The following is a 54251-nucleotide window of genomic DNA, read 5'->3' on the forward strand; positions in this document are numbered from 1 at the left end:
GATCGACACCCGCATGAACGATACCGCGGCTGCGCCGGTCGACGGCATGGCGGAGCGGGTCGGCGACCGCATCACGGTCAAGCTGAAAGCGCCGGTCGCCAAGACGTTCGAACTCGACGGCAAGATCGTTTTCCCGACCGAGCAGATCCAGCACATCATCGCCGCCGCCCGCGAGGGCAAATCGGTGCTGGAACTCACGGTCTATGACGGCTCCGACAATGGCGAGAAGGTCTACAACACGCTGTCGGTGATCGGGCAGCCGATCCCGGGCACCCGCGATATCGCGACCCCCGATCCCTCGACCGCCAACGACCAGATGAAGGCGCTGACCCGTTGGCCCGTCACCGTCAGCTATTATGACCGCGACGCCAAGACCAAGGAAGGCGAACAGACGCCGGTCTACGCGATGTCGTTCGAACTGTTCGAGAACGGCGTTTCGCGCGCGCTGGTGCTCGATTACAATGATTTTGTGATTGCCGGCGCGATGGGCCGTTTCGACGTCAAGGATACCAAGCCCTGCAAGTGATCGTCGCAATGACGTAGAAATGCGCTCCGGACCCGGATAGGCTTGCGCCCTCACGCACGTCAGGGAGCGCAACCATGAGCAAGAACCAACACCTCAAGCCAAGCGGGCTTCACAACAATCCGGCTTACTCGCATGTCGTCGTCGCTTCCGGCGCGCGCACGATCTACATCTCGGGACAGGTGGCCACCGACGAGGAGGGACGCGTGGTCGGCGAGGGCGATATCGCCGCGCAGACGACCCAGGTGATGCAAAATCTCGGCCTGGCGCTGAAGGCCGCCGGTGCGAGCTATTCCAACATCGTGAAGATCACGACCTTCGTCGTCGGCTACAAGCCGGAGGTCCGTCCGATCATCGGCAAGGCGCGCTCGGCCTTCTTCGAAGGCATGGAGCCGCCGGCGAGCACGCTGGTCGGCGTCAGCGCGCTCGCCGCGCCGGAATGGCTGATCGAGATCGAGGCGGTGGCTGTCGCGGATTGAGGTCTTCTTGCCATGACGGGGAGAGAGCGCGCTACTCCTCCTCGTCATCCTCCTCTTTCGCCGGCCCCTTGTACGCGATGCCCCGGATCACCGCGGCATTGCCGAACTTCTTCCGCAAATCATCCATCGCGCGCTCGGCATGGGCCGAGCGGCGGTCGAGCATGTCGGTGTCGTCAGCCTGGGATCCCTCGCGCAGCGCGCTGACGCCGGTACCGATCAGGCGAAACGCCGTCCCGTCGATCTCCTTCGCCAGCATCTCGCGCGACACCGCAAAAATCTTGGCGGCGAGTTGCGTCGGCGCCTGGAGCGATTGCGAGCGGGTGCGCTGCCTGAAATCCGCAGTCTTCAGCTTCAAGGTGATGGTGAGGCCCGATAGCTCGCTGGTCTTGAGCCGCGACGACACTTTTTCGGACAGCCGCCACAGCACCTTTTCCAGCGTGGCGAAATCCTTGATGTCGCTGTCGAACGTGGTCTCGTTGGAAATGGTCTTGGCGCCGCGGTCCGCCACCACGCTGCGGTCGTCGATGCCGCGCGCCAGCCGCCACAGCCTGCGGCCTTCGCCGCCGAAATGTTTCATCAACTCGATCTCGTCGGCGCGCTGCAGATCCGCAATGGTGCGAAACCCGCGCTGCACCAGCTTTTCCTGTGTGGCCGGGCCGACGCCGTAGATGAAGCCGACCGGCTTGTCGGCCAGCATCTCGCGGGCCTCGTCCTGGTCGAGGGCGGCAAAGCCGCGGGGCTTGTCGAGATCGGAAGCGATCTTGGCCAGAAACTTGTTGCAGGACAGGCCGACCGACACGGTGATGCCGATGTCGCGCTCGATGTCGCGGGCAAAGCGCGCCAGCACTTTTGCGGGGATCATGCCATGGACGCGCTGCGTGCCGGAAAGATCCAAAAACGCCTCGTCGATCGACAGCGGTTCCACCAGCGGCGTCAGTGCCAGCATGGCATGGCGCACCTCGCGGCCGACGCGGACATATTTTGCCATGTCGGGCGGGATAACGGCGGCCTGCGGGCACAGCGCCAGCGCCTTGAACATCGGCATCGCCGACCGCACGCCATAGGTACGTGAGACGTAGCAGGCGGCCGACACCACGCCGCGCCTGCCGCCGCCGATGATCACGGGCCGGTCGGCCAGTTCGGGATTGTCGCGCTTCTCGACGGTCGCATAGAACGCGTCGCAATCGATATGCGCCAGCGTCAGCGAGGGCAGGGCATGATGGCGCACGACGCGCGGTGAACCGCAGGCGCCGCAGCGTCTGGCCTTGATATCGAGGTCGCCGAGGCAATCCCGGCAGAATGCGCGCGGGCCATCAGGCACCTGCGCGCTCACGGCACGTCGCGCTCCCAATCCGGGTCGCCCAGCACCTGCCGGGCGGCGGCGATATTGGTCGGATGCAGTTGCGAGGCGGAAGCGAACGCCTTCACGGTTGCGTCGTCGCGCATGACGAAGTCGAGTACGGAACGCAGGAACTGCGGGTCTTTTGCCGCCGTCCGCAGCGTCTCCGGGCCAAGGCCGCTTTCGGCCAGAAAAAGCCCCAATCTCTCGGGATCTCCGGCAATGAAACTCAGCGCCTGAACTGCAACGATTTCAGCCACTTCGCGGGGGTTGTGAACAGGCTTTTTCAACGATGGGTTTGCCTTTCCGTTAACTTATGGTGTCTAGTTTGGAACCATCATGCCCGAGTCTGCGGAATGTATTCAAGCAAGTGGAAACCAAACCGCAAAAGTTGGTGCATCGATTTAACGGCTTAGAGCGAAATCTGACGCTAGTTTGAATTCACTTTTCGGCAGGCAAGGCGGGGGTGCAGGGACGCACCAAAGCCGGATCTGTTTCCTGGAATGAGGGGAGGGACGGGATGGCAAAAACCGTCCTGATCGTGGAGGACAACGAGCTCAACATGAAGCTCTTTCGCGACCTCTTGGAAGCGCACGGCTATCAGACCTCGGGCACCAGCAATGGGTTCGAGGCGCTCGATCTCGTCCGCAAACTCCGCCCCGATCTGATCCTGATGGACATCCAGCTTCCGCAAGTCTCCGGCCTCGAGGTGACACGCTGGATCAAGGACGATCCGGAGCTGCGCGCCATTCCCGTCGTCGCGGTCACGGCATTCGCGATGAAGGGCGACGAAGAACGCATCCGTGAGGGCGGCTGCGAAGCGTATCTGTCCAAGCCAATTTCGGTTGGCAAGTTTATCGAAACCGTGCGGCGGTTTATCGGGTAGGGCATGATCCGGAAAAGTGGAGGCCGGTTTTCCGAAAAGATCATGCTCGAACAAAGAGATGAGATCATGATGCGATTTTGTCGAATCGCATCATGATCTAGATCCAGGAGTGAGTTTCGATGTCTGCGCGTATTCTCGTCGTCGATGACGTCCCGGCGAACGTCAAGCTGCTGGAAGCCCGTCTTTCGGCGGAATATTTCGATGTGCTGACGGCAGCCAACGGTGCCGAGGCGCTCGACATCTGTTCGCGCCTCGAATGCGACATCATCCTGCTCGACGTCATGATGCCCGACATGGATGGTTTCGAGGTCTGCCGCCGGCTTAAGTCCAACCCGGCCACCCATTTCATTCCCGTCGTGATCGTCACCGCGCTCGACAGCCCGTCCGATCGCGTTCGCGGGCTGGAAGCCGGCGCCGACGATTTCCTCACCAAGCCGGTGTCCGACATCGTGCTGATCGCCCGCGTCCGTTCGCTGACGCGGCTGAAGATGATGACCGACGAACTGCGGATGCGCGCCATCACCTCGCTCGAGATCGGCATGGAGGCGCCCGAGCGTAGCGCGATCGCCGACAAGGGCGTCGGCGGGCGGATCCTTCTGGTCGATGACCGGCCGTCGTCCTACGAACGGCTGGCGCCGATCCTGTCCGCCGAGCATACCGTCGACGTCGAGATTAATCCGGCGGAGGCGCTGTTTCACGCCGCCGAGGGCAATTACGATCTGCTGATCGTCTCGCTCAGCCTGGAAAACTACGACGGTCTGCGGCTGTGCAGCCAGGCGCGCTCGCTGGAGCGCACGCGGCAGCTCCCGATCCTCGCCATTTCCGACGCCGACAACAATTCGCGGCTGCTGCGCGGGCTCGAGATCGGCGTCAACGACTACCTGCTGCGTCCCGTCGACAAGAACGAATTGCTGGCGCGCGCGCGCACCCAGATCCGCAAGCGGCGTTACACCGATCATTTGCGCGACAACGTGCAGAACTCGATCGAAATGGCGATCCTCGACGCGCTGACCGGCCTGCATAACCGCCGCTATATGGAAAGCCATCTCTCGACGCTGGCCGAGCAGGCGTCCAGCCGCGGCAAGCCGCTGGCGCTGATGATCCTCGACATCGACTTCTTCAAGTCGATCAATGACACCTATGGCCACGACGCCGGCGACGACGTGCTGCGCGAATTCGCGGTGCGCATCCGCAAATCGATCCGCGGGATCGATCTCGCCTGCCGCTATGGCGGCGAGGAATTCGTGATCGTGATGCCGGAAACCGATCTTACCGTTGCCGGCATGATCGCCGAGCGCCTGCGCCGCTCGATCGCCGGCGAAACCTTTGCGGTAAACAAGGGCACCAAGCGGATCGACGTCACGATCTCGATCGGGCTGGCGACGCTGGACAACAAGGACGAGCCGGTCGCCGACGTGCTCAAACGCGCCGACATAGCGCTGTACCGGGCCAAGCACGACGGACGGAACAGGGTGGTTTCGACGGCGGCGTGAGCTGCGGCAAACGTTAGCTGTCGTCCCGGCGAACGCCGGGACCCATACGCCGCGGCACCGGTTATTTTGCAAGATGCCGGCGATCTCGTTTTTATCGGTAGGACAACGCGGTATCGGTGCCTGCGTTCGCAGGGACGACGACGGAGTTTGCCTCAGGCAACAGCCGCCGCACCTTGCTTCACCGCATCATACGCCAGCCGCTTGAACTCGAACGAGAACGGATGGACGAACGACATCTGTCGCTGCGCCATCATGACGCCCGCCATGTTTCGCTTCGGCGAAATCCACCATTGCGTCCCCGCCACGCCGCCCCAGTAGAACTCGCCTGACGCGTCGGGATGATCGAATGCCGAGGGCTGCAGGATCAACCCGCCGGCGAGGCCATGGGCCTTGCCGGGCTGGGGCCCCATCAGCGCAAAGCGGATCCACTGTCCCTCCGGCAACTGGTTGGTCATCATCTGCGCGATCGTCTCCGGCCTGAGCAGGGTCTCGCCGCCGGGCAGCAGGCTCCGGATCAGCGCCACCATGTCGGGCATCGTCGACACCAGGCCGCCGCCGCCATTGAGCCTTGCGATCGGGTGTAGATACGCGCCGGGGAAGGGTGCGTTGTCGGTGCGGGTCAGGCCCGGCTTCATCGGCTCCATCAGGTCGGCGCCGGCGTAATAGGCGACCAGGCGGCCCTGATCCTTTTCCGGCACGACGAAGCCGGTGTCTACCATGCCGAGCGGATCCAGGATCCGCGCCTTGATGAACGCGTCGAAGCGTTGTCCGCTGATGACTTCGACCAGCCGCGCCACCACGTCGATGGCCAGCGAATATTCCCAGGACGTGCCGGGCTGATAGATCAGCGGCAGGCCGGCCAGCACCTCCACCATCTGCGCCAGCGTGGTTCGGGGATCGTGCACGCCGCGCTCGTTGAGCGCCTTGTATATGGCAGTCCCCGGATCGAAAAACCCGTAGCTCAGGCCGGAACTGTGGCTGAGCAACTGGCGGATGGTGATCGAGCTTTTCGCAGGCTCGGTGTCGTCGAGCGACGTTGCGCCCGGGCGCAGCACCTTTCGATTTCCGAGCTGCGGAATGAATTTTTCGATGGCGTCGTCGAGCCCGAGCTTGCCGTCCTCGATCAGCAACAGCGCCGCGCAGGAGGTGATCAGCTTGGTGTTGGAAAACACGCGGAAAATATGGTCGGTGCGAAGCGGCGTCTGCGCTTCCTTGTCGGCCCAGCCGACGTAGTTTACGTCGACGAGGTCGCGCCCGACCATGACCGCCCAGGAAATGCCGGAGAGCAGGTCGTTGTCGACATAGCGCTGCATCGCCGCCTGCGCCGGTTTGAAGTCGTAACCCTTGGCGGTGACTGTCAGGTCTTCCATTTTCGCTCCCTATGCCGCGACGTCTCGCACGGCTTTTCGTCGTCCCTGCCTGGTGCGCAATGGCGCACCGGCGCAGCGACCCATAACCAGCGGCGGTGCTTGTAGCAGAAGGTATTTGACACGTCGCCCCATTGAAACGCCGCGGCGTATGGGTCCTGCGTTCGCAGGGACGACGACGGAGAGGGGCTCAAGCGGCCGGCTTCGATCGCCGTCCCTTCGATGGCTCGCCACCCACCTTCACCCCTGCATTCCGCAACAGCACCGTCGCGGCCGCCTTCGCCGCCCGCGCCATCGCGGGGTCGTCGCGGACCAGGTCCTGCGCAATCGAGCCGTCGACCAGCAGCGCGAGCTGCGTCGCCAGCGCTTCTGCGTCCGTGACGCCGAGTTGCACCAGCAGATCGCGAAACCAGAGGCGGCGGCTTTCCTTGAAGGCGATCGCCACCTTTCGCACCGCCCGGTCTTCGCCGAGCTCGGCCACCGCATTGACGAACGGGCAGCCGCGAAAATCCTTGGCCGCGAAGCGTCGCTCCAGCGCATCGAAGGTGCCGAGAATCTGCTCGACCGGCGACTTGTCCGACGGCCGCGGCGCCACGAAGCGCCGCGCCAGGTAGGCCGAGATCAAGGCATCCTTGGACGGGAAATGATTGTAGAGCGTGCGCTTGCTGATGCCGATTTCGGCCGCGATGGTGTCGACGCCGACCGCGCGAATGCCCTGCAGATAGAACAGGCGGTCCGCAGTTTCGAGGATGCGGTCCTTCATGTCGGGTTTGGCGGGCAGGGGTGCCATGCGAATGCGCGGGTCGGCTCAGCTTGACAGGACAGCCCCCTTATAGCCTAGTTACACAGATCTGTGTACCTATTTCACGTATCGATTGCAGGACGCGGCACTCGAATCGCGCCCGCCCCGGAGAATATAATGGCCCTGCTGCAAATTCTGCGGCCCACGCTTCCCATCCTGATCGGCGCCTCGCTGATGCTCACGCTGAGCATGGGCCTGCGGCAGAGCTTCGGGATTTTCATGCAGCCGCTGACGCAGGACATCGGAATCTCGGTGTCGCAGTTCACGCTGGCGCTGGCCGTGCAAAACCTCGCCTGGGGATTCCTGCAGCCGGTCGCCGGCGCCCTGACGGTGCGCTACGGCTTTCGCCCGATCATGATCGCGGGCTCGCTGATGTATGTCGTCGGCCTTGCCCTGATGGCGACCGCGCAGGGGTTGATCCCGATCCTGATCGGCGCCGGAGTGCTGATCGGCGCCTCGCTGGCCTGTACCGCGAATGCGATCGCGATGTCGGTGTCGGCGCGCGCGGTGCCGGCGACGGTGCGCAGCACCGTGATGGGCATCGTCTCGGCGGCGGGCTCGCTCGGCGCATTGGTATCTGCACCGGTCGGGCAATTGCTGAATGAAGGTTTCGGCTGGCGTGTTGGCGTCGCCGGCTTCGTCATCCTGTCGCTGTTCATGTTGCCGGCCGCCTGGTACGCCGGCCGCGCCGACAAGATCCCGCTGCCGCCCAAGGCCGCCGACGACATCGGCGATGCGTCGGCCGCAACGGCCGCCAAACTCGCATTCGGCAACGCGTCATTCGCCGTGATGACCTGCGCCTATTTCGTCTGCGGCATGCAGCTCGTGTTCCTGACCACGCACCTGCCGTCCTATCTGCAGATCTGCGGCCTCGATCCGATGCTCAGCGCGCAGACGCTGGGCATGATCGGCGGCTTCAATGTGCTCGGCAGCCTGTTTTTCGGCTGGGCCGGCCAGCGCTGGAACAAGCTGGCGCTGCTCGGCGGCATGTACATTGTCCGCTCGATCGCGCTCGCCTGGTATTTCACGCTGCCGGCAACGCCGGAGACGACGCTGCTGTTCGGCGCGATCATGGGCTTCCTATGGATGGGGGTAGGGCCACTGGTCGCGGGCGCCGTCGCCGAAATGTTCGGCCTGAAATGGCAGGCGATGATCCAGGGACTCGCTTTCATGAGCCATCAGCTTGGCAGCTTCCTCGGCGCCTATGGCGGCGGGCTGATCTACGACTCCCTCGGCTCCTACACCATGGCGTGGCGGGTCGGCGTGGCGCTGGGTCTCGCCGGCGGCATCATCCAGGTCGCGTTCGCACTGATCCGGCCGAGCGAGCCGCCCCGGCAAATGCAGACGGTGTAGCCATCACCGCGCCGCCGGGACGAAGTGATCGCGCACCGAGGCGGTTTCGCCGGTTGCGATTTCCGTGGCCTTGAAGTCGATGTCGGCGGCCTGCTTCGGCAGCTTTGCGGCCGGCACCTGCAGCGACACCCGGATTTCCCTGGTCTGATCGGGTCCGACTTCGACAATGAGCTTGCTGTCCGCGGCGCGGTCGATCCCCGCGGCGCGAACATCGACGTCGGGAAGACCGAGCACCTCCAGCGCGAACGAGCGCGACACGCCGGCCTTGTTGAGAAAGCGCACGGTATAGTCGTTGCGGACGCTGCCATCGCTCAAGGTGACGGACAGGGGGCTGCGTTCGTGCAACGCGCTGATGCCCATCGAGCCGCGGGTCGCCAAGGTGTACAGCATGATGCTGCCGACCACCGCGATGATCGCGGCATAAAGAATGGTGCGTGGCCGGATCAGGCGGTAGATCGGCGGCTTGCCCGCCAGCCGGCGTTCGGCATTGATGTCGGTGTCGTAGGCGATCAGTCCGGTCGGCCGGTTGACCTGCTGCATGATCGCGTCGCAGGCATCGATGCACAGACCGCATTGGATGCAGCCAAGCTGGATGCCGTTGCGGATGTCGACGCCGGTCGGGCAGACATTGATGCATTGATGGCAATCGACGCAGTCGCCGGCTGGCGCCCCCGCGAGACGCAGTTGTTCGGCCTTCTTGATCGAGGTGCGGGGCTCGCCGCGGTCGCGCCGGTAGGTGACGTTGAGCGCCCATTCATCTGTCAGCGCGGCCTGGATACGTGGCCACGGGCACATGTAGATGCAGACCTGCTCGCGGGCGTGTCCGGCAAAGACATAGGTGGTCGCGGTCAGGATGCCGATCCAGAGATAGGCGATGAACGGCGCCTGGAACGTGGCGAGATCCTTCACCAGCGTCGGCGCATCGGCGAAGTACAGTACCCAGGCGCCGCCGGTCCACCACGCAATCATCAGCCACAGGAAGTGCTTGGTCGCGACTTCGCGGACGTGGCGGAAAGTCCAGGCGTGCTTGTCCTTCTGAATGCGTTCGCGGCGGTCACCCTCGACCCAGCGCTCGACAGCATAGAACAGGTCGGTCCAGATCGTTTGCGGGCAAAGGTAGCCGCACCAGATGCGGCCCGCCAGCGCGTTCATCAGAAACAGCACCATCGCCGCGATGATCAGCAGGCCGGTGAAATAATAGACCTCCTGCGGCCACAGCTCGATGAAGAAGAAGTAGAACCGGCGATGCGGCAGGTCGAGCAGGACCGCCTGATCGGGCATGCCGGGGCCGCGGTCCCAGCGCACGAAGGGCAGCAGGTAATACACCGCCAGTCCCACCACCAGCAGCGCCCATTTGATCCGGCGAAACCGGCCATGGACGGCCTGCGGATAGACCTTCTTGCGGGGCGCGTATAAAGGCCCTTCGATGATGGTTTCGCCCATGGCCGTTCTGCTTTCGTGTTACCGGAGCGGCGATGCGCCGATTTTCCTGGCGACCAGGTAAGAGAGCGGCATGGCGGCGACAAACCCCAGCAATACCGCCAACGGAATATTCTTCATCGCCTCACTGGCGAGGGAAGGGACGGCAAGCACCGCAATCACGGCCGTTCCCGCCAGTGCGGTCCCCAGCATTATCCAAACGAGAAGCGATATCTTGATCATCGGCGTGCTCTCCGGGAGAAGGTGACGGCACTCTCGCAACACCTCGACGGCGCGCATTGATCCGCAACAATCGCATGGACCGTATTTTCTGCGCTGCCGCGATTGGTTGATCCAGGTCAAGGAATGCCCGCCTCAGCCAATTATATTATGAAAATCTAATATATGAAATCCGGGAGATTGCCGATGTCGCCTTTCGACAAGGCCTGGTCGCCTTACGTAGCCGGTATCTTGATCGGACTGCTGCAGATCCCCGCTTTCCTGATGATCGAGACGGCGCTCGGGGCGTCTTCGTCGTATGTAACCGTCGGTGCGGCATTCGTCGGCCTGTTCGACTCTTCGCTACTCAATATCGACTATGTGGCCAGGCACATCACGGCGAATGCCAAGAACCTCTGGCAGGTCGCGCTGGTCGCAGGCATCGGTTTGGGCGCCTTTGTGTCGATGAAGATGTCGGGCGCGGTGCGGGCGCCTATCTCGCCGGTCTGGACGAAGGCGCTCGGCACATCGTCGACCGGCGCGCGCTACGCGGTCGCGTTTGTCGCCGGTTTTCTGATGCTGTTCGGCGCCCGAATTGCCGACGGTTGCACCAGCGGCCACGGGTTGTCGGGAATGGCGCAACTATCGGTCGGCTCGACGGTGGCGGTGGCCGCGATGTTCACAGGCGGTATCGCGACCGCGCTGCTGCTGCTTCGTCGAATATAACGGAGGCGGTCATGTCGGTTGCAGTTGGAATGATCAGCGGACTGCTGATGGGAGTGGTGTTCGGCTTTGCGCTGGAGAAGTCGCGGGTGTTCGAGCCGGGAATGATCGTCGGCCAGATGCAGTTGCGCAACTGGATCATGCTCAAGGTGTTTCTGAGCGCGGTTGCGACCGGCGCGGTGGCGCTGGCGGTTCTCAACGGCTTTGGGTTCGTGAAGTTGCAGCCCAAGGCGGCGCTGTATGCCGCCGATATCGTCGGCGGGTTGATCCTCGGCGCCGGCATCGCGCTGGCGGGCGCCTGTCCGGGCACGACGCTGGCGCAGATCGGCGTCGGCTATCGCGACGCAATTTTCACGCTGCTCGGCGGCCTCGTCGGCGCGGTGGTGTTCTCCTATGCTCAGCCCTGGCTCGCCAAGTCGCTGATCGGTACCGGGCCGAAACTGATCTTCACGGATCTTGCCGGCATTCCCTATTGGCAGGGCGCGCTGGCGCTCGCCGCGGCCATCGTCATCATCCTCATGGTGATCGAGAAGCTGCGGCCATGGCGCGAGGATCTTGGCGCGGACGTGGATGGCAACGGTTCGGAAAAGGGACCGCTGCCGCGTAGCCGTCTGGCGCCTGCCGAATAACCGTGACGGCGGCTTGTCCGAACACCCGATCGGCCTGAGTTGGGGCCGCAAGCGCTCTCAGCTATCGCCGCAAGGCGACGGGCAGGGACGGATCAAGGTCGTGTCGGGGTGACGGCCTTCGTCACTCGATGGGAGCGGGGTACCGAGGAAATTCGACCGGTCCCGATTCTCGAAGCCCGGACGGGCTTCCCTGAACCCGCGTTCCGCGCGATAGCCTCTTTCGCGCTCAGCTCCGAAACGCTTTTCAAGCGGCTCGGCCGTGGCCGCCAGAGCGGTACTCACGACAAGCGAGCAGATGAGCAACGCGTTTCTCATTGTGCACTCCACGTCAAAGTCAGTGGATATGAGATGTCGCTGAACTATAACCCGTGCTTGCCCATGCCAAAACAAAAACGAGGCCGCAAGGCCTCGTCCGGAAGTCGGTCACGTCTGGCGACGTTACTTGATCTTCGATTCCTTGAACTCGACGTGCTTGCGCGCGACCGGGTCGTACTTCTTCTTGACCAGCTTGTCGGTCATGGTGCGCGAGTTCTTCTTGGCGACGTAATAGAAGCCGGTATCCGCCGTGGAAACGAGCTTGACCTTGATGGTGACCGCTTTGGCCATTGTTCAGAACCTCAAAATGGGGATATCAGGCGCCGGCCAAACCGGCCTGCATTTGCCGCGCAACCTAGCTTCTGACCGCCCAAAGTCAAGGTTTTAGGGGCCGAAAGCGGCTTGATTCGGGATGGAATCCATCCTTTTGCGCGTATTCCGACCGCAAAACCGGCGTCCACTTTTGCGGAACACGCGCGTTAACCCTCGAAGAACCGGTTTTTCGGCCTGGGCAGCCCCAAATTCTCCCGCAGCGTCCGGCCCTCGTATTCTTTCCGGAAAATCCCGCGCTTCTGCAGCTCCGGCACCACCTTGTCGACGAAATCGTCGAGACCGGCGGGCAGGAACGGGAACATGATGTTGAAGCCGTCGCTGCCACGGCTCACCAGCCAGTCCTCCATCTGGTCGGCGATGGTCTTGGCTGTGCCGACGAAAGACAGCCCGCCGTAGCCGCCGACGCGCTGGGCGAGCTGGCGCACCGTGAGCTTGTCGCGCGCGGCGACATCGACGAGGCGCTGGCGGCCGCTCTTGCTCGCATTGGTTTCGGGGATCGGCGGCAATTGCCCGTCGGGATCGAATCCGGAGGCATCAGTGCCGAGCTGCACCGAGAGCGAGGCGATGGCGGAGTCGTAGTGCACCATGCTGTCGAGCTTGGTGCGCTTCTCCTTGGCCTCCTCGATACTGTCGCCGACCACGACGAAGGCGCCGGGCAGGATCTTCAGGTGCTCGGGATCACGTCCGATCTTCTCCATGCGGCCCTTGATGTCGGCATAGAGTTTTTGCCCGTCAGCGAGGGAGCCGCCGCCGGTAAAGACGGCCTCTGCCGTTTCCGCGGCCAGCTGCTTGCCGTCCTCGGACGCGCCGGCCTGCACGATCAGCGGCCAGCCCTGCACCGGGCGGGCGATGTTGAGCGGCCCGCGCACCGAGAGATATTTGCCCTTGTGATTGAGCACGTGCATTTTTGCGGGGTCGAAATAGAGACCTTGCTCGACGTCGCGCACAAAAGCGTCGTCGGCGAACGAATCCCACAGGCCCGTCACCACGTCATAGAACTCACGCGCCCGCTTGTAGCGTTCGGCGTGCTCCATATGGTCGTCGAGCCCGAAATTCAGCGCGGCGTCCGGGTTGGAGGTGGTGACGATATTCCAGCCCGCGCGGCCGCCCGAGATGTGGTCGAGCGAAGCAAAACGCCGGGCGACGTGATAGGGCTCGTCGAACGTGGTCGATCCCGTCGCGATCAGGCCGATATGTTCGGTGGCGCCGGCCAGCGCCGACAGCAGCGTAAATGGCTCGAACGAAGTCACGGTGTGGCTGCGCTTGAGTGCGTTGACGGGCATGTTCAGCACGGCCAGGTGATCGGCCATGAAGAAGGCGTCGAACTTGCCGGCCTCCAGCTTCTGGATCAGCTGCTTGATGCGCGCAAAATTGAAATTGGCATCGGGCCACGCGCCGGGATAGCGCCACGCGCCGGTGTGAATCGAAACCGGCCGCATGAACGCGCCGAGCTTGAGTTGCCGCTGTGCCATTGCCCCGTTCCGTCGCTGTTATTGTTGGGGAACAGATAGGGAGGCGGTCACGCCAGCGCCAATGGGGCGGCCTGAGAAGAATTTTTCGATTTTGTGCGGTGATTCAACACAAGTATCATTCCGGGATGGTCCGAAGGACCAGACGCGGAATCCAACTCACTGCGGAACGGGTTGCACGATGGATTCCGGGTTCTCGCTTCGCGAGCCCCGGAATGACGGCTGTCGTGGGCTTACGCTCCCAGCACGTCTTTCTGCATCTTGCCGCCGTAGAAGTGAAAGAACGGCACCGGCGCGTCGTGGCTGAGCGGGCCGGTGGCGAGGCGCCGGTCGAGTTCGGCGAGCACGTTCTTGGTCATCGCGTGCGCGTCAGCGAGCGGCTCGGAGCCGATCTCGACCCATACCAGTTCGACCAGTTCGGCATCGGCGTGGATCACGCCCTCGACGCGGTGGGCGATCGCCGAAGCGTCGGCCGTGAAGAAGCGCGTGTCGAAGCGGCGGACGCGGCCCGGCGGTGTGATGGCGCGCGCAATCAGGAACAGGCTGGAGGGGTCGGGCAGCAGGCCGGCTTCCGCGAACGGCTTCCAGGCGCCGTCGAGCTTCACCGGCTTGTCGACCTTGCGGCCGAGGCAAAGGCCGGTTTCCTCGCAGGCCTCGCGGATCGCGGCAACCGCGAGCGCTCGCGCGCGGGAAGCCACGATCTTCGGGCTGCCCTTGAGCAGATTGGCTTCGAGCTCGGCCGAAATGGGAGCGGCAACGGGGATGCGATTGTCGGCTTTGTCGACACGGCCGCCCGGGAAGACATATTTGCCCGGCATGAACACCACCTTGTCGTGGCGCTTGCCGACCAGAACCTTCGGCTTGTCACCGGAGCGGTCGATCAGGATCAGCGTCGCCGCGTCCTTGGGCCGGAAATAGGGATGATGATCGGCTTCTTTTCCTTCGATAACGGCGGGCGCAGCTTCGGTCATTCCATCCCCATTTTTTTGCTCTTGTCGTTCCGGTTTAGGTAAGAGCGTTTTCCAGCGAAGTGGGTACCGGTTCGCGTCAAGAAAACGCGTCAAAACAATAATCTAGAGCCCCGTTCCGATTCAATCGGAATGGAAAAGGCTCTACACCGGCGGTATGTCGCCAGGGGCATTCTCATCAAAGCCATGCATGCGCAATGCCCATTGCAAGCCGACGACGGCGCCCTTGACCGGCTGCAACAGCAGCAGCGACAAGATGAACGTCAGCGGCAGGTAGATCGCCAGTTGCAGCCACACGGCGGGCGCGTAGTTGGTCTCGATCCACAGCGCCGCCGGTACCACAATGTGGCCGACGACGACGATCACCAGATAGGCGGGCAGATCGTCGGCGCGATGCGGCGTGAAATCGAGCCCGCAGACCGAGCAACTGTCGGCGGTCTTCAGGAAGGCACGAAACAGCTTGCCTTCGCCGCAGCGCGGGCAGCGGCAACGAAAGCCGCGCTTCATTGCGGTCCAGAGGTCGCGCTTCTCGGCCTGCACGGTATCCCGGGTCCAGACTGTCGTCGCGGCGTTCACCGTTTCCATGACTTGCCCTTCTTCGATTTTCCGGGCTTGGCTTTCCCGGACTTTGCCTTGTGTGACTTGCTAACCTTCTCGCGCGGGCTGCGGCCCGGAAGCGATTTCGAGGTTTTTGTCGATGCTTTCGAACCGTCCTGTTTTCTGCCGCGCGGAACGACCTGGCCTTCCGACAGCAGTTCGAACCGCAACGCGCCGGCCACCGGTGCAGCTTCTACCAGACGCACGTCGACGACGTCACCCAGCCGGTGCATGGCACCGCTGCGTGAGCCGACGAGCGCATGACGCGTCTCGTCGTAATTGTAGTATTCGGTGCCGAGCGTGCGGATCGGGATCAGCCCGTCGGCGCCGGTATCCGACAATTTCACGAACAGCCCGGCGCGCGTGACGCCGGAAATCCGCCCCTGAAACGATGCGCCGATACGGTCGGCGAGGAAATGCGCGATCAGCCGGTCAGCGGTCTCGCGTTCCGCCTTCATGGCGCGCCGCTCGGTCACGGAAATCTGCGCCGCGACTTCGCTCAAGGTTTCCAGCGTCTCGGTTTCCGGCAGCGCGCCTTCGCCGAGGCCGAGCGCGCGGATCAGCGCGCGATGCACGATCAGGTCGGCGTATCGCCTGATCGGCGAAGTGAAATGGGCGTAGCGGCGCAGATTGAGGCCGAAATGGCCGTAGTTCTCCGCCGAATATTCCGCCTGCGCCTGCGAGCGCAGCACCACCTCGTTGACCAGCGGCTCGTAATCCTCGCCGCGGACCTGACCGAGCACGCGATTGAACAGGGAAGGGCGCAAGGCACCACTCTTCGCAAACGACAGATCGAGCGTCTTGAGGAACTCCTGAAGGTTGTGCACCTTCTCCTGGCTCGGCTCGTCGTGCACCCGGTAGATAAGCGGCAACGCCTTCTTTTCAAGCATTTCAGCCGCCGCGACGTTGGCGAGGATCATGAACTCCTCGATCAGCCGATGTGCGTCGAGCCGCTCGGGCACGATCACGCGATCGACTGATCCGTCCGGCTTGAGCAGGATTTTTCGTTCGGGCAGATCCAGATCGAGCGGGTCGCGCTCGTCGCGCGCGAGCTTCACCAGCGCGTAGGCGGCATAGAGCGGCTTCAGGATCGGCTCCAGCAGCGGGCCTGTGGTGTCGTCGGGCCGGCCGTCGATGGCGGCTTGCGCCTGCGCGTAATGCAGCTTGGCTGCCGAGCGCATCAGAACGCGATGAAAGCTGTGCGAGCGCTTGCGGCCGTCGGGGCCGATCACCATCCGCACCGCGAGCGCGCCGCGCGGCTGGCCCGGCACCAGCGAGCATAGATCGTTGGAGATGCGTTCCGGCAGCATCGGCACCACGCGGTCGGGGAAATAGACCGAGTTGCCGCGCGTCAGCGCGTCACGATCGAGCGCCGACCCCGGCCGCACATAGAAAGCGACGTCGGCGATGGCGACGTGGACGATGTAGCCGCCTCTGTTGTTCGGATCGTCATCGGGCGCCGCATGCACCGCGTCATCGTGATCCTTGGCGTCGGGCGGATCGATGGTGACGAGCGGCAGCTCGCGCCAGTCCTCGCGGCCCTTCAGCGTGGCGGGCTGTGCCTCTTCGGCTTCGCGCAACGCGCCCGGCGAAAACGCCTGCGGGATTTCGTGGGCGTGGATCGCAATCAGGCTGATCGCCTTTTCGCTCGCCAGCGAGCCGAGCCGCTCCTTCACCGTGCCGGAGGCGAGGCCATAACCGCGCGTGCGCACGAGATCAACGCTGACGAGGTCGCCGTCCTCGGCGCCGCCGGTATCCGGCGGTGCGATGTTCAGTTCGCGCCCGGCCTGTTTCTTGTCGACGGGCACGAGCCGTCCGCCGCCGCCGGGGGCTTTTCGGAAAATGCCGAGCAGGCGGGTGCGGGCGTGATCGAGCACCTTGATGACGCGGCCGCGATACAGCGCGCCGTCGCCCTCATCCAGCCTCTCGATGCGCATCAGCGCGCGGTCGCCGACGCCGGCAGCCGTGCCCGGCTGCGGGCGGCGCGGCACGTGAATGCGGATCTTTGGTGCGGGGCCGTTTTCCTCGGTGTCCCATTCAGTGGGGGTGGCGAGCAGTTCGCCGTCGGTGTCGCGGCCGGTGATATCGGCGACCACCGTCGGCGGCAGCGCGGTCGGCTCTTGGATCTTCCGTCCGCGCTTGGCGATCGCGCCTTCGTCGGCAAGCTCGCGCAGGATGCGCTTCAGTTCGACGCGGTCTGCATTCTTCAGGCCGAACTCGCGGGCGATCTCCCGCGTGCCGATCTTGCCTGGATTCGCACGGATGAAGGCAACGATGGCGTCCCGGGCCGGAAAACCATTGTCGTGTTTTCTCTTCACTTATCCCCGGGCCTTGCCCGCGCTCTTCTTCGCAGGCGTCTTGGGTGCGGTGGGCGGTTTCGCCGAGGTCTTGGCGGCGGAGGCGACCGGCGCGCGCGCCTTGCTCGCCGCTTCCGATTTCGGCTTTGCCACGGCTTTCTTTGCCGCCGCTTTCTTGGCAGGCTTTGGCGCTTCCGGATCAGCCGCCTTGTCGGCAGACTTCTTGGCAGCGGCCTTCGTCGGTGCGGCCTTCTTGGCGCCGCGCTTCGGCTTGCCGCCGCCCTTGGCGGCGCGCTCGTCGATCAGTGCAATCGCTTCGGCGAGCGTGATCGTCTCGGGCGTCTTGTCGCTCGGGATCGTGGCGTTGACGCCGCCGGCCGTAACGTAAGCGCCGTAGCGGCCGTTCTTGACGGCGACAACGCCGAGGCTCGGATGCTCCCCCAGCGGCTTGCCGGGATCGGCACCGAACCGGCGGCCGCTCGGACCTTTTGCGATCTTCTCCGCGATCAGCGTCACGGCGCGGTTGAGGCCGATGTCGAACACCTCGTCGCCGGCTTCCAGACTGGCATAGGTCTTTTCGTGGCGCACGAACGGACCGAAGCGGCCGATGCCCGCGGTGATCGGCTCGCCGGTCTCCGGATGCTTTCCGATTTCGCGCGGCAGCGATAACAGCTTCAACGCCAGTTCGAGCTCCATGTCGGCGGGCGACATGTTTTTCGGGATGCCGGCGCGCCGCGGCTTTTCGCCCTCGGCATAATCCTTCTGCTCGCCAAGCTGAATATAAGGGCCGAAGCGCCCAGCCTTCACGGTGACGTCGAGATCGGTATCCGGGTCCTTGCCGAGCACGCGATCGGCGCTGGCTTCGCCGTCGGAGGCCAGCGGACGGGTGTGGCGGCATTCCGGATAATTCGAGCAGCCGACAAAGGCGCCGAACTTTCCGGCCTTCAGATTGAGCTTGCCGGTGCCGCAGGTCGGGCATTGCCGGACGTCGCCGCCATCCGCGCGCGGCGGATAGATATGCGGGCCCAGCATGTCGTCGAGCACATCAAGCACTTCGGAGACACGGATATCCTTGATGTCGTTGACCGCGCCGGAGAAGCCGACCCAGAATTCCTTCAGCACCTGCTGCCAGGAAATCTCGTTGTTGGAAACGCGGTCGAGCTGTTCTTCCAGCGCCGCGGTGAAATCATACTCCACGTAGCGGGCGAAGAAATTCTCCAGGAACGCGACCACGACGCGGCCCTTGTCCTCGCCATGCAGCCGCTTCTTCTCGAGCTTGACGTAACCGCGGTCTTTCAACACCTGCAGGATCGAGGCGTAGGTCGAGGGCCGGCCGATGCCGAGCTCTTCCATCCGCTTGACCAATGAGGCTTCGGAGAAACGCGGCGGCGGCTCGGTGAAATGCTGGGTGACGGCAAGGTTTTGCCGCTTCAGCGCTTCGCCCGCGCTCATGGCGGGCAGGCGGCGCGAATCCTCGTCGTCGCCGTCGTCGTCCTTGCCTTCCTGATAGAGCGCCAGAAAGCCGTCGAATTTTACAACTTGCCCGCTGGCGCGCAGCTCCAGCACGCGAGGGCCCGCTTTCGCGGCAATATCGACGGTCGTGCGCTCCAGCTCGGCCGATTCCATCTGGCTGGCGATGGTGCGGATCCAGATCAACTCGTAGAGCTTGGCCTGATCGACATCGAGGCGCTTGCGCATCTCGGCCGGCCGGCGCGACAGGTCGGTCGGGCGGATCGCTTCGTGCGCTTCCTGCGCGTTCTTGGCCTTGGTCTGGTACTGGCGCGGCGCCTCCGGCACGTAGGCGTTGCCGTAATCTTCGCCGATCACCTTGCGCGCCTGCGTGATCGCGGAGCCGTCGATCTGCACGCCGTCGGTTCGCATATAGGTGATGAGGCCGGTGGTCTCGCCGCCGATATCGATACCCTCATAGAGCCGCTGCGCGATTCGCATGGTGTGCGCGGGGGCAAAGCCGAGCTTGCGGCTGGCTTCCTGCTGCAGTGTCGAGGTGGTGAACGGCGCCTGCGGATTGCGCCGCGCGGGTTTTGCCTCGACGGTCGACACCGTGAAGTTCGCGGCCTCGATCGCCTTTTTGAGGTCCTCGGCTTCCGCGCCGGTGCCGATGTCGAGCCGCTGGATCTTCTTGCCGTCGGCGCCGACCAGCCGCGCCTCAAAACTGTCACCGCGCGGTGTGGTCAGGGTTGCGACCAGCGACCAGTATTCGCGTGGCACGAATTTTTCGATTTCGAGTTCGCGGTCGCAGACCAGCCGCAGCGCGACCGATTGCACGCGGCCCGCCGAGCGCGCGCCCGGCAGCTTGCGCCACAACACCGGCGAGAGCGTGAAGCCGACCAGATAGTCCAGCGCGCGGCGCGCCATATAGGCGTCGACCAGCGCGCCGTCGATCTGGCGCGGCGACTTCATCGCGTCGGTCACGGCCTGCTTGGTGATGGCGTTGAACACCACGCGCTCGATCTTCTGATCTTTCAGCGCGCGCTTTTCTTTCATCACCTCCAGCACGTGCCAGGAGATGGCTTCGCCCTCGCGATCAGGGTCGGTTGCGAGAATCAGGCGGTCGGCGCCTTTCAGCGCCTTGGCGATGTCGTTGAGTCGGCCCGCCGCCTTGGGGTCCACCTCCCAGATCATCTGGAAATTGGCTTCCGGATCGACGGAACCGTTCTTGGCGGGAAGGTCGCGGACATGGCCGAACGAGGCCAGAACCTCGTACGAGGCGCCCAAATACTTATTGATAGTCTTGGCTTTCGCCGGCGACTCCACGATGACGATATTCATGTCATTCCAATGGCTTACGGGAAGAGATAAAGGCGGGTTCCGCGAGACTCGCGGGCCACCGATTGGACCCGAACATGGGTGGTGAGGCGGCCCCTGTCAAATCGGCAGTAGGGAGGCCGCTGTCCGTGATATACGACTTAATATCAATGGAGGGTCGAAATACTGCCTAGAGTTGCGCCTGCAAAAGGGTTATTTCTAGGCAATATTGTATTCGATTGGATGTAAGTTTTTTGAGCAAGGGTGGAGGCGGCCGGAAGTTGAAGACTTCAGGCAGACATCGGGACTCGCCACCCCTGGAACGTATCGCTGATCGAGGCGAGGAGGGCGGCCCTGACGAGGCCGTGGCCTTCATTGCGGAGACTGTCGCCGAACTGGTCAAGCTGGCGGAGCGCCATCGGCTGGAGGTGCTGGGCCATCTGCTCGGCATGGCGCAGCTCGAGGCGGAAGAACGGCTGCGCACAAGGAGCAAGCACAAGCTGTCGTGACGCGGCGCGGCTTGGTTATGCCGTCGCGCGCGTGCGTGCTTTTGCCGTTCGCGGCTTCAGCGCGATATCATCAGCACTCAATAGCCGCCCGTCCTGCGCATGAAGTTCGAGCTTGCGCACCGGCTTGCCCTGTTCCCGGTCGACCAGAATCGTGGCGATCTCGTGCGGGTGCTCGTCGAACTCCTCGCTCCATTGCCGCAAGGCGACCAGGATCGGGAAGACGCCGCGGCCCTTCGGCGTCAGCAGATATTCCTGATACGCGCTGCCGTCGGAGGCGGGCGCCGTCTTGAGAATCCCCTGATCCACCAGCGCGCGCAGCCGCACGGTGAGAATGTTCTTGGCGAGCCCAAGCCGCTTCTGGAATTCGCCGAAGCGGCGGACGCCGAACAGCGCCTCGCGGATGATCAGCATCGACCACCAGTCGCCGATCGCATCCAGCGAGCGCGCGATCGGGCAAGCGTCGCCTTCAAAGCTCGTTCGTTTCACCATTGTGCCTCCGATCGGTTGTGTGGCCGATCACGGTCTTGTGTAGTTGCAATATTAAACCAAGTCGCCTAGGTGAGCAACCTAGTTTAATAATGCAACCATCGGAGGCGGCCATGCGGCTTGCGAACAAGACGGCGTTGATCACAGGCGGCAACAGCGGCATCGGTCTGGCGACCGCCAAAGTTTTCGTGGCCGAAGGGGCCAAGGTCGTCATCACGGGCCGGAATCAGGCGACGCTGGAGGCGGCGGCCAGGGAATTGGGACCGAACGCGCTGGCGCTCGTGGCCGATGCGACCGACATCGCGGCGACCGAAGCCGCGATCCGAAAGGGGGCCGAAAAGTTCGGCAATTACGACATCCTGTTTGCCAATGCCGGCATCGCCGGCGGCACGCCGCTGGGCGCCTCGACCGTCGAGGCGTTCGAAAAAGTCATCAGCACAAACCTCACCGGCGTGTTCTTCACGGTGCAGTCAACGTTGCCCTATCTGAACGACAACGCCTCGATCATCCTCAACGGCTCGGTCATCTCGGTGCTCGGCATTCCCGGCTACTCGGCCTATGGCGCGGCGAAAGCCGGCGTGCGGGCGATGGCGCGTATCATGGCGTCGGAATTGTCGCCTCGCGGCATCCGCGTCAACGTTGTTGCCCCCGGCGCCATCCGCACCCCGATCTGGGGCGCGGCAACGGCAACGCCGGAAGCCGAAAAAGCTTTTGAAAAGCGGATCGCGCTATCGACCCCGCTCGGCCGCCTCGGCGAAACCGAGCACATTTCGAAGACGGTGCTGTTCCTCGCTTCTGACGATGCCGCCCATGTGCAGGGCCAGGAATTATTCGTCGACGGCGGCGCCACGGCCTCGCCGAGCGGCGCGCCGATCTACCGGGAGTGAGGGGCCTTGCCGCCATCTTCGCTGCCGACGGGTAGGCCGCCGGCTGCGGCGGATTGGCGCTGAGCCAGAACGCACCTTGAACCCGGACCACCGCTAACGGACATTTCAGCAGGAGCCCCCATCAGTTGCGAACCGGAGCGCGTCATGCCGAAAACCGCGGGCATCTCTTCGTCGACGTCGCGAGATTCGGATCGTGCTCAGTTCGTTTCGATCGCGCAGTTTTCCGGCGTCGGTCTTTTGGCCTCCCTGGTGATCGTGCTGCTGCGCATGAACGGCGTGTTCTGATAAGGCGGCCGCCGTCACGCTGACAGCCGCCGCCCTCGACCAAAAACTCAGGCGGCGTTCAGTTCGCCGGCCGCCTTCAGCGCGCCGGCCACCGCTTTCTCGCGATGCTCCGGGCCGACCTGGATGCCGTCGGCGGAAATGAATTCCGGATTCTTGATGCCGATGAAGCCGAACACCCAGCGCAGATAGGTTTCGAGATGCTCGCCGACGGCGGCCGGCGAGCCCGCGCCATAGAAACCACCGCGCGAGATCGCGACGATGACGCGCTTATCGCCGGCCAGGCCCTCGACGCCCTGCGCGGAATATTTGAACGTCTTGCCCGCCACCAAAATGCGGTCGATCCAGGCCTTGAGCTGGCTCGGAATCGTAAAATTGTACATGGGCGCGCCAAGCACGATGATGTCGGCGCCCAAAAACTCCTCCAGTACGGCCTGACCCGCGGCGATATCCTCGCGCAGTGAAGCGTCCGGGGTGACCCCCTGGCCAGCGGCGAGATGCGAGCCGGTGAGATGCGCCAGTGGCGTCAGCGTCAGATCGCGATAGCTGACGTCAAGTCCCGGCGTGGATTGGCGCAGCCGGTCGACGATGGCGGCGGAGACCTGGCGGCTGACGGAGTGGGGGCCGAGCACGCTGGAGTCGAGATGCAGAAGTTTCATGGTTGAGGTCACCCTTTGGTATAGGTTTGTAACTGGCGCTATATGAGTGACCGTGGCAAACCCCCGCAAGAACGCACATTTTCCATACGAGAGCACATCGATGAGACCCGAGCACAAGAAAGTGCCTGCCTTGCCCCCGAGCCCGCATGCCGAGGGTAGTTGCCGCGCGGTGGCTTCGGTACTGGCCCGCGTCGGCGACAAATGGAGCGTGCTGGTCATCATGATGCTGATCGACGGGCCGATGCGCTTCAATGAATTGAAACGCAAGATCGGCGGTATCTCGCAGCGGATGCTGACGCTCACCTTGCGCGGGCTGGAGCGCGACGGGCTGGTGACGCGCACGATCTTTCCGACCATCCCGCCGCGCGTCGATTATGAATTGACCGATCTCGGCCGCGGGCTGGCGCAGCCGGTTCAGGCGCTCGGCCAATGGGCGTTCGACCATTTGCCGGCGATCGAGGGCGCGCGGACCAGTTTCGATGCACGTAACGAGAAGAACTAAACCAGCGACACCAGCCCGCCGCCGTGTCGCTCCAGCCGGCCGGCCAGGTCGAGTTCGAGCAGCACCGTGCGAACGAGGGCAGGCGAGAGGCCCGACATCCGGATCAGGTCGTCGAGGCTGATCGGGCTCGGTCCGAGCAGCGAAACGATGCGGTCGCGGACGGTGGGATCGATCTCGAAGTCGAGCGGCGCATCGTCATCTTCGCGCGCCTCGAGTACGACCGGCCGCGCCAGGATCGGCTGGAGGGCGCTGATGACGTCGCTGGCTTCGGTGACCAGCGCCGCACCCTGCTTGATCAGGTCGTTGGTGCCGGCGGTGCGCGGGTCGAGCGGCGAGCCCGGCACCGCAAACACCTCGCGGCCCTGTTCGGCTGCCATCCGCGCCGTGATCAGCGAACCCGAACGGTGTGCGGCTTCGATCACGACGACGCCGAGCGCCGCGCCCGAGATCAGGCGGTTGCGGCGGGGAAAATCATGGGCGCGGGGCACATGGCCGAGCGGCATTTCAGAGATCGCGCCGCCGTGTTCCAGCAGGGCGGCGAGCAGGTCGCCATGTTCGGGCGGATAGATCCGGTCGTGGCCGCCGGCGAGCACCGCCACCGTGCCGCTTGCGACCGTCGCGCGATGCGCCGCCTGGTCGATGCCGCGCGCCAGGCCCGAGATCACCACAAAGCCCGCATCGCCGAGATCGCGCGCCAGTTGGCCTGCGAATTTCAGCCCGGCGCCGGACGCGTTGCGCGAGCCGACGATGGCGATCATCGGCCGGCCCATCACGTCCGAAGCGCCGCGCACGCCGAGCAAGGGCGGCGCATCTTCCAGCGTCGCCAGCCGCGGCGGATAGGCGGCTTCGCCCGGCGCGACCAGCGTGACGCCGAGCCTCTGGCTCGCGGCGATTTCGGCCCGCGCTTGCGCCTCGCCAAAAATCCGTCCCGACCGCGAAGCGCCGCCGCGTCGCGCCAGCTCCGGCAGGTGCTCCAGCGCTTCGCGCGCGCTGCCGAAATGGGCGATCAGCGCGTTGAAGGTGCGAGGTCCGACGTTATCGCTGCGGATCAGCCGCAGCCGGTCGATCCGGTCGCTTTCGGTGATGTCAGGCGTGAAATGTGTCCGGTCATGCATGCGGACGCAGCTTTGCCCAACCTGAGATTGCGATCAACCGGTTTGATTGTGATTGGCACCATGCTTGCTGGAGGCACCAGGCTTGCTGGAGGCGAAAGCGCTCCGTAACCTGCGTCCTCAATCACAGGAATGCCTTCATGATCTCGATTGCCGACCTCCAGCGCCGCATCGATGCCGGCGACCTCTCCGCCGACGCCGCGCTCGCGCAGTCGCTCGAAGCCACCAACGCGCAGGAAAAGACCATCGGTGCCTTTGTCTGCCACGATTCAAACGCCCGCGCGCAAACCGCCGGGCCGCTGCGCGGGATTGCGGTCGGCATCAAGGACATCATGGACACCACGGATTTTCCGACCGAGATGGGATCGCCGATCTACCGCGGCTACCGCTCGCGCGGCGATGCGGCCGTCGTGATGCTGCTCAAGCAGGCAGGTGCGACCATTGTGGGCAAGACCACGACCACGGCATTCGCGTCGTCGGATCCGACGCCGACGCTCAATCCGCACAATCACGGCCACACGCCCGGCGGATCGTCGTCCGGTTCGGCGGCGGCGGTCGGCGCCGGCATGATCCCGCTGGCGCTGGGCACGCAGACCGGCGGCTCGGTGATCCGGCCGGCTTCGTTCTGCGGCACGGCCGCGATCAAGCCGTCCTATCGCCTGCTGCCGACGGTCGGCGTCAAATGCTATTCGTGGACGCTCGATACCGTCGGCCTGTTCGCATCAGGCGTCGACGATGTGGCGCGCGGCCTTGCCGCGATGACCGGCCGGCCCGAACTGCTGCTGCCGTCAGACCTTCCGACGCCACGCATCGGCGTCGTGACGCAGGATTTTGCCGATGCGCCGGAAGCAGCCGGCGCGGAGGCGCTGCAGATGGCGGCGAAGGCCGCCGAGCGTGCCGGCGCCGCGGTGCGGACGCTTCATGTGCCCGAGATCATCGCAGAGGCGTGGCGCATCCATCCGGTGGTGCAGGAATTCGAGGCGCACCAGGCGCTTGCCTGGGAATACCGCGAGAACTACGACGCGCTGGCGCCGAACCTGCGCGGACGCCTCGACGAGAGCAAGGGCGAGACTCCGGCCGCCTATGACGCGGCGATAGCCGTTGCCAGCCGCGCGCGACATGCGTTGGCGAAATTATTCGATGAAGTCGATGTGATCCTGACCTTGTCGGCCCCGGGCGGCGCGCCGAAGGGATTGGGCTCGACCGGCGATCCCCGCTACAACCGGCTCTGGACGCTGATGGGCGTGCCTTGCGTCAACGTCCCCACGCTGATCGCGGAAGGCAATCTGCCGGTTGGCGTCACCGTGATCGCGCGATACGGCGCGGATGCCCAGGCGCTGGCGGCGGCGCGGTTTGTGGAGCAGGCGCTCAACCATGGATGACGTGATGGAGGTGTAACATGACGCTTCAACGCGAATCGATCCTCACCGAGGCGGACTACAAGAACGCACTCCTCGAGGCTGAGCGCCTTTGGGGTGCGAAGAGCGGAACTACGCAGGGTGATCGGCTCGATGCGCTGGCCGGTATGATTGACGCTTATGAAGCGAAACAATATCCGGTGGCTCCGCCAGATCCTATTAGCGCGATCCAATTCCGTATGGAGCAGCAAGGCTCGGACCGTAGCTCGGATGAGCGGAGCGACATCCGGGGAAAACTCTAACATCGTCCCGGATGTCGCTGCGCTCATCCAGGCTACAAGAGCGGAGTACGTTACTACGCCCCGATCCGCCCTTCGGTGCCGGTCTGCAGCCGCTTGATGTTCTCGCTGTGCTTCCAGAACAACAGCAGCGTCAGCACGACGAACAGCGAGGCCAGCGCGGGGTGGCCGAACCACCACAGGAACAGCGGCGTCACGAACGCTGCGACCAGCGCCGAGAGCGACGAGTAGCGCGTGGTGACGGCGGTGGCGAGCCAGAGCAGGCAGAACATCAGCGCTGCCGGCCAGAACAGGCCGATCAGCACGCCGATATAGGTGGCCACACCCTTGCCGCCGTTGAATTTCAGCCAGACCGGGAACAGGTGGCCGAGGAAGGCGCCGAGCGCGGCCAGCATCGCCGCATTGGCGCCGCCGTAATAGCCGGCGATGATGACCGCCACCGTGCCCTTGAGCATGTCGCCGATCAGGGTTGCCGCCGCCAGGCCCTTGCGGCCGGTGCGCAGCACGTTGGTGGCGCCGATATTGCCGCTGCCGATCGAGCGTAGATCCTGCGTGCCGCCGAGCTTGGTCAGCACCACGCCGAACGGAATCGAGCCGAGGAGATAGCCGAGCAGGAAGGCGGCGATGAGAAATGCGTCAGACATGGCGGTAGCTCCCATCGCGGGATGAATCAGACGTGTTCATAGACGGTCCGTCCGCCCACGATAGTACGCACGACGCGCCCCGAGAAGCGGGCTTCGTCGAACGGCGTGTTCTTGCATTGCGATTTGAGGTCGGCGGGATCGAGCACCCAGGGCGTATCGGGATCGATCACGACCACATCGGCCGGGGAACCGGCGCGTAGCGAACCGCCGGGCAGGCCGAGCAGTTCGGCGGGCCGGGTCGACATCGCCCGGATCAGCGTCTTGAAATCCATCTCGCCATTGTGGATCAGCCGCAGCGCCGCCGGCAGCATGGTCTGCAGCCCGACCGCGCCGCTTGCTGCTTCCGCGAACGGCAGCCGCTTCACTTCGACATCCTGCGGATTGTGATCGGACATCACGACGTCGATCAGGCCGGAGGCAACGGCCCGAACCAGCGCGAGGCGGTCCTCCTCGGTGCGCAGCGGTGGCGACAGTTTCAGAAAGGTCCGGTAGGGGCCGATATCGTTTTCGTTCAGCGTGACATGGTTGATCGACACCGAGGCGCTGACCTCGAGGCCGGCCTCGCGCGCGCGCTGGAGGATTTCCAGCGACTCCAGCGAGGACAACGAGGCGGCGTGATAGCGCCCGCCGGTCAGCGCCACGAGACGCATGTCGCGTTCGAGCATGATGCACTCGGCGGCATTGGGAATGCCGAACAGGCCGAGCCGGGCGGCAAACTCGCCCTCGTTCATCACGCCTTCGCCGACCAGATCGGGATCTTCGGTATGATGCACGATCAGCGCGTCGAAATCGCGGGCATAGGTCAGCGCCCGGCGCATCACCTGGGCGTTGGTCACGCTGCGGTCGGCATCGGTGAAGGCCACCGCGCCGGCGGCCTTCAACAGCCCGATCTCGGTCATTTCCTCGCCGCGCATGCCCTTGGTCAGTGCGGCCATCGGGTGAATGTTGACGATCGCGGTGTCGCGGGCGCGGCGCAGCACGAAATCCACCGTCGCTGAATTGTCGATGACGGGCGAGGTATCCGGCTGGCAGATGATGGTGGTGATGCCGCCGGCGGCCGCCGCCTGGCTGGCGGAGGCAAAAGTTTCGCGGTGGCTGGCGCCGGGCTCGCCGACAAAGGCGCGCATGTCGATCAGCCCGGGGGCGACGATCCTGCCGGCGCAATTGATGATGTCGGTGCCCTCAGGCACGCCGGCCGCGCCGATGCCGCGCCTGGAGTCGCGGATGGTGCCGTCGGCAATCAACACATCGCCAGGGCCGTCAAAATCCCTGGAGGGATCGACGACGCGGGCGTTCGCTAGCAGGATCGGGCGGCGGCCAGTCAGCATGTCAAGCGTTCGGCAGGTTGCGGGCGAGCGCTTCGAGCACCGCCATCCGCACCGCCACTCCCATTTCCACCTGTTCGCGGATCAGCGATTGCGCGCCGTCCGCCACGATTGAATCGATCTCCACGCCGCGGTTCATCGGCCCCGGATGCATCACCAGCGCGTCGGGTTTGGCGTAAGCGAGCTTTTTCTGGTCGAGGCCGAAATAATGAAAATACTCCTGGGTCGACGGCACGAACGAGCCGTTCATGCGCTCGCGTTGCAGCCGCAGCATCATCACAATGTCGGCGCCATTGAGGCCCTCGCGCATGTCGCGCGCCACCTCGACGCCCATCCGCTCGATGCCGCGCGGCAGCAGCGTGGAGGGGGCGACGACGCGGACGCGGGCGCCCATGGTGTTGAGCAGCAGGATGTTGGAGCGCGCCACGCGCGAATGCATCACGTCGCCACAGATCGCGATCACGAGCCCTTCCAGCCGGCCTTTGTTGCGGCGGATGGTCAGCGCGTCCAATAGCGCCTGGGTCGGATGCTCATGCGCGCCGTCGCCGGCATTGATCACGGAACCGTCAACCTTGCGCGCCAGCAGTTCCACCGCGCCGGACGCGTGGTGCCGCACCACCAGGATATCCGGGTGCATGGCATTCAGCGTGACGGCGGTGTCCATCAGTGTCTCGCCCTTGCGGATCGAGGACGAGGACACCGACATGTTCATGACGTCGGCGCCAAGCCGTTTTCCGGCCAGTTCGAACGAGGACTGGGTCCGGGTCGAGGCTTCGAAAAACAGGTTCACCTGGGTGCGACCGCGCAGCGAGGTGCGCTTTTTGTCCACCTGGCGGTTGAGCTCGACATATTCCTCGGAAAGGTCGAGCAGGCCGGTAATGTCGGCAGCGGAAAGTCCCTCGATTCCCAGCAGATGCCGGTGACCAAGGACAAAAGTCGATTTCGATGCAGGGGTCATTAAAGCCTTGCTATAGGGAGAGATGCCACGCGGGGCAAGCGTCAAATCCAGCGTCCGGACTTATCCACTAGCGCTTCGGCGGCAGGGTAAACGGCCCGGCGGTAGGCCTTGGCGGGCGATTCGGCTAAGGTGAGGAACGGTGCATCGAGCCTTTGAAAACGTGCGGTATTTTATTCAGTTTCTCCGGATCATGTCGTTGGCGTTGCTGGCGGCCATGTCCGGCCTCTCCGGGACGCCGGCCATTGCCGAGCAGCGCATCGCGCTCGCGATCGGCAACGACCTCTATCCCAATCTTTCCGCCGACCGGCAGCTCAAAAAGGCCGCCAACGACGCCACCACGGTCGCGGCGACATTACGGACTCTCGGCTTCGAGGTCATCGTCGGCACCAATCTCGGCCGCCAGGCGATGATCGACAAGCTCGCCGAGTTCACCGCGCGGCTGCAGCCGGGCGACACGGCGGCATTGTTTTTCGCCGGGCATGGCGTCGCGATCGGCGGCGTCAACTACCTGATCCCGAGTGACGTTCCGGCCGTCACCGAAGGCGCGGAGGCGCGCGTGCGCGGCGCTTCGCTGGCCGAGCCCGACCTGATCGCGGAACTGCAGGCGCGCTCGGTCCGCGTCGCGCTCCTGGTGATCGACGCCTGCCGCGACAATCCGTTCCCGCGCGCCGCCGGACGATCGATCGGCAACACGCGGGGGCTCGCCGATGCCAAGCCGGCGCGCGGAATCTTCACGCTGTATTCCGCCGGGATCGGCCAGACCGCGCTGGATCGGCTCGGCGGCAACGACACCGCCCATAATTCGGTGTTCACGCGCATTTTCGCCGAGCAAGTGAAGCGACCGGAACTGCATCTCGGCGATCTCGCCGTCGAAGTGCGCGAGCGCGTCGCCGAACTGGCGCTGAAGGCGACCGACGAACGCGGCCAGCCCGCGCCGCACGAGCAGACGCCGGCCTATTACGATCAAACCCTCGGTGGCCGCATCTATCTGGCGGGATCGTCGACGGCCAGCCGGCCGCCTGAACTGGCCGCCCTATCGGCGCCGCCGCCCGCAGCGCCCAATGTAGCCGAGCGGGCTGCGCTGAGACCGCAACGTCCGTCCGCGTCCGGCGAAAGCTGCGCGCGCAACGGCAGTGAGACCTATTGCGTCAGCTCGGTCCTGAGGCCGCAATTCGGCAATTCCTATGGCCCGGAGAATCTGTTCTCGGGGCCGGCCAGCAGCGCGTGGGTGGAAGGCCGGCAGGGCAATGGCGTCGGCGAGTGGATCACCGTCGAATTCGAGGGACTGCGCACGGTGCGTTCGATCATCGTGCGCAACGGCTACCAGAAGAGCAACGAAATTTTTGGCAAGAACAACCGCGTGCGGCATCTGCGGGCGGTGTTTTCGCAAGGCGAGACCCGGACGCTGACCTTGCAGGATCGAAGCGGCTCGGAAACCTTGGTGCTCCCGGGCCCGATCAAGGCCTATTGGGTCAAGTTCATCATCGATGATGTCTGGGCCGGCAACAGATATACCGACACGGCGCTGACGAAGCTGGTGGTCAATTCGGAGCCCGCGCCGTGATCGGTAAAAATTGGGCTGCGCGTATCGCAAAATGGACGGGACTTGCCGCGATCAGCGTGGCGTGCTGCCTGCCTGTCGCCGCGCAGGCCCCAAAGCTGCCGGCCGGTTTCGTCTATCTGCGCGATGTCGATCCGACCATCATCCAGGACATGCGCTACGCCGGTTCGAACAATTTCGTCGGCCGCCCGCTGCGGGGATATGAAGCCGCCGAATGCGTCGTGAAGCGCGAGGTCGGTGCGCTCCTGAAGAGCGTGCAGGAAGAGCTCGCGCTGCAGAACCTGTCGCTGAAAATGTTCGATTGCTACCGGCCGACGCGCGCGGTGGCGGACATGGTCGCATGGTCGCGCGACGGCAAGGAGACGGTGGCCAGCAAGCGCTACAATCCGGCGTTCGCCAAGGCCGACCTGTTTCGCCTCGGCTACATCGCCACCCGTTCGGGCCATTCCACCGGCGCGGCGCTCGATCTCTCTTTGGTCGATCTGAAGGGCGATAACTCAGCCACCTTCGATCCGGCCAAAGACTATGGGGACTGTACGGCCAACGCAGGCCTTCGCGCGCCGGACGGCAGCGTCGACATGGGCACCGGTTACGATTGTTTGGATGTCAAATCGCACACGGCGGCGAAATCCATCACCGCGGCCCAGCGCCGCTGGCGGGAGACGCTGGTGCTGGTGATGGCCCGGCGAGGATTTGTAAACTATTCGAAGGAGTGGTGGCACTTTTCGCTGCCGGGAGCCGGCGGGCAGGCCTATGATTTCCCGATCACGCCGCGGAAGTGATTCACGGTTCCTGAACCCGCTAGCGCACATATTCCGTCCTGGCCGGGCTTGACCCGGCCATCCGCGTCCTCGTCTCAGCGTGTTGACGTGGATGCCGACGACAACAAGAAAGCTGCCTGATGGACACTGTCACCGCCGAAGGCGCCGTCGCCGTTCCGCCTGCGATCCCGGACCAGCCACCGCGCGTCTGGAAATTCTGGGGCACGACCCTGTGGGGGCTGTTCATCTTCGTCGCGATGTTCCTCGGCCAGCTCGCGATCATCGGCTACTTCGTGTTTCAGCACGGCTGGTCGTTCGACGTTGCCGAGGCGATCCGCGTGATTGGCGGCGGCCTCACGATCTCGCTCTCGGTCATTCTGGGATTGCCCGCTGTGCTGCTGGCGACCTGGGTCGCGATCCGGCCGACACGGATATCGTTCACCGATTATCTGGCGCTGCGATGGACCTCATGGCGCAATTTCTTCACTGGTCTTGCGGCGCTGGTCATCCTCGTCGGCGGTTGGGACCTGGTGTCGCGGGCGATCGGACGCGAGGTGACATCGGGCTTCATGGGCGAAGTGCTGAAGTCAGCGCAGGCCGACGGCGCGCTGTGGCTGCTGGTGATCGCGTTCTGCGTCGCCGCGCCGATGTGGGAAGAAATATTTTCGCGCGGGTTTCTTTATCGCGGCTGGTCGGAATCGAAACTCGGCGTCGCCGGCGCGATTGTGCTGTCGTCGCTGGCCTGGACTTCGTTGCACCTGCAATACGACTGGTTCTTCTTCTGCGAGGTTTTTACGATCGGCGTGTTGCTGGGCTACCTGCGTTACCGCACCAATTCGACCGGGCTGACGATAGCCCTGCACGGCATCAATAATCTGGCCGCGACGATCCAGACGCTGTGGCTGGCGGGCCTGGGATAGCGGCGTTTATCGAGACCGTTCGGCGGCACATACGACTGTCGTCCTCCGCGAAAGCGGGGGACGCAGTACGCTGCGGCTTGTCGATTGATCACGTAGGCCTCTGGAATACTGGGTCGCCCGGTCAAGCCGGGCGATGACAGCTGTAAAAGTAGCTCGCAGTGAACATCAGGAAACCAGCGCAATCGCGATCGGCATCGTCACCGCGGCCAGAATGGTCTGTAGCGTGATGATCTGCGCGAGCAGCGGCGCGTCGCCGCCCATCAACCGCGCCAGCACATAAGAACTCGATGCGGTCGGCACCGCCGAACAGATCGTGACGACGGCAAGGTGGGCGCCGGTGAGGCCGAACTGCAACGCCAGCGCGACGGCGATCGCCGGCATCAGCACCAGCTTGAGGAACACCGCCACGCCGGCGGCGAGGCTCGGCCGAAACAGGCCTTCGAGGTGCATTCCGGCACCGGTTACCAGCAGGCCGATGGCGAGCGAGGAGCGGCCGAGCGCGTCGGCGACCTCGTGCCAGAGCTTTGGCAACGGAAGATGCGTGACGTTGAGCGCGAGCCCGATCGCGCAGGCCCAGATCAGCGGATTGCCCGCCACCGTCAGGACGATCGATCCGGTCGAACGCTTTTCCGGCGCGGCGTAACGGGCGAGCACCGAAACGCTGAACACGTTGACAACAGGGACGATGGCGATCATCGCCACCGACGCGATCGCAAGCCCGGGATTGCCGAACAGGCTGGCGGAAACCGAGAGCGCGACGTAATTCTGCCAGCGGATGGCGCCCTGGAAGATCGAGGTGAAGGCGGGGCCGTCGACCCCGGCGCGCGCGAGCAGCGGGCGCAGCGCCAGACACAGCAGCGCGATCGCGAGCGCCGACAACAGCAGCGCGCCTCCGACGCCGCCAACCGGCACGGTGCTGAGATCGGCCTTGATGAGCGTCTGCACCAAAAAGACCGGTAACAGCACGTAATAGGTCAGCCGTTCCAGCCCCTGCCACTGTGTCTCGGGCCTGATCAGCGTCCGCTTCAGGATGAAGCCGAGCACGATCAGCAGAAACACCGGCAGCAGCGCCGTGATCACGACCGCCATGGTTCAGCGATCCGCGCGCAGCTTCGTCAGCCGGTCCAGCGCGCCCTGCAGGATGAAGATCGCGGCATGCTCGTCGATCACTTCAGCGCGACGGGCGCGGCTGACGTCCATCCCGATCAGCTCGCGCTCGACGGCCGCCGTCGACAGCCGCTCGTCCCACAGCGCGATGGCAAGGCCGGTGAGGTTGGAAAAATTGCGGGCAAAGGCGCGGGTCGATTGCGCGCGCGGCCCCTCGCTGCCGTCCATGTTGATGGGAAGTCCCAGCACGAAACCGACAGCGTTACGCTCGCCGGCTATCGCCAAAAGCCGCGCCGCGTCGGCCTTGAACGCCTTGCGGTGCAGCGTTTCGACGCCGGTCGCCAGCCGGCGGTCGGGATCGGAGACGGCGACGCCGATGGTCTTGGTGCCGAGGTCGAGGCCAACAAGGGCGCCGCGCTCGGGCCAGTGCGTGACGGCGTCGATCAGGGGGAGGATGGGGGCGGGCATGGTCCCGCATAACACCGGTGCGGCGCGGGCGCAAAGCCGATGACGGCGTGGCGTCCATGCAGGAACGCCACGCCGATCGTCGATGGACCTTACCGGATCGCGACCGGATTGATCATGCTCTGCACGGCGCCCTTGAAGCGCGGCTGGCCGAGCACGAACATGAATTCATAGGCCTTGTCCTTGGCGAGTTCGGCCGTGTTCATGTTTTCCAGGATGTAGGTGCCGTTCATCGGCAACAGGATCTGGTGCACCTCGAAGATATTCTTGGTTTCGAACGGAACCGCTTCGACGCCCCAGGTGTCGGCGCCGATGGCGACGACGCCCTTGCCGGTGAGATATTTTGCGCCTTCGACGCCAAGCCCGGGTTCGCCGGCCCCGAAACGCTTGTCGTCCTTGCCGATCAGGCTGAGCCAGCCGGTATGGAAGATCACGACGTCGCCCTGGCGGATTTCGACGCCCTGCTTCTTGGCGACTTCCTCGATCTCCTTGGTGTTGAAGGCGGTGCCTTCCTTGACGACGTCGGTGCCGTAATGCGCGGCCATGTCGAGCAGCACGCCGCGCGTCACCATCGGCGGAATCTTCTCGACGCCGAGCTTCTTCAGCCCGGAAGGATCGGCGAACTCGAGCAGCTTGTTGCCGTTGTAGTAGACGTGCTCGACGCCGATATGGCCGAGGCCGTCGAGCTGGCTGCCGACGCCGACCCAGCCATCGATCAGGTCGTCGTTGTAGGTGGTCTTGCTCGGCCCGAGGCCCGGGCTGCCGGCCTGGCCGGGCTGAACGACGGTGATCTTGAACGCCCGCGGCGGATAGGCCGGGGTCGTGCTGTCGACGGGAATGCCGAGCGGGTAGGTTTTGCCGGTCTTCACCAGCCCCGCCGCCTTCACGACCAATTCAGGCGTCATGTAGTTGGCGGCGCCGATCTCGTCGTTCGGTCCCCATTTCGATTTCGTCCAGTCTTGAGCATTTGCTGTTCCGACCCCACCCAACAAAGCAACAGAACAGCACCATACGAACGCAAGTCGCATCGCAGTCCCTCCCAGATTGACGTTATGATTTTTGGTAACGAGCGGCTCATACTAACGTGGCAAAGCGCGGCGGCCAGAAAATTCTGAGTCCGATGCTCGCATTGCGATCGAACGCCGCAGCGCGAAACGCGCAGCGCAACTTGCACTGTTATATTATTACAGCTGAGACGTTTCGCACGGCGAAAAGAATGCGTGTCAGGCGGCGATGACCTCGCCATTGCTGCCCAGGCAGGACGCAAAACCTTGCAGCGCACTGTATTGATGCGCGCTGCGGCGGGTGATGAACAGCGTCTCGACCCGGGACTGCGCGGGCGACAGCGTATGGATGCTGACGCTGTCGTTTTTTCCGACCACGGCGCGCGGCAACAGCGTCACGCCCATGTCGGCGGCGACGCAGCCGATCATGCCGTCGAGCGTACCGAGTTCGAACCGCGCGGAAGACGGCCAGCCGAACTCCGTAAAAACCTGTTCGAGCCGCTGTCGGTAGGTGCAGCCGGTGCGGAACACCAGCGCGGTGGGGCCGGATTCCGGCGTGCCGGCACGGAGTGCGGCGAGGCTTTGCCATCGCCGCGCGGTCACCAGCACCAGTTCTTCGCGGAACGCGACCGTCGCATCGAGTTCGTCATGCTCGATCGGACCCGCGACGAAGGCGCCGTCGAACGTGCCGTTGAGCACGCCGGCCACCAGCTCGGAGGTCGTCGAGGTCCGCAGGCTCAATCGCACCTGCGGAAAGCGGCGATGAAAATTTGCGAACAGCGTCGGCAGGCGGACGGCGGCTGTCGTTTCCATCGATCCGATCGCGAGCGGTCCCTTCGGCTCGCCGTCGTCGCGCGCCGCCAGCAGCGCCTCGCGCGACAGTGCGGCCATCCGTTCGGCATAGGGCAGCAAGCGGCGGCCGGCGCCGGTCAGGGTCATGCCGCGGCTGTGCCGCTCGAACAGTGCGGTGCCGATCTCGGCTTCCAATGCTTTCACGCGCTGCGTGACATTGGACTGCACGGTGTTGAGTTCGTCGGCGGCGCGAGTGATGCCGCCCAGCCGGGCGACGGTGGAAAAGGTGAGGAGGTCGCTCAGCTCCATGGCACGGCCCGTTTCATTTTACAGATGCCTGAATTCTATAGTATTCATTATTATAGATGGTAGTCCGGCTCTATATTGCTGTCCAGAATGCAGGGAATGGACATGCCGATATCCACGCCATTGACCGCCCGTCTGGGCATCCAGCATCCGATCCTCTCGGCGCCGATGGATTTCATTGCTGGCGCGCGTCTTACCGCGGCCGTCAGCGCGGCCGGCGGTTTCGGTATTCTGGGCGGCGGCTATGGCGACAAGGCGTGGCTTGAGCAGGAAACGACAAAACTTGCCGACGTACAAAACCCCTTCGGCATCGGTTTCATCACCTGGAGCCTGGCCAAACAGCCGGCGCTGCTGGACATCGCGCTTCACGTGCAGCCGCGCGCGATCATGCTGTCGTTCGGTGATCCCGCGCCGTTCGCGCCGCGGATCAAATCATCCGGCGCGCTGCTGATCTGCCAGGTGCAGGACGAGGACATGGCGCAACAGGCGCTCGATGCCGGCGCCGACATCCTGATTGCGCAGGGCACCGAGGCCGGCGGCCACGGCGCGTCGCGCACCACGCTTGACATCGTGCCGGCGATCGTCGATCTCGCCGCCGGCCGGGTGCCGGTGGTTGCTGCCGGCGGCATCGGCGACGGCCGCGGGCTGGCGGCGATGATGATGCTGGGCGCCTCCGGCGTGCTGCTCGGCACGCGCTTTTACGCCAGCCAGGAATGCGACGGCCCAGAGGAAGCCAAGCGGCGCATCTGCGCGGCGACCAGCGGCAACAGCGTCCGCGGCATCATCTTCGATCTCTCGCGTAACAATGTCTGGCCGGCGCCGTTCACCGGCCGCTGCCTGATCAACGATCACGCGCGGCGCTGGATGGGGCGCGAGGTCGAACTAATGCAGAATGTCGGGGCGGTCGCGGCCGAATATGCGGCGGCGAGGGCGGCGGGCAATTTCGATATCGCCGCCGTCATCGCCGGCGAAGCCGTCGGGCTGATCCATGATATCCCGCCGGCAGCCGAAATCGTCGACCGGATCGTCACCGAGGCCGGCCAGATCTTGAACGGGCGGCGAAATTCCGTCGCTGCCTAATCCTCACGCTTCTTAGACTCACCCAAGCGAGCAAACACCATGTGGCCAGACCGCCGGATCATCGACCTCTTCAAGACCGAATTTCCGATCGTGCTGGCGCCGATGGCCGGCATCATGGACGCCGACCTCGTGATCGCGGCGGCACAGGGCGGGGCGCTGGGCTCGCTGCCCTGTGCGATGATCACGGCGGAGAAGGCACGCGAGCAGGTCAACATCATCCGCCAGCGCGTCTCCGCGCCGGTGAACATGAACTTCTTCTGCCACACGGCGGTCGATGCCGATCCCGCGCGCGAGGCGGGCTGGAAGGCGCGGCTCGGCGCCTACTACAAGGAGTTGGGGCTCGATCCCGCCGCGCCGTTTGCCGCCGCCAACCGCGCGCCGTTCGGTGAGGCGATGTGCGCGGTGGTGGAAGAACTGAAGCCGGAAGTGGTCAGTTTCCACTTCGGCTTGCCCGACGCGGCGCTGGTCCGGCGCGTCAAGGCCGCGGGATCAATCGTGATGTCGTCGGCGACCATCGTGAAGGAGGCGGTCTGGCTGGAGCAGAACGGCGCCGACGTCATCATCGCGCAGGGCGCGGAGGCCGGCGGTCACCGCGGCATGTTCCTGACCGACAACATCGCCCAGCAGCCCGGCACCTTTGCGCTGGTGCCGCAGGTGGTCGATGCGGTGAAGGTGCCGGTGATTGCGGCCGGCGGCATTGCCGACGGCCGCGGCATCGCGGCGGCGTTCGCGCTGGGTGCCGCCGGCGTGCAGATCGGCAGCGCCTATCTGCGCTGCCCCGAATCCAAGGTGAGTGCGGCGGGGCGGGTCGCGTTGGGAGAGGCGAGCGACGACGCCACCTTCATCACCAATGTCATGACCGGACGCCCGGCGCGCGGCGTTCCCAACCGCGTCATGCGCGAGGTCGGCCCGATCTCGCCGGACGCCCCGGCATTCCCGCACGCCGCCACCGCGCTCGGCCCGCTGAAGGCGGCGGCCGAAAAGCTCGGCAAGGTCGATTTCACCAACCTGTGGGCCGGTCAGGCGCTGCGGATGGGCCGCGAGATGCCGGCGGCCGAGCTGACGCGGTCGCTCGCGGGCGCCGCGCTGGCGCGGCTGTCTGCGCTGGGCGGGTAGGGCGCGCCGCATCGGGCGCCCGGCTCGACGTCAAAATTGGGCCAAAAGCATTGATTAACACGGCGTCCAGATCGGCCGCCGGAGTTCACTCATGAAAATCCGGAGGGCCGACTTCCGGCTTGGCGCGAGGTTGGGGAACCGTCTGCCATGGACAACACTTATCCCCGCGACGAAGCGGGATGGAGCCGCCGGATGTCGAGAGCTCGGGGACGGCGCGATGTATCCATATCTTCCAGACCGCATCATTAACTGGCGTGACGGCAGAGGCAGGGTTATGCGGACCTTGATCCTGGCATTGTCCATCCTGGCGATCATCGACAGCGCGCATTTCGCCGCGGCCGGCCTGAGCGACACGCCCCGGGAAACGGCGGCCCCCGCCGATACGGCAAGCACGACCAGCGAAGCGACCCAGCAGACCGAGCAACAGATCGGCCTCACCAAGGCCAAGCGTCGTAACGTGCAGCGTCGGCTGACGACGCTTGGGTTCGAGACGAAGGCCAACGGGACGTTCGATGAGCCGACGCGCGCGGCGATCTCGCGCTGGCAGGAGGAGAATGGCTACCCTTCGACCGGCTTCCTCAACGCCGGGCAGCACAAGGCGATGACGGACGCCGCGAAGCAGGCTGCCAAAGCCGACCGCAAGGATCGTCGCCGGGCCGGAAACCGCACCCGCTATTCGCGCGGTGGCGGCGGTCCGATCGGAGTAATCGGCGGTGCGGTGCGTGGCGTAGGGGGCGCGGTGCGCGGCGTCGGCAGCGCAGTCGGCGGAATATTCCGCTGATAATCAGTCCGGGATGGCCGCCCGACGACGCAGCCTCACAGCGCGTGAACCCAGGCCTCCGGAACCAGCGCGTAGGCGTCGCCGCGCCGGGCCAGCCGCGAGAATGCCGGGAAATGCAGATGCATCCCTGCGATCAGGACGCCGTCGGCGGAGACGCGGTCGAACATCCGCTTTCGCGCCGCGGCGGCGGCGGCGAGATCCGTGTCGAAGGCCATGCCGGCTTCGGGGAACGCGGTCTGCACTTCCGGCACGTGCACCGTGTCGCCCCAGATCATCAACTGGTCGTTGCCTGAGGCGATCAGATACGCGGTGTGGCCCGGCGTATGGCCGTGGCTTGGCACGGCGGTGACGCCGGGAAACACTTCGCCCTCCCGGAACAGTCGCGTCTGCTTCTTGTAAGGCGCGACCTGCTCGCGGCCGGCCTGGAAAAACAGTTTTGCGGACCGCTCGTCGGCCTTGGCCATCGCGCCGTCGTCGAACCAGTGCGGCAGCTCGTTCTCGTGCATCACCAGTTCCGCATTTGGAAACAGCAGCTGCCCGTTGGTCATGTCGGTGAGGCCGGCCGAGTGGTCCGGGTGCATATGGGTCAGCAGCACCGTATCGATCGACTTCGGATCGATCCCTGATGCGACCAGGTTGCGCTGAACAAAGCCGGCCGTGGGCGCCATGTAGTTGCCCGATCCGGTATCGACGAGGGCGGTGCGTCCTTTGGAATGGATCAGAAACGTGTTGACGCTGGTCCGCCGCGCCGGCCGGAACGCATCCGTCAAAATCTGCTTGGCCTTGTCGAGATCGACATTGCGCATCACGTCGAGCGTGCCGTCGAGATAGCCGTCGCTGATGGTGGTGACGACGATGTCGCCGATTTTGCGGTGATAGACGCCGGGAATTTGCGCGGCCGGTTGGTTCATGCGGGGTGACCTCGAGGCTGGGTGGCCGGCTCAGGCGCCGGCCGATGTCAAAAATTCGTCGATGGTGTCGGAGAGCAGGTCGGGGGTTTGCACCGACATGTAATGCCCGGTGCGGATTTCGACGTAGCGCGCGCCCGGAATGGTTTTGGCGACGGCTTCCGCCAGCGCCGGCGGCCGCACGCGGTCGAGGCTGCCGCCGATCACCAGCACCGGACAGGTGATGCCAGCCAGTTCGTCCTGCATTTCGGCCGCCGCCAGCATGCGCCAGATCGTGGCGTAGCTAGAGGGATCGTTGCCGAGCCACCGGGACCGGAATCGTTCGAACCGCTTGAGGTCGCCGCGCAGCTCCGGCGCATAGCCGTTCAGCATCGAATCCTCGACCGCGACCCCCATGCCGGCGGCTTCGATCCGCGCCAGCCGTTCCAGCGCCGGGGCGCGGCGCTCGGCGGCGATGCCGGTGGCCGGGCTGCCGACCGCGACGGCGCTGGTGCGCGCCGGATAGCGGGCCGCAAACTGCAGCGCGATGGCGCCGCCCACGGCGACGCCTGCCAGCGCGACCTGCCCTTTGATGCCGAAATGATCGAGCAGGGCGGCGATGTCGTCGGCCATGGTGTCGAGGGTGAGTTCGCCGCGCACTTTCTGCGACAGCCCGGCGCCGCGGGTGTCGTAGCGCAGCACTTTTCGCGATGTGGCAAACCGCGGCGCGACATCGTCCCAGCTTTCCAGCGAGCCGCCCATTTCGTGCACCAGCACCAGCGTGCGCTCGCCCGAGCCGCTCAGCTCGCAGCGCAGACCCGCGCCATTGGCTTCGATGAAATCCATCCCGCGTCCCCCGGTTTTTGCTTTGGTCTTCTTGTTGTCACCGAGAGCGACGTGCGGTCAGCCCCGAGATCAGGGGTCTACGATACCTGAGCCGGTACAAATCTCAAATTCGGGAGAAGGGCGACATGGCAGGCACTCCCGGGTTCGAGGCCGCCGGGGCGCTTTTGCGCTAGAAATGAGCGCTTTGCGCACCATCCGGCGGTCCCCGGCGGTTGCGGCGCAAAACCGGCGTCTGCTATACGGCGGGTGCCAATTCTCCATTCGAGGCCTATATTAATGTCCGTTGATGCCGCCACCGTCCGCCGTATCGCGCATCTGGCGCGAATCGCGGTCACCGAGGCAGAGGTTCCCCATCTGCAGGGCGAGCTGAACGCCATGCTTGCTTTCGTGGAGCAGCTTTCGGAAGTGAATGTCGACGGCGTCGAGCCGATGACCTCGGTGACCCCGATGGAAATGAAGAAGCGGGCCGACGTGGTCAATGATGGCGGGATTGCCGACGCCATCGTCGCCAACGCGCCGGAAACGCAAAATCATTTCTTCCTGGTGCCGAAGGTGGTCGAGTAATTCTTTTTAAAGATCGGAAGCTCCGATGTGTCTGCTCTGCGACGATGAAAAGGCCTACCAGGCCTACATGAACTACCTCGACGCGATGGAGCGGCAGGGCAAGGCCGCCGATCCCGACAAGGCGATGGACGTTCTCCTTGATGCGCTCGAGGCCGATGAACGGACGCGGCCGAAATCCGACGATCCCGCCAACGACAAGACGCTTTCTCCCTTCTTCTGCAGCCCGATCAATAAATGACCGACCTGACATCGATGACGATCGCCGAGGCCAAGGCCGGCCTCGCGGCTAAGTCTTTCACCGCGCTTGAACTGACGGATGCGCATCTGGCCGCCATCGAGGCGGCGCGGTCGCTCAACGCCTTCGTGCTGGAAACGCCGGAGAAGGCGAGGGACATGGCGCGCGCGATCGACGCGAAGATCGCCAGGGGCGAGGGCGGTCCGCTGGCCGGCATTCCGCTTGGGATCAAGGATCTGTTCGCCACCAAGGATGTCCGCACCACCGCGTGCTCAAAAATCCTCGGCAATTTCGTGCCGCCGTATGAGTCCACCGTCACTTCGCAGCTCTGGCGCGACGGTGCGGTGATGCTCGGCAAGCTCAACAACGACGAATTCGCGATGGGCTCGGCGAACGAGACCTCGTGCTTCGGCCCCGTGGTCAATCCGTGGCGGCGCGAGGGCTCCAACACCGCGCTTGTGCCGGGCGGCTCGTCCGGCGGCTCCGCCTCTGCCGTGGCCGCGCTGCTCTGCATGGGCGCGACCGCGACCGATACCGGCGGCTCGATCCGCCAGCCCGCGGCCTTCACCGCCACCGTCGGCGTCAAGCCGACCTACGGCCGCTGCTCGCGCTGGGGCATCGTCGCGTTTGCCTCCTCGCTCGACCAAGCCGGCCCGATCGCGCGCACCACCCGCGACGCCGCGATCCTGATGCGCTCGATGGCGGGTCACGATGCCAAGGATTCCACGTCGGTCGATATCGCCGTGCCGGACTACGAGGCGGCGATCGGAAAATCCGTCAAGGGCATGAAGATCGGCATCCCGAAAGAGTACCGCCTCGACGGCATGCCGGCGGAAATCGAGAAGCTTTGGAGCGAAGGCGCGGCCTGGCTGAAGGCCGCCGGCGCCGAACTGGTCGATGTGTCGCTGCCGCACACCAAATACGCGTTGCCGGCCTATTACATTGTCGCGCCCGCGGAGGCCTCCTCCAACCTCGCGCGCTACGACGGCGTACGTTACGGCCTGCGCGTACCCGGCCGCAACATCACCGAAATGTACGAGAACACACGCGCCGAGGGGTTTGGCGCCGAGGTGCGCCGCCGCGTCATGATCGGCACCTATGTGCTCTCGGCCGGCTATTACGACGCCTATTACATCCGCGCGCAAAAAGTCCGCACGCTGATCAAGAAGGATTTTGAGGACTGCTTTGCCAAGGGCGTCAGCGCGATCCTGACCCCGGCGACACCCTCGGCGGCGTTCGGCATCGGCGAAAAGGGCGGCGCCGATCCGGTCGAGATGTATCTCAACGACATCTTTACCGTGACGGTGAACATGGCCGGACTGCCCGGCATCGCGGTGCCGGCCGGCAAGGACAGCCAGGGCCTGCCGCTCGGGCTGCAGTTGATCGGCCGTCCGTTCGACGAGGAGACCTTGTTCTCGCTCGGCGAGGTGGTGGAGCAGGCGGCCGGGCGCTTTACGCCGCAGCGCTGGTGGTAGCGATGGCCGATTTCTATGCCAGCCTGTCGGAAAGCGCGCCGGCGCCCGGCATCGAACCGGCGCTGATGGCGCTGTGGTGGGCAGCGAAGGGAAACTGGGAAGGCGCCCACCAAATCGTGCAGGTCGAGAGCGACGCCAACTCGGCCTGGGTGCATGCCTATCTGCACCGCGTCGAAGGCGATCAGGCCAATGCGGGTTACTGGTATCGCCAGGCCGGGCAGCCGGCGGCGAAGGATTCCCTGGATGCCGAATGGGAGCGGATCGTGTCCGCGCTGCTCGGGAGTGGAAAAGCATGAACGCACCAATCAACTCCGGCAAACTGATCAAGGGCCAGACCGGCGACTGGGAGGTCGTGATCGGCATGGAGATCCACGCCCAGGTCACCTCGAACTCAAAGCTGTTTTCCGGCGCTTCCACCGCGTTCGGCGGCGAGCCCAACACGCAGGTGTCGCTGGTCGATGTGGCAATGCCGGGCATGCTGCCCGTGATCAACGAGGAGTGCGTCCGCCAGGCGGTACGTACCGGTCTCGGGCTGAACGCAACAATCAATCTGCGCTCGGTGTTCGACCGCAAGAACTATTTCTACCCTGACCTCGCGCAGGGCTACCAGATCAGCCAATACAAGTCGCCCGTTGTCGGCGAGGGCGAGGTGATCGTCGATCTCGACGGCGGCAAAACGGCCGCCATAGGCATCGAGCGGCTGCATCTGGAGCAGGATCCCGGCAAGATGCTGCACGACCAGTCGCCGTCGCAGTCCTTCATCGATTTCAACCGCTCCGGCGTGGCGCTGATGGAGATCGTCTCGAAACCGGACATCCGCGACGCCGAGCAGGCCAAGGCCTATGTGACCAAGCTGCGCTCGATCATGCGCTACCTCGGCACCTGCGACGGCGACATGGAGAAGGGAAGCCTGCGCGCCGACGTCAACGTGTCGGTGCGCAAGCCCGGCGGGCCGCTCGGCACCCGCTGCGAGATCAAGAACATGAACTCGATCACCTTCATCGGCCAGGCGATCGAGTATGAAGCGCGGCGCCAGATCGAGATCATCGAGGACGGCGGGCAGATCGAGCAGGAGACGCGCCGTTTCGACCCCAACAAGGGCGAGACCCGCTCGCTGCGCTCCAAGGAAGAGGCGCACGATTATCGCTATTTCCCGGATCCGGACCTGCTGCCGCTCGAATTCACGCAAGCCTGGGTCGACGGGCTGAAGGCGGAACTGCCGGAATTGCCGGACCAGAAGAAGGTGCGCTTCATCGAGGGCCTTGGCCTGTCGCCCTATGACGCGTCCGTGCTGGTGGCCGAGCGCGAGAGCGCGGCGTTCTACGAAACCGTGCTCGCGGGCCTCGCCGACAAGGCGCGTGACGGCAAGCTCGCCGCCAACTGGGTGATCAACGAGCTGTTCGGCCGTCTCAATAAGGAAGGCCGCGACATTTCGGCCTCGCCGGTGTCGGCAGCGCAGCTGGCTGCTATCGTCGGCCTGATCGGCGAGGGCACGATCTCGGGCAAGATCGCGAAGGATCTGTTCGAGATCGTCTGGACCGAGGGCGGCGACCCGCGCGAGCTGGTCGAAACGCGCGGCATGAAGCAGGTCACGGATCTCGGCGCGATCGAAAAGGTCGTCGACGACATCATCGCGGCCAATCCGGACAAGGTCGCGCAGGCGAAAGCCAAGCCGCAACTCGCCGGGTGGTTCGTCGGCCAGGTGATGAAGCAATCCGGCGGCAAGGCCAACCCGCAAGCCGTCAACGATCTGCTGAAGGCGAAGCTCGGCATCTGAAATCGTCCCGTAACGGGACACGCCGGAGCATGATCCGGAAAAGTGGAAGCCGGTTTTCCCTCGCGACATCAGCGGAACGCGTTCGCGCGCAGATCATGCTCCAACAACGTCGGTGATGTCGCGATCGCGGCGCGCGCGGGCGTGTCGATCGTCTCTCGTGACCCGAAACCCGACCGTCGCGACGACAGGTGCGCGTCCGAATCGCCGATCGCGATTCGTCCGAAAAGTTCGTTTTGGCGCGCGTTGGCGAGACCTGAGCGCTGTGACCATGAAAATTTTTTTGTTGCCAAACCATGCGACTCAGAGTCCGTGCGCACGTCATTTTGACGCAGTTGCCGAGTCGTCGCGCGCGCGATCGTCGATCGATCGTCATCTTCGCGAATTCAAAAATGCGCAACTGTACAGGTGATTCATGCAATGCCGGGCCGTGAGAGCATGCATCGCTTCGGCATTTTCGCATCGACGCGAGCGCATGTTGCGACGTCACCGACATCGTCGCGCTGCGCGCTCTCACATTGCGTCGTCAACACTTCTTTAAGCGGGAAGCTGTTTTTTTGAGTGCGTTGGTGTATTCGGGATGTAGTGCATCTCGATTCCCGAGTGCACGCAGCGACTAAAGCCATCTCACTTACATTAGGAGGGCAACATGGCCAAGAAAGCTAAGAAGGCGAAGAAAGCGAAGAGCGCAGTGAAGAAGACTGCGAAGAAGACCCGCAAGGTCGCGAAGAAGAAGAAGTAACTTCGCTTCTTCCAAGAATTGCCGGCGGCTTGATGCCGGCACGTCATTAGAGCCCCGGATGAATGTCTCCCTGAGATAAAAATCCAAAGGCTCTGGTCGACGAAAGAGGGTGTCGGCGAGACATCAGGTCAAACGGCTGGATCGTATTTCGGTAGCTCGTACTTTCACAAGAAGTCGTGCTTCAAGAACCGGTCCGGCAGAAGAAACAAGTTCTTCTTCGTTCGGTGCGGGTATCCTTAACTGCCCGCAATTTCTACCGGCGCCGAAAGGCCCGGCCTGAAATCTGGTCCTGACGTGTTCGCCGACGCCCTCGTTCCCTTCAGGGCGGATACCCGCCCCCCGGAACGCCCGCTTTCGCCGGAGCGCTCCGATAGCCGGCGCCAGGGGCGTCTGGCGCTGAAACCTCTCCCTTGAAGCCGAAATCTCTCCCTTGAATATGAATGGCATGCGGGCCTCGGCGGGTTCGCCTCCGCTTGCTGGCGGGATGCGCGTCGCCGCTGGTCGGTTGCCCGATCGGCTGCCGGACTGCGTCATGGCGCGACGCGTTGCGCGGTCCGATGACGCGCAACGATGACGCCGCGCCTGCGGCAATGGTTATCGTTCCACGAAGCCGGACGGTAAATCGAATTTCACGATTGCCAGTTTTCCGCTGTGCTGCAGGCATTTTTGCGATTCCGCGCCGCGCGCCGCGAAGCGCGCATTTACATCCCGTTCATCGCGAACCTTAAACTGCCCTTCAAATTTGGTGCCCATGATCATCCCAACAACAGACCGGGAACCGGCGTTGCGGATAACAGGGTTTAACAAGTGGACAGGGGCCGCGCTCGGGGGAGGGCGGCAACGATAAAAAGGGGAGCTACCGATGTTTCAGGGGCAGATCGATCTCGACGGGGCCATTGCGGTGGAGGCGACGGCGATCCCGGACGTGCTGTTCGAGCGCGGGCTGTACTGGGCGAGCGGCCGTTCCGGCGTGGTCAATCTCGTCGCGGCCCACAAATGGTTCAATCTGGCCGCGCTGAAGGGCCGGGCGGATGCCATCTCGATGCGCCGCGAGGTCGCCGCGATGATGTCGGAATCCGAAATCGCCACCGCGCAGCGCGAAGCCCGCGCCTGGATGACCTCGCATTGAGATGCAGGCGAGCCGGCATTGCGTCGGCGGTCCGCCGGTCTTGTACAGGCCAGGCGGTATCGCCACACGGGGCTTCCTCGCCATCTTGAAGGCGTCTCCGGCACCGCGCCGTTCAATTCAGCGATACAAGCCGAGGCTGCATCGGCACAGACCGTTGATCATCGCGTTCGATGACGAGCGGGACATCGATGCGCTTGACCGCCTCGGCCGCGATCGGCGCCTGGCTCAGCCGCGCGATATCGACGAATTTGCGCCTGCCGTGTGTCCCAACTCGGCACATATCCTCATCGGCCACGGTGGCAGCGATCGCACGCTTTCGCTAAATCGCTTCATGAGTCGCGTGTGGAGCCGCCCTTTGCGCACCGTCGTCACTATCCTGAGTCTGTTACTGCTGACGGCGGGCGCCGAGAGCGCGGAAGTGCTCGAGCGAATCGAGCGTTTCGGCTTTGCCACGCGCCCGAAGGTGGGAGCAGGCGGCTTCGTTGCCATCGATATCTATCCGGTCGTGCTGTTCCGGGACGGTTCGGCGCTCCGGGACGTGAAGGCCCTGAATTTTTCCGGCGGTCTCGAAACGCATCGGCGCCAGAATCCGGAACAATGGACGCAGTGGCGTCTGCAGGGAGATGAGTGGCAGCTCGACACCCGGTACGGATGGAAAGCGCTGCCGTTCAAGCAAACCTACGAAAAGCTGCCGGCGGATTTTCGTCTCAACGGTCGGTATCGCTCCGTGTCCGGCACAGGCACGATGGCGCAGGGGGGCACACAGCAGGTGACGGCGTACAGCCTTTTTCAGTTTTATTCCGACGGGCGGGTGGTGCGCGCGAGCGGAGCCGGCGCCCGCACCGAAGACGCGGGCACGCTGACCACGCAAAATCAGGCCGCGCACCGCGTCGGTCAATACCGGATCGATGGTCTCACCCTCACCATCGCCTACGGCGACCGATCCACCGAGCGGCACGTTCTCATCACCGATCCAAGGGATCCAAAGAGCGCGATCTGGCTCGATGGCGTGGGCTATGCCTTCACCAAATGAGTGGGACGACTATGCGTAGTCGCATCGCCCCTTGCGCCCGCCGCCCACGATTTCCGGAAATTCGGAGATGCTGGAATGGCCAAGGCGAAATCCAAAGCCAAAAACCCCTCTTGCGACGCACCGCGCGCGCATGGAGTGCCGGGGTTTCATGCGGGTCGAGGTCAATGTTCGCAAGGATGATGCGGGCCTTGTCCGTCGTGTGGCTGCGGCCCTGTCCGATCCTTCGCGTCAGGCCGTGGCGCGCAGGCTTCTGCAGCAACGTTTTGGCGAGCCGCCCAAAGTGAGTCTGAAGGCGCGTCTTGCGTCCGCGCCACTCGACGGGATCGATCTCGGTCGCAGCCCGCCTCCTGGACGTGACGTCGATCTGTGAACGGCGCGGCGGATAGCCAGAGCGCGCCTTCATCGGAGGTCTTCGGCACGATCAAGGCATGCTCCGCGCGAAAATCGACGCCGCGCCGCCGAGCGCGGTGCGGAACTCCATCAGGGTCAGTCCGGTCCAGGCTGCTGCGAAGGCCAGGACGGCCAGAAGCGCCGAACGGCCGGGCACGATCCGTTCGGCGAGCCAGCCGAAGAGGGGCAGCGCCTGGACCATGTGGGTCGCGAGGAAATGCGAAACCCTTAGGTCGCCGCCTGATCGCGACCATCCCGTGAGCACCATGCGTGCTTCGACAGCCGGAACCCCACCAACATAGGGGCTCATGCGCCCTCCGATAGCGAAGGCGGTGATCAGGGTCAGGATGGTCCCGCCGACAAGGCCGAGGACGATCGACGCCCTTACTGCGGGCGATGCCGCAAAGCTTCTGTCTCGGAGCGCCGCGAGGCCAATAGCGGCGGCTGCGCCGATGATGACCACGGCGCAGAACGCCATCGCCGACCACATCAGACGGTGGAACGGCGTGCTGACATTGAAGTGGGACTGCTCCGCCCGCGCTCCCTGCCAGATGATCCAGCCCATCTCGACCGTCGACGCCGCAAGGAAGGCGAAGGCCACGATGAGCATGGCGGAGCCTTGGCGGTGCGGCGGACTGAGCAGACCCGTGACCAAAGCCAGGGTCGCCGCATGGATCGCCAGGGACGCCTCGAACTTCAGCGGCTTGGCCCAGGCGGAGATGTGGCCGTCGATGGTCCGGGCGTCGACCGCGAGGAGAAGCAGCGTCAGCGCGAAAGCCGCCGCCATGGTGATGGCGACGCTCCAGTAGATGGCCTCTGGCCGGGATCCGAAACGACCCAGATCCGGCGTGCTGCGGCCGTCCGTGGTTTGTGCAGCATAGCTCAAGATGGAAAGCACCGGCCGAAGGCGGCGAGAAGGCGCGGCGACCCCTTGAGCCGCAGCTTGCGTGTCAGCAGCAGTCTCACAAGCGACACCTCTTTGTTGAGGAAGCGGATCCACTCAGCGCCGTCGGCCGTCACCCGTAGATCAGCCTTGCCGACATGGCCGTCGACCACGGACAGTTTGCGATCGCGGATCGTCACCGTCGCTTCGGACTCCTCTCGTCCGGTGAAAGCGAAGTGGTAGGTCGCGGCGAGATCGGCCGCCTTGCCGGGCTGGAAGCTCAGCTTCATCCCCCACAGGAAGCTCTTCACCGTGGTGACGCGGGCGCTGGAGCGCACGAGACGCAGCCGCTTGTGGGGAAAGCGCTTCGCCACATGATCCGCCGCGTCGCTGTCCTTGACGGCATAGACCGGTTCGCCCTTGGCGCGCAGCGGATCGACGACATCCTTCAGGTGCCGGGCCTTGTCGGCGAGATAGGGTCCGATCACGTCCTCGCCGGCGGGACAGGCGGCGATGCAATAGGCGGCGTTGTAGTTCGGGCCATAGGCGAGGCTTTGCCAGCGCGACACCGTCTCGGCGTAGCTCTGCTTCTGTCGGTAATCGGCGGTCGAGCGGCTTGAGGCGACGTCCTCCACGAAATTGACGAAGCCGCCCATGAACTGCTGATAGTTGTGCGTGAAGCAGGCGGAGAAGTCGAAATAGCCGTCCGGCTTGATCGCGCCGACGGGGCAGGCCGCGACGCAGAGCTTGCATGAGAGGCAAGGATTGTAATCGATAGGCTTGGAGAGTTCGTCGACGTCCGAAGCGATCAGGACGGAGGCGAACAGCACGAAGCTGCCGTAGCGAGGATGGATGACGCTGCGGTGGATGCCCATGCGGCCAAGGCCTGCAGCCTCCGCCACGATCTTCTGCGATACGATCCAGCCGCGTTCCGGGAAGTCGTCCATCTCCATGGGGAAGGCCATGGCGGGGTTGAGAGCTTTGACGCCCTGGTCTTCGAGCGCGCGCACGATGCGTCGGGCGGTCTCGTCGAGGTCATGCCCGGACGTGTGGAACTCCATATTGGCCACGGATCGCGCTGGCGAGCGCACGGGCTCCCGGTGCATGCGCCCAGCCAGCACGAGGACGGTCCGCGCAGCAGGGAAGGCACGATGGATATGCGGCTTCTCGCCTGCAAGAAGCGGATCGTCGACAGAGACCAGCCCGCAATCGTCAGCACCGCATGCCAGCGCCAGATCACGCAAAGCACGAGAGGGAAGGACGCCGCTTCCGAACCGGCCAGCGCCTTGCGCCGTCGCCACCGAACCGATCGTCGGCGGCTCCGATGCAGGCCCGAAAGAGGGGCGTTCCGCTTCGCCATCTGGGTCGACGTTCATCAAGGCTTCCTCGCGAAGAGGGATAGGTTGACGCTGTCACCCTAAGACAGTAGGGTGACGGTGTCAACCAAAGGAGGCTAGCGATTCATGGCGAGCAAGGGGCAATCCAGGGCAGCGTTCGCGCAAAGCTATGGCCCCTGGGCTTTGATCACGGGCGCATCGGACGGCATCGGTCGGGCCATGGCGCGCGAGGCCGCCGCCCGCGGCCTTCACGTCGTGTTGGTTGCGAGGCGGAAGGAACGCCTCGAAGCCTTGGCCGAGGAGATCAGGGCCACGCATCGCGTGTCGGCCCGGGTCATGGCCTGCGATCTCGGCGCGCCCGGCGCCGGGGCTGCCGTGCTGGCAGAGCTTGTCGATCTGGATCTCGGCCTTCTCGCGGCCTGCGCCGGCTTCGGAACGGCCGGCAGTGCGCTTGGCATCCCGATGTCCGACGAACTTGCGATGATCGACGTCAACTGCCGCGCCGCCTACGAGATGACGCGGCTGTGCGCCGAGCGCTTCGCGCGGCGCAAGCGCGGCGGTATCATCCTGATGAGCTCGATCGTCGCCTTTCAGGGCGCAACCAATGCGGCCAACTACGCCGCGACCAAGGCCTATATTCAGGCGCTGGCGGAGGGGCTGCGGCCCGACCTCGCGCGCGTCGGCGTCGACGTCATCGCCTCCGCGCCGGGGCCCGTCGCCAGCGGCTTCGCGGCTCGGGCGCGCATGGATATGGGGAAGGCTGAAACACCGGAGACTGTCGCGCGCGAGACCCTCGACGCGCTGGGAAGCAGGACGACCGTGCGCCCCGGACTGATGGGCAAGATCCTCGGCGGCTCGCTCTCCACGATGCCGCGCTTCGGGCGAACGATGGTGATGGGATCCATCATGAAAGGCATGACGAAACACCATGATCGCTGACGACGGCTCCGACGGGCGTGCGCCGCCTGCCGCTTACCGCGGCGCGGTCAAGGAGCGCTGCCTTGAGGAGGCGCTGCGCATCATCGACGAAGGCGGATTGGAGGCCCTGAGCTTCCGCGAGGTGTCGCGCCGTGTCGGCGTCTCGCATCAGGCGCCTTACAAGTACTTCGACAGCAAGGACGACATCCTGGCCGAGCTTCTCACGCGCTGTTTCACCGAGTTCGCAGTCCATCTCGAAGCGCGGCCCCGCAGCGTTGACCCCTGGGTGGACATGCGCTCCATGGGCGAGGCGTACTTCGACTACGCCCGCCGGCACCCGCTCAAGTATCGGCTGATGTTCGGCACGTCGATGCCCGATCCGGAGCGCCATCCCGAGATGATGGGGCAAGCACGGCGCGCCTTCGCGCTGTTGAAGGCGCGCCTGACGGATATGCCGGTCCGGCCGACAGCCACGACCATACCGACCGATGTAGCTCTCGACGCGCTGTTCGTCTGGTCGACCATCCATGGCCTTGCGAGCCTGCTCGGCTCCGACGTCCTGCCGACGCTCGGCTTCACCGAGCATCAGATGCATGGGGCGATCGCCCATTGCCTTCAGCGCATCGGCGCAGCTCTGGAGCCGCCGGGTGCGGGCCGCGAAGCGTAGCCACGTGTTGAACGACAAGCCCATCTGGGTCCTCGCCGTCGCCAGCTTTGCCATGGGCACCGAGGCCTTCGTCTATGCCGGGCAACTCAACGCGCTCGCAAGCGATACAGGCGTCTCGATCGCGACCGCGGGACAGCGCACCGCAGCCTTCGCCACGACCGCGGGCGGTGACTGGCCCTTTCGTCGCCGGTCTGGCGAGGCGCCAAGGCTGCATGCGAGCGTATCCGCCTCGAAGGCGGCGGCTATCGCCGCGACCACCTCCGCGCGCTCGTGCAACGGGTCGAAGTCGCGGGGTGCGAAGCTCCAGACGCTGGGATAGGGTGATGGCGCAAACGCAGCGCCCACTCAGGGACTGAATTGGCGGGCCGCGAACGACGATGATGAGCACTATGTCTACGCTATAGCGCTATAGTCGCCATCCCTTGCGTCTCTTTACGATTTCCGGTATTGTTTCCGGAAATCTGGAGGAGCAGAAATGGGCAAGGGAAAATCCCCTCTTGCTACGCATCGCGCACGCATGGAGCGCCGGGGTTTCGTGCGGGTCGAGATCAGTGTTCGCAAGGATGATGCGAGCCTTGTCCGCGGTGTTGCCGCGGCCTTGTCGGATCCTTCGCGCCGGTCTGAGGCACGCAGGCTTCTTCAGCAACGTTTTGGCGAGCCGCCCAAAGTGAGTTTGAAAGCGCTTCTTGCGTCCGCGCCACTTGACGGGATCGACCTGGATCGCAGCGCTGCTCCTGGACGTGACGTCGATCTATGAGCTACCTGATCGATACCAACATCATTTCCGAGGTCCGAAAGGGCGCTCGTTGCGACCTCCATGTGTCGGCTTGGTATGCCTCTATCGCCGATGAGGATCTGTTCCTGAGCACGCTCGTCCTTGGTGAAATCCGAAAGGGCGTTGAACTTGCGCGCCCTCGGGACCCGGGCAAGGCAGCCGCACTCGAACGCTGGTTGGGGGAAGTAGAGGTAGCATTCAATGGGCGCGTGCTCGGCATCGATAACGCGGTGTCGGATCAATGGGGGCGTATGAGCGCCATCAGGCCCCTCCCGGCTATCGATGGCCTGCTCGCGGCGACTGCGTTGACAAATGGATTGACGCTGGTGACGCGCAATGACCGCGACGTCGCCGGTCTGGGCGCGACAGTGCTCAACCCGTTCAATAGCGCCGAAAACGACCGTTGATCGCAACATCGGCGGCGGTCGGACAGAGCGACGCATCATGCGGATCGTTCTTTGTGGGGGCAGAACGACGCTAATGCCTCAATACGAGTATTGCTGCCTGGAAGTCGCCAAGAAGCGCTTCTTGGCGAACGCCTTGCCTGACCCCGACTTGAAATACCGCTCAAGACCGCGAGCCGTCGTTTCATCGCCCAATGCAACGTATGAGCGAAGAATCAGCGGCAAGTACTTGCTTGTCGAGATGACATGCCCTTGCTGATGAGACGTGATTCTTCGTCGAAGATCATTCGTCGAGCCGACGTAAATGTCGCCGTTGCTCAGTTCGAGGAAGTCGACGTAGCACATGTTGCTGCGGTCTCCCTACGCTCCTGCGGAGCTTCGGGAGACACCCTACGCCCTGTCGAACTCCGGGTGGCCTGCCACCCGAAGCCCGACAGGGCGTAGGGTGGCGGAGCCGGAGGGATTCGAACCCTCGATAGGCCTTTACAAGCCTATAACGGTTTAGCAAACCGCCGCCTTCAGCCACTCGGCCACAGCTCCATGAGCGCGGATATGCCTGAGGCGGCGGCCAGCCGCAAGCGGCAGATTGAGTTACGGCGAGGCCAATCGCAGGATGGATGCTCCGCCTGCATTCCGCGCGACATCGGATATCGCGCGTTGGGGGCGTTTGGCCTCTCCGATGCATTTGAGGTGCGCGCCGCGTCGGAATTGGTTGATTTCGATTCGGTACCGCGTCGGCCGATTCGATTTTGGTGTGCATCGGGGTTTCAGTCCGCCGTCCGCAAGCGCTGCGAGCGGGGCGCGCCCCGCGGATGGGCCCGATCCGGAGGAAATGTTCCGACTTTTGCCACCTATCGGCGGCTTTCGCCCCGACTGGGCGTCCGTTGCCGATGAGGCGGCCGGTCGCGGCCTGGGCCTGCCTGCCGCGAGGGTGCGCGGCTGACTCTATAATGGGCGTGGAATCGCCTGCGTTGGATTCGGCCTGCGTGCGGTCGATTCGATCCGGGTAGCGTGTATTTCCGTCGCAGGAGGCGCGTGCTGCGGTGCCGCGGCGACGGCCACGATGGCGTCCGCGGCTATTCAATAATCTCTAATAAAAACAGTGTCTTGCAGAAATATTCCGATCACGGCCCCGTGTTATTTGTGCAACACCCTTTGGAAAAGGGGCGAAACAGGGCGCTGCGGAGCGGTTCCTTTATTGCGTGTGCAGAAGTCCTCGGTAATTGTGATGACGCGACGGAGGGGGGCATCCCGAGGTCGTCCCGTTAGGTGGTTCGCTTAAGTCCCTCGCGTTCATGCGG

At 64.4% G+C, this 54251-nt stretch carries 60 protein-coding genes and 1 tRNA gene (1 of these 61 cut by a window edge); 32 read left to right on the top strand and 29 right to left on the bottom strand.

Features of this window, described 5'->3' with window-relative positions; translation table 11 throughout:
• Both QUH67_RS15020 and QUH67_RS15025 read left to right on the top strand, forming a co-directional pair.
• Positions 1–526 carry the 3' portion of a cell envelope integrity EipB family protein gene (locus tag QUH67_RS15020; protein ID WP_300947452.1) on the top strand. It extends 335 nt beyond the left edge of the window, so only the last 526 of its 861 coding nucleotides appear in the window; the start codon falls outside the window, past its left edge; it ends in the stop codon at positions 524–526.
• Positions 527–600: 74 nt separating this feature from the next.
• Positions 601–1002: a RidA family protein gene (locus QUH67_RS15025; RefSeq protein WP_300947453.1), complete on the top strand. Its 402-nt coding sequence runs from the start codon at positions 601–603 to the stop codon at positions 1000–1002.
• 31 nt (positions 1003–1033) lie between these two features.
• Here QUH67_RS15025 and QUH67_RS15030 read toward each other — a convergent pair whose 3' ends face one another.
• Both QUH67_RS15030 and QUH67_RS15035 read right to left on the bottom strand, forming a co-directional pair.
• Positions 1034–2335 (bottom strand): DNA polymerase IV, encoded by a 1302-nt coding sequence (locus QUH67_RS15030; protein WP_300947454.1) that lies wholly within the window; start codon positions 2333–2335, stop codon positions 1034–1036.
• On the bottom strand, positions 2332–2631 hold the full coding sequence (locus QUH67_RS15035) for a DUF3572 domain-containing protein (RefSeq protein WP_300947455.1): 300 nt from the start codon (positions 2629–2631) through the stop codon (positions 2332–2334). The genes QUH67_RS15030 and QUH67_RS15035 overlap by 4 nt, the downstream gene beginning before the upstream one ends.
• Positions 2632–2861: 230 nt before the next feature.
• Here QUH67_RS15035 and QUH67_RS15040 point away from each other — a divergent pair, with 230 nt between their 5' ends.
• Both QUH67_RS15040 and QUH67_RS15045 read left to right on the top strand, forming a co-directional pair.
• On the top strand, positions 2862–3227 hold the full coding sequence (locus QUH67_RS15040) for a response regulator (RefSeq protein WP_027538546.1): 366 nt from the start codon (positions 2862–2864) through the stop codon (positions 3225–3227).
• A 119-nt stretch (positions 3228–3346) separates the two neighbouring features.
• Positions 3347–4720 (top strand): PleD family two-component system response regulator, encoded by a 1374-nt coding sequence (locus QUH67_RS15045; protein WP_300947456.1) that lies wholly within the window; start codon positions 3347–3349, stop codon positions 4718–4720.
• 152 nt (positions 4721–4872) lie between these two features.
• Here QUH67_RS15045 and QUH67_RS15050 read toward each other — a convergent pair whose 3' ends face one another.
• Together QUH67_RS15050 and QUH67_RS15055 are read right to left on the bottom strand one after the other, a co-directional pair.
• Positions 4873–6090, bottom strand: a complete 1218-nt coding sequence (locus QUH67_RS15050) for a serine hydrolase domain-containing protein (RefSeq protein WP_300947457.1) — start codon at positions 6088–6090, stop codon at positions 4873–4875.
• Positions 6091–6277: 187 nt separating this feature from the next.
• A complete protein-coding gene (locus QUH67_RS15055) occupies positions 6278–6877 on the bottom strand; it encodes a TetR/AcrR family transcriptional regulator (RefSeq protein ID WP_300947458.1) in 600 nt (199 codons plus the stop codon).
• A 129-nt stretch (positions 6878–7006) separates the two neighbouring features.
• Here QUH67_RS15055 and QUH67_RS15060 point away from each other — a divergent pair, with 129 nt between their 5' ends.
• A complete protein-coding gene (locus QUH67_RS15060; protein WP_300947459.1) occupies positions 7007–8242 on the top strand; it encodes an MFS transporter in 1236 nt (411 codons plus the stop codon).
• 3 nt (positions 8243–8245) lie between these two features.
• On the opposite strand, the gene ccoG is transcribed toward QUH67_RS15060, so the two are convergent.
• Together ccoG and QUH67_RS15070 are read right to left on the bottom strand one after the other, a co-directional pair.
• A complete protein-coding gene (gene ccoG / locus QUH67_RS15065; protein ID WP_300947460.1) occupies positions 8246–9685 on the bottom strand; it encodes a cytochrome c oxidase accessory protein CcoG in 1440 nt (479 codons plus the stop codon).
• An 18-nt stretch (positions 9686–9703) separates the two neighbouring features.
• Positions 9704–9904, bottom strand: coding sequence for a hypothetical protein (locus tag QUH67_RS15070; RefSeq protein ID WP_300947461.1), 201 nt, complete (start codon positions 9902–9904; stop codon positions 9704–9706).
• Between the two features lie 183 nt (positions 9905–10087).
• On the opposite strand from QUH67_RS15070, the gene QUH67_RS15075 reads away from it, so the two are divergent.
• Both QUH67_RS15075 and QUH67_RS15080 read left to right on the top strand, forming a co-directional pair.
• On the top strand, positions 10088–10606 hold the full coding sequence (locus tag QUH67_RS15075; protein ID WP_300947462.1) for a YeeE/YedE thiosulfate transporter family protein: 519 nt from the start codon (positions 10088–10090) through the stop codon (positions 10604–10606).
• Between the two features lie 11 nt (positions 10607–10617).
• Positions 10618–11232 (top strand): YeeE/YedE thiosulfate transporter family protein, encoded by a 615-nt coding sequence (locus tag QUH67_RS15080; protein WP_300947463.1) that lies wholly within the window; start codon positions 10618–10620, stop codon positions 11230–11232.
• Between the two features lie 438 nt (positions 11233–11670).
• Here QUH67_RS15080 and rpmG read toward each other — a convergent pair whose 3' ends face one another.
• From rpmG to topA, 6 genes are all read right to left on the bottom strand, one after another.
• The gene (gene rpmG / locus QUH67_RS15085; RefSeq protein WP_027537094.1) at positions 11671–11838 is read right to left on the bottom strand and encodes a 50S ribosomal protein L33; all 168 of its coding nucleotides are present in this window, start codon (positions 11836–11838) and stop codon (positions 11671–11673) included.
• Positions 11839–12026: 188 nt separating this feature from the next.
• Positions 12027–13352: an LLM class flavin-dependent oxidoreductase gene (locus tag QUH67_RS15090; RefSeq protein WP_300947464.1), complete on the bottom strand. Its 1326-nt coding sequence runs from the start codon at positions 13350–13352 to the stop codon at positions 12027–12029.
• A 230-nt stretch (positions 13353–13582) separates the two neighbouring features.
• Positions 13583–14320: an NUDIX hydrolase gene (locus QUH67_RS15095; protein WP_300947465.1), complete on the bottom strand. Its 738-nt coding sequence runs from the start codon at positions 14318–14320 to the stop codon at positions 13583–13585.
• A gap of 141 nt (positions 14321–14461) precedes the next feature.
• Positions 14462–14902: a DUF983 domain-containing protein gene (locus QUH67_RS15100; RefSeq protein WP_300947466.1), complete on the bottom strand. Its 441-nt coding sequence runs from the start codon at positions 14900–14902 to the stop codon at positions 14462–14464.
• Entirely contained in the window at positions 14890–17232 is a 2343-nt protein-coding gene (gene rnr / locus QUH67_RS15105) for a ribonuclease R (RefSeq protein WP_300947467.1), read from the bottom strand. Before rnr ends, QUH67_RS15100 begins: the two co-directional genes overlap by 13 nt.
• Positions 17233–20001: a type I DNA topoisomerase gene (gene topA / locus QUH67_RS15110; protein WP_300947468.1), complete on the bottom strand. Its 2769-nt coding sequence runs from the start codon at positions 19999–20001 to the stop codon at positions 17233–17235.
• A gap of 341 nt (positions 20002–20342) precedes the next feature.
• Here topA and QUH67_RS15115 point away from each other — a divergent pair, with 341 nt between their 5' ends.
• Positions 20343–20486: a hypothetical protein gene (locus QUH67_RS15115; protein WP_300947469.1), complete on the top strand. Its 144-nt coding sequence runs from the start codon at positions 20343–20345 to the stop codon at positions 20484–20486.
• Between the two features lie 15 nt (positions 20487–20501).
• On the opposite strand, the gene QUH67_RS15120 is transcribed toward QUH67_RS15115, so the two are convergent.
• Positions 20502–20975, bottom strand: coding sequence for a winged helix-turn-helix transcriptional regulator (locus QUH67_RS15120; RefSeq protein ID WP_300947470.1), 474 nt, complete (start codon positions 20973–20975; stop codon positions 20502–20504).
• A gap of 110 nt (positions 20976–21085) precedes the next feature.
• Here QUH67_RS15120 and QUH67_RS15125 point away from each other — a divergent pair, with 110 nt between their 5' ends.
• Both QUH67_RS15125 and QUH67_RS15130 read left to right on the top strand, forming a co-directional pair.
• Complete coding sequence (locus QUH67_RS15125; RefSeq protein ID WP_300947471.1) at positions 21086–21859, top strand: SDR family oxidoreductase; 774 nt, start codon at positions 21086–21088, stop codon at positions 21857–21859.
• A gap of 144 nt (positions 21860–22003) precedes the next feature.
• Positions 22004–22144: a hypothetical protein gene (locus QUH67_RS15130; RefSeq protein ID WP_300947472.1), complete on the top strand. Its 141-nt coding sequence runs from the start codon at positions 22004–22006 to the stop codon at positions 22142–22144.
• 47 nt (positions 22145–22191) lie between these two features.
• Here the strand turns inward: QUH67_RS15130 and QUH67_RS15135 are convergent, their stop codons facing one another.
• Positions 22192–22800 carry an FMN-dependent NADH-azoreductase gene (locus QUH67_RS15135; RefSeq protein WP_300947473.1) on the bottom strand — a complete coding sequence of 203 codons (609 nt, stop codon included), beginning with the start codon at positions 22798–22800 and terminating at the stop codon, positions 22192–22194.
• A gap of 100 nt (positions 22801–22900) precedes the next feature.
• Between QUH67_RS15135 and QUH67_RS15140 the strand changes: the two genes are divergently transcribed.
• Complete coding sequence (locus tag QUH67_RS15140; RefSeq protein WP_300947474.1) at positions 22901–23302, top strand: winged helix-turn-helix transcriptional regulator; 402 nt, start codon at positions 22901–22903, stop codon at positions 23300–23302.
• Here the strand turns inward: QUH67_RS15140 and dprA are convergent.
• A complete protein-coding gene (dprA, locus tag QUH67_RS15145; RefSeq protein ID WP_300947475.1) occupies positions 23299–24417 on the bottom strand; it encodes a DNA-processing protein DprA in 1119 nt (372 codons plus the stop codon). The two genes, QUH67_RS15140 and dprA, sit on opposite strands and share 4 nt — an antisense overlap.
• A 137-nt stretch (positions 24418–24554) precedes the next feature.
• On the opposite strand from dprA, the gene QUH67_RS15150 reads away from it, so the two are divergent.
• Both QUH67_RS15150 and QUH67_RS15155 read left to right on the top strand, forming a co-directional pair.
• The gene (locus QUH67_RS15150; protein WP_300947476.1) at positions 24555–25796 is read left to right on the top strand and encodes an amidase; all 1242 of its coding nucleotides are present in this window, start codon (positions 24555–24557) and stop codon (positions 25794–25796) included.
• A 17-nt stretch (positions 25797–25813) separates the two neighbouring features.
• Positions 25814–26074 carry a helix-turn-helix domain-containing protein gene (locus tag QUH67_RS15155; RefSeq protein WP_320416144.1) on the top strand — a complete coding sequence of 87 codons (261 nt, stop codon included), beginning with the start codon at positions 25814–25816 and terminating at the stop codon, positions 26072–26074.
• Positions 26075–26127: 53 nt separating this feature from the next.
• Here QUH67_RS15155 and plsY read toward each other — a convergent pair whose 3' ends face one another.
• Genes plsY through QUH67_RS15170 form a run of 3 tightly spaced genes read right to left on the bottom strand, consistent with a single transcriptional unit; the run spans position 26128 to position 28998 of the window.
• Complete coding sequence (gene plsY / locus QUH67_RS15160) at positions 26128–26715, bottom strand: glycerol-3-phosphate 1-O-acyltransferase PlsY (protein ID WP_300947477.1); 588 nt, start codon at positions 26713–26715, stop codon at positions 26128–26130.
• A 26-nt stretch (positions 26716–26741) separates the two neighbouring features.
• Positions 26742–28043: a dihydroorotase gene (locus QUH67_RS15165; RefSeq protein WP_300947478.1), complete on the bottom strand. Its 1302-nt coding sequence runs from the start codon at positions 28041–28043 to the stop codon at positions 26742–26744.
• Position 28044: 1 nt separating this feature from the next.
• The gene (locus tag QUH67_RS15170; RefSeq protein ID WP_300947479.1) at positions 28045–28998 is read right to left on the bottom strand and encodes an aspartate carbamoyltransferase catalytic subunit; all 954 of its coding nucleotides are present in this window, start codon (positions 28996–28998) and stop codon (positions 28045–28047) included.
• A gap of 160 nt (positions 28999–29158) precedes the next feature.
• On the opposite strand from QUH67_RS15170, the gene QUH67_RS15175 reads away from it, so the two are divergent.
• From QUH67_RS15175 to QUH67_RS15185, 3 genes are all read left to right on the top strand, one after another.
• Entirely contained in the window at positions 29159–30562 is a 1404-nt protein-coding gene (locus QUH67_RS15175) for an NADase-type glycan-binding domain-containing protein (protein WP_300947480.1), read from the top strand.
• 50 nt (positions 30563–30612) lie between these two features.
• Positions 30613–31341, top strand: coding sequence for a M15 family metallopeptidase (locus QUH67_RS15180; RefSeq protein WP_407080459.1), 729 nt, complete (start codon positions 30613–30615; stop codon positions 31339–31341).
• A gap of 119 nt (positions 31342–31460) precedes the next feature.
• Positions 31461–32240 (top strand): CPBP family intramembrane glutamic endopeptidase, encoded by a 780-nt coding sequence (locus QUH67_RS15185; RefSeq protein WP_300947481.1) that lies wholly within the window; start codon positions 31461–31463, stop codon positions 32238–32240.
• A gap of 165 nt (positions 32241–32405) precedes the next feature.
• Here QUH67_RS15185 and QUH67_RS15190 read toward each other — a convergent pair whose 3' ends face one another.
• The 4 genes from QUH67_RS15190 to QUH67_RS15205 form a co-directional block, all read right to left on the bottom strand.
• Positions 32406–33329 carry an AEC family transporter gene (locus QUH67_RS15190; protein ID WP_300947482.1) on the bottom strand — a complete coding sequence of 308 codons (924 nt, stop codon included), beginning with the start codon at positions 33327–33329 and terminating at the stop codon, positions 32406–32408.
• A gap of 3 nt (positions 33330–33332) precedes the next feature.
• A complete protein-coding gene (gene ruvX / locus QUH67_RS15195) occupies positions 33333–33815 on the bottom strand; it encodes a Holliday junction resolvase RuvX (protein ID WP_300947483.1) in 483 nt (160 codons plus the stop codon).
• Positions 33816–33904: 89 nt separating this feature from the next.
• Positions 33905–34840, bottom strand: coding sequence for a cyclase family protein (locus QUH67_RS15200; protein ID WP_300947484.1), 936 nt, complete (start codon positions 34838–34840; stop codon positions 33905–33907).
• 195 nt (positions 34841–35035) lie between these two features.
• Complete coding sequence (locus QUH67_RS15205) at positions 35036–35917, bottom strand: LysR family transcriptional regulator (protein ID WP_300947485.1); 882 nt, start codon at positions 35915–35917, stop codon at positions 35036–35038.
• Between the two features lie 87 nt (positions 35918–36004).
• Between QUH67_RS15205 and QUH67_RS15210 the strand changes: the two genes are divergently transcribed.
• The 3 genes from QUH67_RS15210 (at position 36005) to QUH67_RS15220 (ending at position 38891) form a co-directional block, all read left to right on the top strand.
• Positions 36005–36994, top strand: coding sequence for an NAD(P)H-dependent flavin oxidoreductase (locus QUH67_RS15210; RefSeq protein WP_300947486.1), 990 nt, complete (start codon positions 36005–36007; stop codon positions 36992–36994).
• 39 nt (positions 36995–37033) lie between these two features.
• A complete protein-coding gene (locus tag QUH67_RS15215; protein WP_300947487.1) occupies positions 37034–38110 on the top strand; it encodes an NAD(P)H-dependent flavin oxidoreductase in 1077 nt (358 codons plus the stop codon).
• 274 nt (positions 38111–38384) lie between these two features.
• Positions 38385–38891: a peptidoglycan-binding domain-containing protein gene (locus QUH67_RS15220; RefSeq protein ID WP_300947488.1), complete on the top strand. Its 507-nt coding sequence runs from the start codon at positions 38385–38387 to the stop codon at positions 38889–38891.
• Positions 38892–38926: 35 nt separating this feature from the next.
• On the opposite strand, the gene QUH67_RS15225 is transcribed toward QUH67_RS15220, so the two are convergent.
• Positions 38927–39802, bottom strand: coding sequence for an MBL fold metallo-hydrolase (locus QUH67_RS15225; protein ID WP_300947489.1), 876 nt, complete (start codon positions 39800–39802; stop codon positions 38927–38929).
• 30 nt (positions 39803–39832) lie between these two features.
• Positions 39833–40624 carry an alpha/beta fold hydrolase gene (locus QUH67_RS15230; RefSeq protein ID WP_300947490.1) on the bottom strand — a complete coding sequence of 264 codons (792 nt, stop codon included), beginning with the start codon at positions 40622–40624 and terminating at the stop codon, positions 39833–39835.
• A gap of 276 nt (positions 40625–40900) precedes the next feature.
• Here QUH67_RS15230 and gatC point away from each other — a divergent pair, with 276 nt between their 5' ends.
• Genes gatC through gatB form a run of 5 tightly spaced genes read left to right on the top strand, consistent with a single transcriptional unit; the run spans position 40901 to position 44675 of the window.
• Positions 40901–41188: an Asp-tRNA(Asn)/Glu-tRNA(Gln) amidotransferase subunit GatC gene (gatC, locus tag QUH67_RS15235; protein WP_300947491.1), complete on the top strand. Its 288-nt coding sequence runs from the start codon at positions 40901–40903 to the stop codon at positions 41186–41188.
• A 25-nt stretch (positions 41189–41213) separates the two neighbouring features.
• Complete coding sequence (locus tag QUH67_RS15240) at positions 41214–41426, top strand: hypothetical protein (RefSeq protein ID WP_300947492.1); 213 nt, start codon at positions 41214–41216, stop codon at positions 41424–41426.
• The gene (gatA, locus tag QUH67_RS15245) at positions 41423–42898 is read left to right on the top strand and encodes an Asp-tRNA(Asn)/Glu-tRNA(Gln) amidotransferase subunit GatA (protein ID WP_300947493.1); all 1476 of its coding nucleotides are present in this window, start codon (positions 41423–41425) and stop codon (positions 42896–42898) included. The genes QUH67_RS15240 and gatA overlap by 4 nt, the downstream gene beginning before the upstream one ends.
• Before the next feature lie 2 nt (positions 42899–42900).
• The gene (locus QUH67_RS15250) at positions 42901–43194 is read left to right on the top strand and encodes a hypothetical protein (protein ID WP_300947494.1); all 294 of its coding nucleotides are present in this window, start codon (positions 42901–42903) and stop codon (positions 43192–43194) included.
• Positions 43191–44675 carry an Asp-tRNA(Asn)/Glu-tRNA(Gln) amidotransferase subunit GatB gene (gatB, locus tag QUH67_RS15255; RefSeq protein WP_300947495.1) on the top strand — a complete coding sequence of 495 codons (1485 nt, stop codon included), beginning with the start codon at positions 43191–43193 and terminating at the stop codon, positions 44673–44675. The genes QUH67_RS15250 and gatB overlap by 4 nt, the downstream gene beginning before the upstream one ends.
• A gap of 1333 nt (positions 44676–46008) precedes the next feature.
• Here gatB and QUH67_RS15260 read toward each other — a convergent pair.
• The gene (locus tag QUH67_RS15260; protein ID WP_300947496.1) at positions 46009–46167 is read right to left on the bottom strand and encodes a hypothetical protein; all 159 of its coding nucleotides are present in this window, start codon (positions 46165–46167) and stop codon (positions 46009–46011) included.
• Between the two features lie 109 nt (positions 46168–46276).
• Between QUH67_RS15260 and QUH67_RS15265 the strand changes: the two genes are divergently transcribed.
• The 3 genes from QUH67_RS15265 (at position 46277) to QUH67_RS15275 (ending at position 47946) form a co-directional block, all read left to right on the top strand.
• Complete coding sequence (locus QUH67_RS15265; RefSeq protein ID WP_300947497.1) at positions 46277–46543, top strand: hypothetical protein; 267 nt, start codon at positions 46277–46279, stop codon at positions 46541–46543.
• Between the two features lie 154 nt (positions 46544–46697).
• Positions 46698–47576, top strand: coding sequence for a hypothetical protein (locus QUH67_RS15270; protein WP_300947498.1), 879 nt, complete (start codon positions 46698–46700; stop codon positions 47574–47576).
• A gap of 148 nt (positions 47577–47724) precedes the next feature.
• Complete coding sequence (locus QUH67_RS15275; RefSeq protein WP_300947499.1) at positions 47725–47946, top strand: hypothetical protein; 222 nt, start codon at positions 47725–47727, stop codon at positions 47944–47946.
• A 51-nt stretch (positions 47947–47997) separates the two neighbouring features.
• Here the strand turns inward: QUH67_RS15275 and QUH67_RS15280 are convergent, their stop codons facing one another.
• Both QUH67_RS15280 and QUH67_RS15285 read right to left on the bottom strand, forming a co-directional pair.
• Entirely contained in the window at positions 47998–48852 is an 855-nt protein-coding gene (locus tag QUH67_RS15280; protein WP_300947500.1) for a hypothetical protein, read from the bottom strand.
• Entirely contained in the window at positions 48849–50225 is a 1377-nt protein-coding gene (locus QUH67_RS15285) for an SCP2 sterol-binding domain-containing protein (protein WP_320416152.1), read from the bottom strand. Before QUH67_RS15285 ends, QUH67_RS15280 begins: the two co-directional genes overlap by 4 nt.
• An 87-nt stretch (positions 50226–50312) precedes the next feature.
• Here QUH67_RS15285 and QUH67_RS15290 point away from each other — a divergent pair, with 87 nt between their 5' ends.
• The 5 genes from QUH67_RS15290 (at position 50313) to QUH67_RS15310 (ending at position 52953) form a co-directional block, all read left to right on the top strand.
• On the top strand, positions 50313–51125 hold the full coding sequence (locus QUH67_RS15290; protein ID WP_300947502.1) for an SDR family NAD(P)-dependent oxidoreductase: 813 nt from the start codon (positions 50313–50315) through the stop codon (positions 51123–51125).
• The gene (locus QUH67_RS15295) at positions 51115–51771 is read left to right on the top strand and encodes a TetR/AcrR family transcriptional regulator (protein WP_300947503.1); all 657 of its coding nucleotides are present in this window, start codon (positions 51115–51117) and stop codon (positions 51769–51771) included. The genes QUH67_RS15290 and QUH67_RS15295 overlap by 11 nt, the downstream gene beginning before the upstream one ends.
• A gap of 7 nt (positions 51772–51778) precedes the next feature.
• Positions 51779–52090: a hypothetical protein gene (locus QUH67_RS15300; protein WP_300947504.1), complete on the top strand. Its 312-nt coding sequence runs from the start codon at positions 51779–51781 to the stop codon at positions 52088–52090.
• A 156-nt stretch (positions 52091–52246) separates the two neighbouring features.
• A complete protein-coding gene (locus QUH67_RS15305) occupies positions 52247–52528 on the top strand; it encodes a hypothetical protein (RefSeq protein WP_300947505.1) in 282 nt (93 codons plus the stop codon).
• On the top strand, positions 52525–52953 hold the full coding sequence (locus QUH67_RS15310; RefSeq protein ID WP_300947506.1) for a type II toxin-antitoxin system VapC family toxin: 429 nt from the start codon (positions 52525–52527) through the stop codon (positions 52951–52953). Before QUH67_RS15305 ends, QUH67_RS15310 begins: the two co-directional genes overlap by 4 nt.
• A 78-nt stretch (positions 52954–53031) precedes the next feature.
• Here QUH67_RS15310 and QUH67_RS15315 read toward each other — a convergent pair whose 3' ends face one another.
• Both QUH67_RS15315 and QUH67_RS15320 read right to left on the bottom strand, forming a co-directional pair.
• The gene (locus QUH67_RS15315; RefSeq protein WP_300947507.1) at positions 53032–53295 is read right to left on the bottom strand and encodes a GIY-YIG nuclease family protein; all 264 of its coding nucleotides are present in this window, start codon (positions 53293–53295) and stop codon (positions 53032–53034) included.
• Between the two features lie 101 nt (positions 53296–53396).
• Positions 53397–53490: transfer RNA gene (locus QUH67_RS15320), tRNA-Ser, on the bottom strand.
• Positions 53491–54251 lie beyond the last annotated feature (761 nt).

Origin of the sequence: Bradyrhizobium roseum (genome assembly GCF_030413175.1) — a bacterium.
In the GTDB taxonomy this organism is placed as follows: domain Bacteria; phylum Pseudomonadota; class Alphaproteobacteria; order Rhizobiales; family Xanthobacteraceae; genus Bradyrhizobium; species Bradyrhizobium roseum.

Coding starts and splice junctions, on each gene's coding strand:
- QUH67_RS15250 (WP_300947494.1), top strand. CDS start 42,901: ATGGCCGATTTCTATGCCAGCCTGTCGGAAAGCGCGCCGGCGCCCGGC.
- QUH67_RS15100 (WP_300947466.1), bottom strand. CDS start 14,902: ATGGAAACGGTGAACGCCGCGACGACAGTCTGGACCCGGGATACCGTG.
- QUH67_RS15190 (WP_300947482.1), bottom strand. CDS start 33,329: ATGGCGGTCGTGATCACGGCGCTGCTGCCGGTGTTTCTGCTGATCGTG.
- QUH67_RS15315 (WP_300947507.1), bottom strand. CDS start 53,295: ATGTGCTACGTCGACTTCCTCGAACTGAGCAACGGCGACATTTACGTC.
- QUH67_RS15060 (WP_300947459.1), top strand. CDS start 7,007: ATGGCCCTGCTGCAAATTCTGCGGCCCACGCTTCCCATCCTGATCGGC.
- plsY (WP_300947477.1), bottom strand. CDS start 26,715: ATGTCTGACGCATTTCTCATCGCCGCCTTCCTGCTCGGCTATCTCCTC.
- QUH67_RS15055 (WP_300947458.1), bottom strand. CDS start 6,877: ATGGCACCCCTGCCCGCCAAACCCGACATGAAGGACCGCATCCTCGAA.
- QUH67_RS15185 (WP_300947481.1), top strand. CDS start 31,461: ATGGACACTGTCACCGCCGAAGGCGCCGTCGCCGTTCCGCCTGCGATC.
- QUH67_RS15165 (WP_300947478.1), bottom strand. CDS start 28,043: ATGCTGACTGGCCGCCGCCCGATCCTGCTAGCGAACGCCCGCGTCGTC.
- QUH67_RS15140 (WP_300947474.1), top strand. CDS start 22,901: ATGAGACCCGAGCACAAGAAAGTGCCTGCCTTGCCCCCGAGCCCGCAT.
- QUH67_RS15295 (WP_300947503.1), top strand. CDS start 51,115: ATGATCGCTGACGACGGCTCCGACGGGCGTGCGCCGCCTGCCGCTTAC.
- QUH67_RS15210 (WP_300947486.1), top strand. CDS start 36,005: ATGCAGGGAATGGACATGCCGATATCCACGCCATTGACCGCCCGTCTG.
- topA (WP_300947468.1), bottom strand. CDS start 20,001: ATGAATATCGTCATCGTGGAGTCGCCGGCGAAAGCCAAGACTATCAAT.
- QUH67_RS15070 (WP_300947461.1), bottom strand. CDS start 9,904: ATGATCAAGATATCGCTTCTCGTTTGGATAATGCTGGGGACCGCACTG.
- QUH67_RS15125 (WP_300947471.1), top strand. CDS start 21,086: ATGCGGCTTGCGAACAAGACGGCGTTGATCACAGGCGGCAACAGCGGC.
- gatA (WP_300947493.1), top strand. CDS start 41,423: ATGACCGACCTGACATCGATGACGATCGCCGAGGCCAAGGCCGGCCTC.
- QUH67_RS15225 (WP_300947489.1), bottom strand. CDS start 39,802: ATGAACCAACCGGCCGCGCAAATTCCCGGCGTCTATCACCGCAAAATC.
- QUH67_RS15090 (WP_300947464.1), bottom strand. CDS start 13,352: ATGGCACAGCGGCAACTCAAGCTCGGCGCGTTCATGCGGCCGGTTTCG.
- QUH67_RS15230 (WP_300947490.1), bottom strand. CDS start 40,624: ATGGATTTCATCGAAGCCAATGGCGCGGGTCTGCGCTGCGAGCTGAGC.
- QUH67_RS15215 (WP_300947487.1), top strand. CDS start 37,034: ATGTGGCCAGACCGCCGGATCATCGACCTCTTCAAGACCGAATTTCCG.
- ruvX (WP_300947483.1), bottom strand. CDS start 33,815: ATGCCCGCCCCCATCCTCCCCCTGATCGACGCCGTCACGCACTGGCCC.
- dprA (WP_300947475.1), bottom strand. CDS start 24,417: ATGCATGACCGGACACATTTCACGCCTGACATCACCGAAAGCGACCGG.
- QUH67_RS15120 (WP_300947470.1), bottom strand. CDS start 20,975: ATGGTGAAACGAACGAGCTTTGAAGGCGACGCTTGCCCGATCGCGCGC.
- QUH67_RS15155 (WP_320416144.1), top strand. CDS start 25,814: ATGACGCTTCAACGCGAATCGATCCTCACCGAGGCGGACTACAAGAAC.
- QUH67_RS15045 (WP_300947456.1), top strand. CDS start 3,347: ATGTCTGCGCGTATTCTCGTCGTCGATGACGTCCCGGCGAACGTCAAG.
- QUH67_RS15130 (WP_300947472.1), top strand. CDS start 22,004: ATGCCGAAAACCGCGGGCATCTCTTCGTCGACGTCGCGAGATTCGGAT.
- QUH67_RS15275 (WP_300947499.1), top strand. CDS start 47,725: ATGCGGGTCGAGGTCAATGTTCGCAAGGATGATGCGGGCCTTGTCCGT.
- QUH67_RS15135 (WP_300947473.1), bottom strand. CDS start 22,800: ATGAAACTTCTGCATCTCGACTCCAGCGTGCTCGGCCCCCACTCCGTC.
- rpmG (WP_027537094.1), bottom strand. CDS start 11,838: ATGGCCAAAGCGGTCACCATCAAGGTCAAGCTCGTTTCCACGGCGGAT.
- gatB (WP_300947495.1), top strand. CDS start 43,191: ATGAACGCACCAATCAACTCCGGCAAACTGATCAAGGGCCAGACCGGC.
- QUH67_RS15040 (WP_027538546.1), top strand. CDS start 2,862: ATGGCAAAAACCGTCCTGATCGTGGAGGACAACGAGCTCAACATGAAG.
- QUH67_RS15075 (WP_300947462.1), top strand. CDS start 10,088: ATGTCGCCTTTCGACAAGGCCTGGTCGCCTTACGTAGCCGGTATCTTG.
- QUH67_RS15310 (WP_300947506.1), top strand. CDS start 52,525: ATGAGCTACCTGATCGATACCAACATCATTTCCGAGGTCCGAAAGGGC.
- QUH67_RS15050 (WP_300947457.1), bottom strand. CDS start 6,090: ATGGAAGACCTGACAGTCACCGCCAAGGGTTACGACTTCAAACCGGCG.
- QUH67_RS15200 (WP_300947484.1), bottom strand. CDS start 34,840: ATGCGACTTGCGTTCGTATGGTGCTGTTCTGTTGCTTTGTTGGGTGGG.
- QUH67_RS15170 (WP_300947479.1), bottom strand. CDS start 28,998: ATGACCCCTGCATCGAAATCGACTTTTGTCCTTGGTCACCGGCATCTG.
- ccoG (WP_300947460.1), bottom strand. CDS start 9,685: ATGGGCGAAACCATCATCGAAGGGCCTTTATACGCGCCCCGCAAGAAG.
- QUH67_RS15095 (WP_300947465.1), bottom strand. CDS start 14,320: ATGACCGAAGCTGCGCCCGCCGTTATCGAAGGAAAAGAAGCCGATCAT.
- QUH67_RS15260 (WP_300947496.1), bottom strand. CDS start 46,167: ATGGGCACCAAATTTGAAGGGCAGTTTAAGGTTCGCGATGAACGGGAT.
- QUH67_RS15150 (WP_300947476.1), top strand. CDS start 24,555: ATGATCTCGATTGCCGACCTCCAGCGCCGCATCGATGCCGGCGACCTC.
- QUH67_RS15205 (WP_300947485.1), bottom strand. CDS start 35,917: ATGGAGCTGAGCGACCTCCTCACCTTTTCCACCGTCGCCCGGCTGGGC.
- QUH67_RS15290 (WP_300947502.1), top strand. CDS start 50,313: ATGGCGAGCAAGGGGCAATCCAGGGCAGCGTTCGCGCAAAGCTATGGC.
- QUH67_RS15220 (WP_300947488.1), top strand. CDS start 38,385: ATGCGGACCTTGATCCTGGCATTGTCCATCCTGGCGATCATCGACAGC.
- QUH67_RS15285 (WP_320416152.1), bottom strand. CDS start 50,225: ATGAACGTCGACCCAGATGGCGAAGCGGAACGCCCCTCTTTCGGGCCT.
- QUH67_RS15025 (WP_300947453.1), top strand. CDS start 601: ATGAGCAAGAACCAACACCTCAAGCCAAGCGGGCTTCACAACAATCCG.
- QUH67_RS15240 (WP_300947492.1), top strand. CDS start 41,214: ATGTGTCTGCTCTGCGACGATGAAAAGGCCTACCAGGCCTACATGAAC.
- gatC (WP_300947491.1), top strand. CDS start 40,901: ATGTCCGTTGATGCCGCCACCGTCCGCCGTATCGCGCATCTGGCGCGA.
- QUH67_RS15265 (WP_300947497.1), top strand. CDS start 46,277: ATGTTTCAGGGGCAGATCGATCTCGACGGGGCCATTGCGGTGGAGGCG.
- QUH67_RS15080 (WP_300947463.1), top strand. CDS start 10,618: ATGTCGGTTGCAGTTGGAATGATCAGCGGACTGCTGATGGGAGTGGTG.
- QUH67_RS15305 (WP_300947505.1), top strand. CDS start 52,247: ATGGGCAAGGGAAAATCCCCTCTTGCTACGCATCGCGCACGCATGGAG.